Source organism: Sphingomonas paucimobilis NBRC 13935 (assembly GCF_000739895.2).
Taxonomy (GTDB): Bacteria; Pseudomonadota; Alphaproteobacteria; order Sphingomonadales; family Sphingomonadaceae; genus Sphingomonas; species Sphingomonas paucimobilis.
In genome coordinates, this window is the sequence record NZ_BBJS01000033.1 from 1 (window position 1) to 47,451 (window position 47,451).

Annotated in this window: 46 protein-coding genes, 2 tRNA genes and 1 pseudogene; 28 read left to right on the top strand and 21 right to left on the bottom strand. The window is 64.6% G+C overall.

Annotation, left to right across the window (positions count from 1 at the left end):
- The 6 genes from SP6_RS11400 to rpmH all read right to left on the bottom strand — a co-directional run.
- The coding region (locus tag SP6_RS11400; protein WP_042469072.1) for a TonB-dependent receptor plug domain-containing protein at nucleotides 1-2,783 on the bottom strand (2,783 nt) is incomplete at its 3' end.
- Between the two features lie 249 nt (nucleotides 2,784-3,032).
- Nucleotides 3,033-3,707 (bottom strand): ribosome biogenesis GTP-binding protein YihA/YsxC, encoded by a 675-nt coding sequence (yihA, locus tag SP6_RS11405; protein WP_007404532.1) that lies wholly within the window; start codon nucleotides 3,705-3,707, stop codon nucleotides 3,033-3,035.
- Nucleotides 3,704-5,401, bottom strand: a complete 1,698-nt coding sequence (yidC, locus tag SP6_RS11410; RefSeq protein ID WP_007404624.1) for a membrane protein insertase YidC — start codon at nucleotides 5,399-5,401, stop codon at nucleotides 3,704-3,706. The genes yihA and yidC overlap by 4 nt, the downstream gene beginning before the upstream one ends.
- An 18-nt stretch (nucleotides 5,402-5,419) precedes the next feature.
- Entirely contained in the window at nucleotides 5,420-5,632 is a 213-nt protein-coding gene (yidD, locus tag SP6_RS20425; RefSeq protein ID WP_205396454.1) for a membrane protein insertion efficiency factor YidD, read from the bottom strand.
- Complete coding sequence (rnpA, locus tag SP6_RS11415) at nucleotides 5,629-6,021, bottom strand: ribonuclease P protein component (RefSeq protein ID WP_232093452.1); 393 nt, start codon at nucleotides 6,019-6,021, stop codon at nucleotides 5,629-5,631. The genes yidD and rnpA overlap by 4 nt, the downstream gene beginning before the upstream one ends.
- A 59-nt stretch (nucleotides 6,022-6,080) precedes the next feature.
- On the bottom strand, nucleotides 6,081-6,215 hold the full coding sequence (gene rpmH, locus SP6_RS11420) for a 50S ribosomal protein L34 (protein ID WP_007404632.1): 135 nt from the start codon (nucleotides 6,213-6,215) through the stop codon (nucleotides 6,081-6,083).
- A gap of 196 nt (nucleotides 6,216-6,411) precedes the next feature.
- Here rpmH and SP6_RS11425 point away from each other — a divergent pair, with 196 nt between their 5' ends.
- The 7 genes from SP6_RS11425 (at nucleotide 6,412) to SP6_RS11450 (ending at nucleotide 10,907) form a co-directional block, all read left to right on the top strand.
- Nucleotides 6,412-7,926, top strand: coding sequence for a YifB family Mg chelatase-like AAA ATPase (locus tag SP6_RS11425; RefSeq protein ID WP_007404587.1), 1,515 nt, complete (start codon nucleotides 6,412-6,414; stop codon nucleotides 7,924-7,926).
- A gap of 80 nt (nucleotides 7,927-8,006) precedes the next feature.
- Nucleotides 8,007-8,270, top strand: coding sequence for a hypothetical protein (locus SP6_RS11430; protein ID WP_037568249.1), 264 nt, complete (start codon nucleotides 8,007-8,009; stop codon nucleotides 8,268-8,270).
- A gap of 58 nt (nucleotides 8,271-8,328) precedes the next feature.
- Nucleotides 8,329-8,413, top strand: a tRNA-Leu gene (locus SP6_RS11435).
- A gap of 520 nt (nucleotides 8,414-8,933) precedes the next feature.
- A complete protein-coding gene (locus SP6_RS21510) occupies nucleotides 8,934-9,086 on the top strand; it encodes a hypothetical protein (RefSeq protein WP_007404489.1) in 153 nt (50 codons plus the stop codon).
- A gap of 323 nt (nucleotides 9,087-9,409) precedes the next feature.
- Entirely contained in the window at nucleotides 9,410-9,832 is a 423-nt protein-coding gene (locus SP6_RS11440; RefSeq protein ID WP_232093361.1) for a hypothetical protein, read from the top strand.
- A 57-nt stretch (nucleotides 9,833-9,889) separates the two neighbouring features.
- Nucleotides 9,890-10,129 (top strand): hypothetical protein, encoded by a 240-nt coding sequence (locus tag SP6_RS11445; RefSeq protein WP_007404571.1) that lies wholly within the window; start codon nucleotides 9,890-9,892, stop codon nucleotides 10,127-10,129.
- 115 nt (nucleotides 10,130-10,244) lie between these two features.
- Nucleotides 10,245-10,907, top strand: coding sequence for a glutathione S-transferase family protein (locus SP6_RS11450; RefSeq protein WP_007404521.1), 663 nt, complete (start codon nucleotides 10,245-10,247; stop codon nucleotides 10,905-10,907).
- 173 nt (nucleotides 10,908-11,080) lie between these two features.
- Here the strand turns inward: SP6_RS11450 and SP6_RS20960 are convergent, their stop codons facing one another.
- Nucleotides 11,081-11,251 carry a hypothetical protein gene (locus SP6_RS20960; protein ID WP_007404518.1) on the bottom strand — a complete coding sequence of 57 codons (171 nt, stop codon included), beginning with the start codon at nucleotides 11,249-11,251 and terminating at the stop codon, nucleotides 11,081-11,083.
- A 109-nt stretch (nucleotides 11,252-11,360) separates the two neighbouring features.
- On the opposite strand from SP6_RS20960, the gene dapE reads away from it, so the two are divergent.
- A complete protein-coding gene (dapE, locus tag SP6_RS11455; protein ID WP_007404543.1) occupies nucleotides 11,361-12,476 on the top strand; it encodes a succinyl-diaminopimelate desuccinylase in 1,116 nt (371 codons plus the stop codon).
- On the opposite strand, the gene SP6_RS11460 is transcribed toward dapE, so the two are convergent.
- The 3 genes from SP6_RS11460 to SP6_RS11470 are packed head-to-tail and all read right to left on the bottom strand — an operon-like array spanning nucleotide 12,454 to nucleotide 15,028.
- On the bottom strand, nucleotides 12,454-12,978 hold the full coding sequence (locus SP6_RS11460; RefSeq protein WP_007404637.1) for a Smr/MutS family protein: 525 nt from the start codon (nucleotides 12,976-12,978) through the stop codon (nucleotides 12,454-12,456). The genes dapE and SP6_RS11460 overlap by 23 nt on opposite strands.
- A 25-nt stretch (nucleotides 12,979-13,003) precedes the next feature.
- The gene (gene mltA, locus SP6_RS11465) at nucleotides 13,004-14,362 is read right to left on the bottom strand and encodes a murein transglycosylase A (RefSeq protein ID WP_082052491.1); all 1,359 of its coding nucleotides are present in this window, start codon (nucleotides 14,360-14,362) and stop codon (nucleotides 13,004-13,006) included.
- 15 nt (nucleotides 14,363-14,377) lie between these two features.
- Complete coding sequence (locus SP6_RS11470; RefSeq protein WP_227876599.1) at nucleotides 14,378-15,028, bottom strand: Tim44/TimA family putative adaptor protein; 651 nt, start codon at nucleotides 15,026-15,028, stop codon at nucleotides 14,378-14,380.
- Between the two features lie 193 nt (nucleotides 15,029-15,221).
- Between SP6_RS11470 and secB the strand changes: the two genes are divergently transcribed.
- From secB to SP6_RS11490, 4 genes are read left to right on the top strand one after another with little or no spacing between them, the layout of a single operon-like run.
- Nucleotides 15,222-15,728 carry a protein-export chaperone SecB gene (secB, locus tag SP6_RS11475; RefSeq protein ID WP_007404501.1) on the top strand — a complete coding sequence of 169 codons (507 nt, stop codon included), beginning with the start codon at nucleotides 15,222-15,224 and terminating at the stop codon, nucleotides 15,726-15,728.
- A 13-nt stretch (nucleotides 15,729-15,741) separates the two neighbouring features.
- Nucleotides 15,742-17,319 (top strand): murein biosynthesis integral membrane protein MurJ, encoded by a 1,578-nt coding sequence (gene murJ, locus SP6_RS11480; protein WP_007404491.1) that lies wholly within the window; start codon nucleotides 15,742-15,744, stop codon nucleotides 17,317-17,319.
- Nucleotides 17,320-17,327: 8 nt separating this feature from the next.
- Nucleotides 17,328-18,335, top strand: coding sequence for a tryptophan--tRNA ligase (gene trpS / locus SP6_RS11485; RefSeq protein ID WP_007404507.1), 1,008 nt, complete (start codon nucleotides 17,328-17,330; stop codon nucleotides 18,333-18,335).
- A complete protein-coding gene (locus SP6_RS11490; protein WP_007404493.1) occupies nucleotides 18,335-18,865 on the top strand; it encodes an AAA family ATPase in 531 nt (176 codons plus the stop codon). The genes trpS and SP6_RS11490 overlap by 1 nt, the downstream gene beginning before the upstream one ends.
- A gap of 122 nt (nucleotides 18,866-18,987) precedes the next feature.
- Here SP6_RS11490 and dnaA read toward each other — a convergent pair whose 3' ends face one another.
- From dnaA to mutM, 3 genes are all read right to left on the bottom strand, one after another.
- Nucleotides 18,988-20,532 (bottom strand): chromosomal replication initiator protein DnaA, encoded by a 1,545-nt coding sequence (gene dnaA / locus SP6_RS11495; protein ID WP_042469075.1) that lies wholly within the window; start codon nucleotides 20,530-20,532, stop codon nucleotides 18,988-18,990.
- A 475-nt stretch (nucleotides 20,533-21,007) separates the two neighbouring features.
- Complete coding sequence (gene rpsT / locus SP6_RS11500) at nucleotides 21,008-21,271, bottom strand: 30S ribosomal protein S20 (protein WP_007404699.1); 264 nt, start codon at nucleotides 21,269-21,271, stop codon at nucleotides 21,008-21,010.
- A gap of 87 nt (nucleotides 21,272-21,358) precedes the next feature.
- Complete coding sequence (gene mutM / locus SP6_RS11505) at nucleotides 21,359-22,174, bottom strand: bifunctional DNA-formamidopyrimidine glycosylase/DNA-(apurinic or apyrimidinic site) lyase (protein ID WP_007404701.1); 816 nt, start codon at nucleotides 22,172-22,174, stop codon at nucleotides 21,359-21,361.
- A 105-nt stretch (nucleotides 22,175-22,279) separates the two neighbouring features.
- Between mutM and SP6_RS11510 the strand changes: the two genes are divergently transcribed.
- From SP6_RS11510 to SP6_RS11545, 8 genes are read left to right on the top strand one after another with little or no spacing between them, the layout of a single operon-like run.
- Nucleotides 22,280-23,011, top strand: coding sequence for a class I SAM-dependent methyltransferase (locus SP6_RS11510; protein WP_007404550.1), 732 nt, complete (start codon nucleotides 22,280-22,282; stop codon nucleotides 23,009-23,011).
- A 37-nt stretch (nucleotides 23,012-23,048) separates the two neighbouring features.
- The gene (gene ubiB / locus SP6_RS11515; RefSeq protein ID WP_007404537.1) at nucleotides 23,049-24,584 is read left to right on the top strand and encodes a 2-polyprenylphenol 6-hydroxylase; all 1,536 of its coding nucleotides are present in this window, start codon (nucleotides 23,049-23,051) and stop codon (nucleotides 24,582-24,584) included.
- A gap of 2 nt (nucleotides 24,585-24,586) precedes the next feature.
- Nucleotides 24,587-25,693, top strand: a complete 1,107-nt coding sequence (locus SP6_RS11520; protein ID WP_007404502.1) for a hypothetical protein — start codon at nucleotides 24,587-24,589, stop codon at nucleotides 25,691-25,693.
- Nucleotides 25,690-26,883 carry a bifunctional phosphopantothenoylcysteine decarboxylase/phosphopantothenate--cysteine ligase CoaBC gene (coaBC, locus tag SP6_RS11525; RefSeq protein WP_007404613.1) on the top strand — a complete coding sequence of 398 codons (1,194 nt, stop codon included), beginning with the start codon at nucleotides 25,690-25,692 and terminating at the stop codon, nucleotides 26,881-26,883. Before SP6_RS11520 ends, coaBC begins: the two co-directional genes overlap by 4 nt.
- Entirely contained in the window at nucleotides 26,880-27,329 is a 450-nt protein-coding gene (gene dut, locus SP6_RS11530) for a dUTP diphosphatase (protein ID WP_007404601.1), read from the top strand. Before coaBC ends, dut begins: the two co-directional genes overlap by 4 nt.
- Nucleotides 27,326-27,760 (top strand): hypothetical protein, encoded by a 435-nt coding sequence (locus SP6_RS11535; RefSeq protein ID WP_007404541.1) that lies wholly within the window; start codon nucleotides 27,326-27,328, stop codon nucleotides 27,758-27,760. The genes dut and SP6_RS11535 overlap by 4 nt, the downstream gene beginning before the upstream one ends.
- Nucleotides 27,757-28,515: a HesA/MoeB/ThiF family protein gene (locus SP6_RS11540; RefSeq protein ID WP_007404492.1), complete on the top strand. Its 759-nt coding sequence runs from the start codon at nucleotides 27,757-27,759 to the stop codon at nucleotides 28,513-28,515. The genes SP6_RS11535 and SP6_RS11540 overlap by 4 nt, the downstream gene beginning before the upstream one ends.
- Nucleotides 28,512-28,865, top strand: coding sequence for a hypothetical protein (locus tag SP6_RS11545; RefSeq protein WP_007404644.1), 354 nt, complete (start codon nucleotides 28,512-28,514; stop codon nucleotides 28,863-28,865). Before SP6_RS11540 ends, SP6_RS11545 begins: the two co-directional genes overlap by 4 nt.
- 204 nt (nucleotides 28,866-29,069) lie before the next feature.
- On the opposite strand, the gene galU is transcribed toward SP6_RS11545, so the two are convergent.
- Nucleotides 29,070-29,930: a UTP--glucose-1-phosphate uridylyltransferase GalU gene (galU, locus tag SP6_RS11550; RefSeq protein ID WP_042469082.1), complete on the bottom strand. Its 861-nt coding sequence runs from the start codon at nucleotides 29,928-29,930 to the stop codon at nucleotides 29,070-29,072.
- A gap of 112 nt (nucleotides 29,931-30,042) precedes the next feature.
- On the opposite strand from galU, the gene wecB reads away from it, so the two are divergent.
- The 4 genes from wecB to SP6_RS11570 all read left to right on the top strand — a co-directional run bounded on the left by wecB (nucleotide 30,043) and on the right by SP6_RS11570 (nucleotide 33,697).
- Entirely contained in the window at nucleotides 30,043-31,173 is a 1,131-nt protein-coding gene (gene wecB / locus SP6_RS11555) for a non-hydrolyzing UDP-N-acetylglucosamine 2-epimerase (RefSeq protein ID WP_007404546.1), read from the top strand.
- Nucleotides 31,157-32,425, top strand: a complete 1,269-nt coding sequence (gene wecC, locus SP6_RS11560) for a UDP-N-acetyl-D-mannosamine dehydrogenase (RefSeq protein WP_037568253.1) — start codon at nucleotides 31,157-31,159, stop codon at nucleotides 32,423-32,425. The genes wecB and wecC overlap by 17 nt, the downstream gene beginning before the upstream one ends.
- Nucleotides 32,426-32,504: 79 nt before the next feature.
- Nucleotides 32,505-33,263 carry a metallophosphoesterase family protein gene (locus SP6_RS11565; RefSeq protein WP_007404611.1) on the top strand — a complete coding sequence of 253 codons (759 nt, stop codon included), beginning with the start codon at nucleotides 32,505-32,507 and terminating at the stop codon, nucleotides 33,261-33,263.
- Between the two features lie 161 nt (nucleotides 33,264-33,424).
- Nucleotides 33,425-33,697, top strand: a complete 273-nt coding sequence (locus tag SP6_RS11570; RefSeq protein WP_227876598.1) for a hypothetical protein — start codon at nucleotides 33,425-33,427, stop codon at nucleotides 33,695-33,697.
- 747 nt (nucleotides 33,698-34,444) lie between these two features.
- On the opposite strand, the gene SP6_RS11575 is transcribed toward SP6_RS11570, so the two are convergent.
- Nucleotides 34,445-35,017 (bottom strand): FKBP-type peptidyl-prolyl cis-trans isomerase, encoded by a 573-nt coding sequence (locus SP6_RS11575; protein WP_007404648.1) that lies wholly within the window; start codon nucleotides 35,015-35,017, stop codon nucleotides 34,445-34,447.
- A 151-nt stretch (nucleotides 35,018-35,168) separates the two neighbouring features.
- On the bottom strand, nucleotides 35,169-35,375 hold the full coding sequence (gene rpsU / locus SP6_RS11580) for a 30S ribosomal protein S21 (protein ID WP_007404630.1): 207 nt from the start codon (nucleotides 35,373-35,375) through the stop codon (nucleotides 35,169-35,171).
- A gap of 405 nt (nucleotides 35,376-35,780) precedes the next feature.
- Between rpsU and cysS the strand changes: the two genes are divergently transcribed.
- The gene (cysS, locus tag SP6_RS11585) at nucleotides 35,781-37,238 is read left to right on the top strand and encodes a cysteine--tRNA ligase (protein ID WP_007404588.1); all 1,458 of its coding nucleotides are present in this window, start codon (nucleotides 35,781-35,783) and stop codon (nucleotides 37,236-37,238) included.
- Between the two features lie 13 nt (nucleotides 37,239-37,251).
- Here the strand turns inward: cysS and SP6_RS11590 are convergent, their stop codons facing one another.
- From SP6_RS11590 to SP6_RS11600, 3 genes are all read right to left on the bottom strand, one after another.
- Nucleotides 37,252-37,566 carry a hypothetical protein gene (locus SP6_RS11590; RefSeq protein WP_007404551.1) on the bottom strand — a complete coding sequence of 105 codons (315 nt, stop codon included), beginning with the start codon at nucleotides 37,564-37,566 and terminating at the stop codon, nucleotides 37,252-37,254.
- A gap of 214 nt (nucleotides 37,567-37,780) precedes the next feature.
- Nucleotides 37,781-39,610, bottom strand: coding sequence for a methyl-accepting chemotaxis protein (locus SP6_RS11595; RefSeq protein WP_037568254.1), 1,830 nt, complete (start codon nucleotides 39,608-39,610; stop codon nucleotides 37,781-37,783).
- Nucleotides 39,611-39,711: 101 nt separating this feature from the next.
- Complete coding sequence (locus SP6_RS11600; RefSeq protein ID WP_007404530.1) at nucleotides 39,712-40,785, bottom strand: M48 family metallopeptidase; 1,074 nt, start codon at nucleotides 40,783-40,785, stop codon at nucleotides 39,712-39,714.
- A 194-nt stretch (nucleotides 40,786-40,979) separates the two neighbouring features.
- Here SP6_RS11600 and SP6_RS11605 point away from each other — a divergent pair, with 194 nt between their 5' ends.
- Together SP6_RS11605 and SP6_RS11610 are read left to right on the top strand one after the other, a co-directional pair.
- Nucleotides 40,980-42,353, top strand: coding sequence for a class II 3-deoxy-7-phosphoheptulonate synthase (locus SP6_RS11605; protein WP_007404646.1), 1,374 nt, complete (start codon nucleotides 40,980-40,982; stop codon nucleotides 42,351-42,353).
- A gap of 125 nt (nucleotides 42,354-42,478) precedes the next feature.
- Nucleotides 42,479-42,554 (top strand) — tRNA-Glu (locus tag SP6_RS11610).
- A 174-nt stretch (nucleotides 42,555-42,728) separates the two neighbouring features.
- Here SP6_RS11610 and SP6_RS11615 read toward each other — a convergent pair.
- Together SP6_RS11615 and SP6_RS20965 are read right to left on the bottom strand one after the other, a co-directional pair.
- Entirely contained in the window at nucleotides 42,729-45,260 is a 2,532-nt protein-coding gene (locus SP6_RS11615; RefSeq protein WP_233419824.1) for a TonB-dependent receptor, read from the bottom strand.
- The gene (locus SP6_RS20965; protein ID WP_126053165.1) at nucleotides 45,257-46,090 is read right to left on the bottom strand and encodes a hypothetical protein; all 834 of its coding nucleotides are present in this window, start codon (nucleotides 46,088-46,090) and stop codon (nucleotides 45,257-45,259) included. Before SP6_RS20965 ends, SP6_RS11615 begins: the two co-directional genes overlap by 4 nt.
- 1,128 nt (nucleotides 46,091-47,218) lie before the next feature.
- On the opposite strand from SP6_RS20965, the pseudogene SP6_RS20435 reads away from it, so the two are divergent.
- Nucleotides 47,219-47,451: pseudogene (locus SP6_RS20435) on the top strand (IS481 family transposase); the annotation flags it as partial.

The following is a 47,451-nucleotide window of genomic DNA, read 5'->3' on the forward strand; positions in this document are numbered from 1 at the left end:
TTGAACGTCTTGCCCTCATAGGTCAGGTTCGCGGTGCCCGAATGGCGCGGATAACCGATCTCACCGGCATCATGGTTGATGTCACCAGTGCCGACTTGGGTCTGCAGCTTGTCGCGGTAGAAATAATTGACTGACAGGCCGACCGTGCCCGCATCTGTCAGGCCGACGCGGTCGAGCGGCAGGCGATAGGCGATGGTCGATTGCAGACCGGCCATCTCATAGGAGGCGGCGTTGAAATAGCCCTCACGGATGGTCGTGATCTGGCCATCGGCGCCGCGATCGAACGAGCCGCAGAACTGGTTGGGATAGCTAGCCGAATCATAGCAGGCGTTCAGGATCGAAGTCCCGTCGAGCGAAGTGATCGCGTCCTTTAGCGTGATGTTCACCCAGTCGACCGCAACCGACAGGCCGGGGATGAAGCGCGGCTGCGCGATCGCACCCACGGTCCAGCTATTGGCCTTTTCATTGCGCAGATCGGGGTTGCCCGCGATCGTCACCGGGATGGTGAAGTCGCTGAAGTTGGACGTGAAGTTCGCCGGATTGATCCCGGCGGCAACGCAATTCGCGCGGCGCGTGGCGGGGTTGGGGCCGCTGCCGACATAGCGCGTGTCGCAAGGGTCGTTGCCGCTGTCGAAGGCGCGCGAAGTGGGGTTGAACACCTCGGTGATGGCGGGCGAACGGATCGAGCGGGTGAAGTTGCCGCGGAAGGTCAGCCCTTGGAAGAAGCCGATACGGCCACCCGCCGTCCAGGTCACGTCACCGCCCGACAGCGAGTTGTCGACATAACGCGCCGCACCGTCGAACTCGAGCGTCTTGAGCCAGCTCAGCTCGTTCTTGCTCGACACGAAGGGTACGACGACTTCGCCGAACACTTCGTTGGTGTGGAACTTGCCGCGGACCGGGTCGATCGGGATCGTGCGGCCATACTGGACGCGGCTGCCGTCCGCCTGGGGCTCACCATAGTAGAAAGCGCCCGGATCGAACTGCGTCTTCTCCTCGCGATGCTCATAGCCCAGCGACAGCGACACGTCGTTGCCGAATAGCTGGAAGACCGGGCCGTTGATATTGGCGTTGAACACCAGTTGCTCATTGGCCGAACGCGGGGTGGCGATCGCGAAGATATAATTGCGTGCGGCCTGGCTGGCCTGACCGACCCCGAAGATGTTGAGCGGGGCGCAGCCGCCGCCACCGATCGACGGGATGGTCGCATTCACCACGCCCGGGCGGCAGGTGATGTTGCCCGAGGCATCGCGCACCGCGTCGATCGCGTTGGCGAAATTCTGCTGGATCAACTCGAAGTTGCGGCCGTTGGTGATCGACTTGCCATAGACGGCCGAGGCCTCCCACTTGAAGTCGCGACCCAGCAGCGGCACTGTGCCGTCGAAGCCGCCGACGAAACGATAGGTCTCGACGGTTGCCTCGGCGCGGCCCGTGGTCAGATCGGCCAGCGCGCGGCCGACATAGAACTGGTTCTGGCCGGCGGGCAGATTGGCCGCGATCGTCGTGCGGTCGGTGGCCGACAGATACGGGTTGTCGAGGCTGATCAGCAGATTGCCATCGGCGGTGCCGGCGTCGTCGAACAGCGCCGTGTTGTAATTGGGCTGATCGATCAGGTTCACGCCCTTGCTGCGGACGTACCAGGCCTCACCGAAGAAGCGGATTCGGTCGCTGATCTGATAGCTCGCCTGCGCGTTGGCGACATAGCGTTCGGAATTCGTCAGCAGGTTCGACTGGAGCGGCAGGTTATAACCGTTGCCGCCGCTGCTGATATAGCCCTGGCGCATCGGGGTGCCGAGGTCGAGCGGAACCAGCGTACCGTTGGGCCCGAACTGCAGAAGCTGCCCGGCCGCGTTGCGGATGCCCGAACGGCTGGCGAGGAAGTCATCCGCGCTGAACGGCACGCCACCGATGGTGAACGCGCTGTAGCGCTGCGCCGGATAGAGAACGCGCTGGAAATCGCCCGGCGTCGCGGGCGTGCCGAAGAAGTAGCCGGCGGCGGTGATGTCACGGTCGGCGGCGGTCAGACCGGTGACGCGGTTATATTCGCCCGAGAGGGTGATGTTGCCGCGACCGTCGGCAAAGTTCTTGCCGGCCAGCACGCTCAACCGCTGATCGGGGGCGTCGCCAAGCTGCGAAACGCCCGCCTGGCCTTCGAGCTGAAGCCCTTCATAGTTGCGCTTCAGGATGATGTTGACGGTGCCCGCGATCGCATCCGAACCATAGATCGGCGCGCCCCCGATGGCGACGGTCTCGACCCGCTCGACCAGCGTGGTCGGGATGTTGTTCAGGTCGACCTGCGTACCGGCCGACACGGGGCCGAAGATGCTGGCGGTATTCGACGACACGAAGCGGCGGCCATTGACCAGCACCAGCGTACGCTGCGTGCCGAGACCGAAAAAGTCGACGAAGGTCTGCGCCGGGCCGAAGGACGACTGCGCGCCGACGCCGCTATTACCGGGAGGGCCGAAAGCGGGGATTTCGCTCAGCACCTGGCCGACATTGGTATAGCCGCGATTTTCGATCTGCGCGGCACCGACGACCTGGGTGGGCTGCAGCGTCTCGAACTCGGGGCGGGCGATGCGCGAGCCGGTGACGACGACGTCCTGGCCACTGCCCGCATCCTGCACCGCGGTGCCGTCCTGGCTGGTCGTGGTCGTCTCGGTCGTCGTACTGCCCTCCGGCGTGGTGGGCGGCAGCGTCTGTGCAAAAGCGGGGCCGGCCATAGCGAGAAGCGCGATGACGCTCACGTCACGAAGGGAGCGCGTGCGCAGCAGATGAGACATGATAAGCTTACCCCTGAATTTTTAATGTTTATTCTCAGGGGCTATTCGAGTGATGACGATGGGGTCAATCAAAGCGTCATGAGCGCTGTCATTTCTTCGTCACGGAGGCGCAAGGGCAACAATGTAGATTAATTATCTAGGTTTATTGCAGCAAAGCGTATTAGCTGAGCCCCGCTCCGTCATCGCTTCCCAGCCAAATGACAGAGCAAGGCCATGAAGCGAGTGCGTACCCGACGCACCTGCCCCTGGTTAGCCGATGGCTTCCAGCACCGCCGCGCGCAGTTCGGCGATCCCCATGCCGCCCTCGCTGGAGGTCGCCAGAATGTCCGGATGCGCGGCGGGGCGCTTGCGGGCTTCCACCTCGGTCCGGGCGACGACGTCGGCGAGCTCGGTCGCCTTCACCTTGTCCGCCTTGGTAAGGACGATGCGATAGCTGACTGCGGCCCGGTCTAGCATCTCCAGGATCTCACGATCCACTTCCTTGATGCCATGACGCGAGTCGATCAGCACCAGTGCGCGCTTCAGCGCCTGCCGCCCGCGCAGAAAGTCGTTCACTAGGAACCGCCACTGCTTGACCATGTCCTTGGGCGCCTTGGCAAAGCCATAGCCTGGCATGTCGACCAGCCGCAGCGTCGGCGGATTGCCCACGTCGAAGAAGTTCAGCTCCTGCGTCCGCCCCGGCGTGTTCGAGGTGCGCGCGAGGCCATTGCGGTTGGTCAGCGCGTTGAGCAGCGACGACTTGCCGACATTGGACCGCCCCGCCACCGCGATTTCCGGCACGATGGGGTCGGGCAGGAATTTCAGCGCGGGCGCAGACTTCAGGAAGGTAACGGGCCCGGCGAACAGCTTGCGCGCCGCCTCGACCAGTTCCTCCGAAAAGCCTTGCGGCTCTTCGGAAGGGAGCGCGGGAGGAAGCTCGCTCATTTGACCGCCGGCTGCTTCAGGCCCGGATGGCGGGCGTAGAGCAGACGCTGCTGCAGGATCGAGATGCAGTTGGTCGTGATCCAGTAGACCTGCAGGCCGACCGCAAACGGCGCCATCACGAACATCAGCACCCAGGGCAGGATCGCGAAGACCTGCTTCTGTGCGTCATCCATCGGCTGCGGGTTCATCTTGAACTGGAAGTACATCGAGATGCCCAGCAAGATCGGCACCACGCCGATCGCGATGAAGTGCGGCGGGGTGAAGGGCAGCAGGCCGAACAGGTTGACCGGGGTCAACGGATCGGGCGCGGACAGATCCTTGATCCAGGCGACGAAGGGCTGGTGCCGCATTTCGATCGTCAGCATCAGCACCTTGTACAGCGCATAAAAGATCGGAATTTGGATCAGCGTCGGCAGACAGCCAGCCAGCGGATTGACCTTCTCCTGCTTGTAGAGGGCCATGACCTCCTGCTGCATCCGGACCTTGTCGTCCTTGTAGCGTTCCTGCAGCGCCTTCATCTTGGGCTGCACCGCGCGCATCGCCGCCATCGAGGCGAACTGGCGCTGGGCGATCGGGAACATCAGCGCGCGGATGGTGACGGTCAGCAGGATGATCGCGACGCCGAAATTGCCGACCAGGCGGAACAGCCAGTCGAGATAATAGAAGATCGGCTTTTCGAGGACGCGCAGATACCCCCAGTCGAGCGCGTAATCGAGCTTTGTCGCGCCTTCCTTGTCGGTATAGCGGTCGAGCAGCGCGACTTCCTTGGCGCCCGCGAAGAAGCGGGTGGTCTGCGTCACCTGACGGCCGGGCGCCAGCGTCTGCGGCTGAAGCGTATAATCGGCCTGATAGGTCTGGCCCGCGCCGGCGCGGAACTGGCCGTCGAACGCCTTGGACTGATCGGGGATCAGCGTCGCCAGCCAATATTTGTCGGTGAAGCCCAGCCAGCCGCCGGTGGTGGTGAAGCGGGTCGGCGCCTTGTCCAGGTCCTTCCAGTTGGGGCCGTAATGCGCGGTGCCGTCATTGACCGACATCGGGCCGACATGGATCGTCCAGCTATCGGGATCGGCCGAAATGCCGCGATTGACATAACCATAGGCTGCAACCGGCACCGGCGCATTGCCGCCATTGGCCACCGTCTGCTGGACGGTGAACATATAGTCCTTGTCGACCGACAGGGTGATCTGGAAACGCTGACCCGTCGCATTGGCGGCGGTCAGCGTCACCGGCTGGCCGGGCCGCAGCACGGGCGCGCTGGCGGTCCAGACGGTGTCCGCGGCGGGCGGGTTCAGCCCGTCGGTGCGCCAGCCGAAGCCGGCGAAATAGGCGCCCTCGGCGCCGGCCGGCGACAACAGGCGGATCGGCGGCGAATCCTTGGCGACGGTTTCCTTATAATCGAGCAGGACAAGATCATCGATCCGCGCGCCCTTAAGGTTGATCGACCCCTTCAGACGCGGCGTGTCGATCGCCACGCGCGGGGTTTCGGCCAGAACGACGCGGCGATCGCGGATCGCCGAGGGCGTCGTGGCGGTCGGATTCGCGGTAGAATTGGCCACCGGCACCTGCTTGCCGTCGACGATCTTCGTCGCGGGCGGGTTGCTCGGGAAGAACTTGCTCTGGATGAGCGGCCATCCGAACAGGATCAGCGCCGCGATCACCGCGAACACGACGAAATTCTTGCGGTCTTCGTTCACGTCGAAACCCCAGTTATGTCAGGGCACCGGGTCGGGTCCGTGCCCGCCCCAGGGATGGCACCGCGCAATGCGCTTGAGCGCCAACCAGCCCCCTTTGACCGCGCCATAGCGGCCAATGGCCTCTATTGCATAGGCCGAACAGGACGGTTGATAGCGACATGTGGGCGGTAAAATAAGCGAGGGGCCAAGTTGCCAGCCCCGCGCGATGAGAATCAAAAGCCGCGCGATCACGATCGTGCGGGCTCTTGAGGGGGCGTGGCGGGCGGGCGATGCGCGCCGCCCCGGGGGCCGCGCCCCTTGCCCCGACCATGATGGACGCGCGGCTCGCGCGGACGCTGGTCGGCGGCGGTTTCGGGCGAGGCCGCCCGAGCCAGTGCCTTGGCCAGTTCGGCGGTAAGCGCCTGATAGTCGCGCTCGATGCCGCCCTGCCGGCCGATCAGGACATGGTCCGCGCCGGTGATTCCCTTGGTCGGCAACAGATCGCGCGCGAGCGCCCGCATCCGGCGTTTCATCCGGTTGCGGACGACCGCGTTGCCGATCTTCTTGGTGACGGTGAAGCCGACTCGCATGGCGGCATCACCGTCATCCCGCGGGCGTACCTGCAGCACGAAGCCGGGCATCGCCACGCGTCGCCCGCCATTGGCCGCGAGGAAATCGCGGCGGCGGGTCAGTGTCGTGATTACGCCGACAGCTTCTTGCGGCCGCGCGCGCGACGCGCCCGGATCACCGCACGGCCGCCCGGCGTGGCCATCCGCGCACGGAAGCCGTGACGGCGAGCGCGCACCAGATTGCTCGGCTGAAAGGTCCGCTTCATCGTTCATTCCTTGGATACGTCTGAATAAAAACGGCCGCCACGAGGACGGCCTTGGTGGCAAGCCGCTTACGCAAAGCGGGCTTTCAAGTCAATCGGGTGAACAGTTTTGGAGTCCGACCATCTGCCCCTTGCGGGGCGGAGGCTTCCTTTGCAGGAGGGATAGGCGGGCAGGGAGAGCCCGTACAGGGGGAAATCTATGGCGACGATCGTGTCCACGGTGGCCTATCTGGGGCTGGAGGCGCGTGCCGTCGAAGTGCAGGTGCAGTTGATCGCAGGGTTGCCAGCCTTCAACCTGGTCGGGTTGGCGGACAAAGCGGTGGGCGAGAGCCGTGAGCGGGTGCGTGCCGCCATCGCGGCCATGGGCCTGGCGCTGCCACCCAAGCGGATCGCGGTCAATCTGTCGCCCGCCGACCTGCCCAAGGAAGGGTCGCATTTCGACCTGCCGATCGCGCTCGCTCTGCTGGCGGCGATGGGGGTGATCGATGCCGAACTGTTGGCCGATCATGTCGTGGTGGGCGAACTGGCTCTGGACGGACGGATCGGACCATCACCGGGCGTGCTGCTGGCCGCGATCCATGCCGGCTCGCTCGACAAGGGGCTGATCTGCCCGGCCGCGCAAGGGGCGGAGGCGAGCTGGGCGGGTGGCGGCTCGGTCGTTGCGGCACCGGACCTGTTGTCGCTGATCAATCATCTGAAAGGCCATTCGGTCCTGCCGCTACCCGAAGCCGGGATCGTCGAGAGCGGCGCCACGGGGCCTGACCTGTCGCAGGTCAAGGGCCAGGAAAATGCCCGGCGTGCGCTGGAGATCGCAGCGGCTGGATCACATAATCTGCTGATGAGTGGTCCACCCGGATCGGGCAAGTCGCTGATGGCCGCCTGCCTGCCCGGCATCCTGCCACCGCTCGACGCGGCCGAGGCGCTGGAGGTCTCGATGGTCCAGTCGGTGGCGGGAACGCTGACGGGCGGGCGATTGACGCGCACCCGGCCGTTCCGCGCGCCGCATCACTCGGCCTCGATGGCGGCCCTGACCGGTGGCGGGCTGAAGGCACGGCCCGGCGAGGTCAGCCTGGCGCATATGGGCGTCCTCTTCCTCGACGAACTGCCGGAGTTTCAACGCGCGGTCCTCGATTCGCTGCGCCAGCCGCTGGAGACGGGCACGGTCAGCATCGCTCGCGCCAATGCGCATGTGACCTTCCCGGCGCGCGTCCAGTTGGTCGCGGCGATGAACCCGTGCCGCTGCGGCCATCTGGGCGACGCCGCGCTCGCCTGTGCACGAGCCCCGCGCTGCGCCGCCGATTATCAGGCGAAGATTTCGGGACCGCTGCTCGATCGAATCGATTTGGCGGTGGAAGTGCAGCCCGTCCGTGCGGTCGACCTGTTCGCGCCGGCTGCCGCCGAATCGTCGGCTATGGTTGCAGAGCGAGTCGCAGCGGCTCGTGCGCTCCAGACCGATCGCTATCGCGACTCGCCGGTCACGGTTCGTACCAACGCCGAAGCCGATGGCGTCTTGCTGGAAACCCATGCCGCACCGGATGCGCCGGGGCGGGCGTTGCTGGTCGAGGCGGCCGAGCGGATGCGCCTGACCGCGCGCGGCTATACCCGTGTCCTGCGGGTGGCGCGGACCATCGCCGATCTGGCGGGTGCCGAACAGGTGGGGCGCATCCATATCGCCGAGGCCCTGAGCTATCGCCAACGGCCGCCAACGAACTGACCATCGGATGGAGCAAGCCGTACATGGCCCATAACAACGGTAGCAGCCATTCGCGATATGTCGCCCGGTGGCTTGCTGGCATGGCCCTGATGTTGGCAGGACCGCCGCTGACGTGGCTGGCGATCCTGTGGTCGAACCCGGTCGCCTCCGGTCTGCGGAATCCGGCTTTCGCTTATGGTCTCGCCGTCCTGGCGGCGGCACCGGGGATGATCGGTCTGTCATGGCTCCCGCTGCGGCGAAGCTCCAAATGGCTGATCCTGCCGCTCTATCTGGTTGCGGTTGCGTTCGTGCTGGCCATCACGCTTGTCTATTTCATCTGCATCGCGAGGCATGATTGTCCCTGACGCCCGACAATCGGCGCTTGCACAGCGGACCACCCTCGTCTAGCAGCGCCTCTTCGCTGCCCCTGTGGCGAAATTGGTAGACGCATTCGACTCAAAATCGAACGCCGCAAGGCATGCTGGTTCGAGTCCGGCCAGGGGCACCACACTTGTAAAATTAAGATCGTAGAGGACGGTGCTGGGCACCTTCATGGTGCCCCGAGGACGCCCGCGCCCCGGTTTGAACTTGACTTGTTGGAAAATGTTGCCCTTATGTTCCGGCCGCAACGGAGCGGCGCGCCATCATGAACATCAACGTAGGCAAGCAACAGCGTGCGTTCGGTCACTGGCTGAGGACGGGGCGTCTTCCCACAGTTAGGTTGGCCAACGGAACCGAAATCAAGTTCAATCCCTACCACGATCCCCGCAACGGGCAGTTCACTTTCGCTCCGGGCGGAGCGTCAAGCAGTGGCAGGATTTCGGCCCGATCTGCGAATGTCCGCCCGCGGAACTCGCCGCTCCCCCCTGGCCCCCGCAATAACAGTTGCTGGACAGACGGGAGTTCGTCGGGCCTCCACCTATCCAACCACGCCGGCAATCGGACAGCCCTTTGAAGCGCAACTTGCGGCGTCTCCGCAAAGACCGGTCGTTGGGCGGGGTGGGAACACCCGGGCCTTTGAGGACGCCATGACCTTGGAACAGTCGTTCCCAGGACTTCGCGACTCGCCCGGCGGCGTGGTGGCCGCAGTGGCTGACGACCTTTTCGATCTCGCCGGCCCCGCAGACGCGATGACCGTGGAGGTGCTGCAAAATCAAACGCGGCAGCTTTCAGCGCAATAAAGGCGATCGATCCTGCCTGGCATTACGACGCGATCGTGCCGGCTGACGCGCTCGGTAATCGGATCGAAACGATACATGGTTTGACAGCGAAAGGTAAACGATCTGCGTTTTCAACGCGCTGCAGTCACGGCGCGCGTGACGGGCGATTATGGGCCGCTTCAGGTGGAGACGCTCCGATGCGCGGGTCAACGATGTGGCGTTTGACGTAACCCTGACCCGCAAGACGCTGAGCACACCGCAAGTTCGAGGATTTTTCGACACGGATTTCCGTCCGAGCCGCGTGGTCATCATCCGCTCACGCCAGCTCGAAGCCGATCACACCTATGCTATTCCTCGTCCAAAGACGAAACGATGAGCAGACCGAACCCCTACTTCAATCCCAAGCCTTACATCCCGGCAACGCTGAGCGAGATCATGACCTGCTGGGATCGATGGTCCTATTCGCTCCGACGTTCGTGGATCCCCTTGGCGACTTTCCTAATCGCAACATCGACAGTGAGTTCCTCATCCTCACCGGAGGATTCGAGATCATTCGCAAGAAGCTGGGCGAGGAGCGCTTTGCGTTGCTGATGGACTTGGCCGTGCGGGCCAAGGAGCTTTTCGCGGCCGATCAGGACGACACCAACGGGAAGACGGACGAGGGTCGTGCGTTGCTGTTCGAGATGGAGGACGTGCTGAAGGACGTTCGCGACCGGCGCGTCCGAGAGAAGCTGCCGGACGATGAGGGCGAGGTCACCGGCGACTGACCGCAATTTCCAATGATTTAAGTGCCTGGATGTTTCCCCTGTTCTGTCTTGATGTGGATGGCAGGGTATCCGCGCCATTCGGGCACCGCGAACCTGACCTATGAGGGCAAGACGTTCAAGATCCTGTTCCAGGGCCAGTATACCGGCAAGGTGAAGTTCAACCTGCGCTTCATCGTCGACAACGTCTTCAACGCCTCGGCGCCCTTCCCGGCGCTGTCGGTAACGGGCGGCACCCGCCCCTATTATCCGGGGCTGATCGGCCGCTTCTTCCGCGTGGTGGCGACTGCCCGCTTCTGATCCCATCCGCTGGAAGCATTCGCGACCTGAAACAGAAAGCCCATCCGGTTCCCGCCGGGTGGGTTTTTCTTTGCCCGGTTGCGGGGGACGCATGGGGCGGTTACCCCCTGTCGCCATGAAGCTGATCATCGGTAACAAGGCCTATTCCTCTTGGTCCCTGCGTGGCTGGCTCGCCTGTCGCCAGTCGGGGCTGCCGTTCGAGGAGGTGGTCGTGCCGCTCTATGACGAGGATTGGGACAAAAGGCGCGAGGGGGCCGAATTCGCGCCATCCTCGGGCAAGGTGCCGATCCTGTGGGATGGCGAGGCGGTGGTGTGGGACAGCCTCGCCATCATCGACTATCTCGCCGACAAGGTCAGCCGCGACCTTTTCTGGCCCGAGGATGACGCCGCACGCGCCATGGCCCGCTCGATGGCGGCCGAGATGCATTCCAGCTTCGTCGCGCTGCGCCGCAAGCACAGCATGAATATCCGCCAGACTTATCCGGCGCAGACGCCCGATGACGATGTGATCGTCGACCTGAAGCGGATCATGGAGCTCTGGGCGCAGGCTCGGGCGCGCTTTGGCGGGGACGGCGATTTCCTGTTCGGCCAGTTTGGGGCGGCCGATATCATGTTCGCGCCGGTCGTGACGCGGATCGTCACCTATCAGCTGCCCGTCGCGCGCTTCGCCCTGCCCTATATGGATGCGGTCCTGCGCCACCCCTTCATGCAGGATTGGATCGCGGCTGCGCAGGAAGAGGAATGGGTGATCGAGCGGTTCGAGCAGCCGGTGGGGTGATTTTTTCAAAGCTCACACAGTCAGGCTTCGCCCTCGACTGCGCTCCGGCTGAACGGATGTTTGAAATTGCCCCACCCTCCGCGACATCTTCCTCGCTCCGTTCAGCCTGAGCGAAGTCGAGCCCCGCGGGCCAGCGCCTAGACTTCGCCCGGAATGAACGGCGGTTGGGTGATTTATCGCGCCGCCGGGGGCACCTCATTCAACGGCGCGCGCTGGTCCGCCGCCGGTTCGGCGACGCGCGTGGAAAAGGTGTAGAGCAGCACCGCCGCGATCCCCACCGCGATGACCAGCCACATCAGCAATCGTCCGCCCGCCTTATGGCCCTTATGATCGGGGTCGTTCATCGCATTACTCCTGTTACGAACGCAGGAACGATGCCGGACCGTCTAGGGTCCGTAACCGCGATCAATCGGCCGATTGCTCATTGCCGGACGGCCGCTTATGCGCGGGACCATGACCGATGCCCTCTCCCTGGCCCAGGCCCTGATCCGCGCCGACAGCGTCACCCCCGCACACGGCGGCGTTTTCGACGTGCTGGAGGCCGCGCTGACCCCGCTCGGCTTCACGATTGATCGGTTCGTCGTCGGTGAGGCGCCGGACGGTCCGGTTGAAAATCTGCTCGCCACCCGGGCCGGCCGAGGCACGCATCTCGCCTTTGCCGGCCATGTCGATGTCGTGCCCGCCGGCGAGGGGTGGCAGGGTTCGCCTTTCTCGGGCGAGGTGCGCGACGGCCTGCTCTTCGGGCGCGGCGCAGTGGATATGAAGGGCGCGGTCGCCGCCTTCGTCGCCGCGATCCCGGCCGAGCCTGGCATCCCCTTGTCGCTGATCATCACCGGCGATGAGGAAGGCCCCGCCATTTACGGCACTCGCGCGCTGATCGATCGGATAGCGGAGCGTGGCGTCGCCCCCGACCTGTGCCTGGTCGGCGAGCCCACCTCCGCGCACCGGCTGGGCGATATGATGAAGATCGGGCGGCGCGGGTCGGTCAATATCTGGATCACCGTGCCGGGCCGACAGGGGCATGTCGCCTATCCGCATCTCGCCGACAATCCGATCACGCCGCTGATCGCGATCCTGGCGGAGATCGAGGGGGTTACACTCGACACCGGCAATGCCTGGTTCCAGCCGTCCAATATCGAGATCACCGACCTGCATGTCGGCAACCCGGCGCATAATGTCATTCCGGGCTCGGCGCAGGCGCGGCTGTCGATCCGTTTCAACGACGAGCAGCGTGGCGATGCACTGATCGAGCGGATCACCCGGATCGCGCAGGCGCATGCCCCGGCTGCGCAGGTGACCGGCCGCGTCTCGGGCGAGGCGTTCTTGACCCAGCCGGGCGCCTTCTCGGCGATGATCGCCGACGCTATCCGAGCCGAGACCGGCATCGCGCCCGAACTGTCGACCACCGGCGGCACCTCCGACGCACGGTTCCTGTCGAAGCTGTGCCCGACGGTCGAATTCGGGTTGCTCAATGCCACGATGCACAAGGTCGATGAAGCGGTGGCGGTCGAAGACCTCTATGCACTCACCCGCATCTATGCCGGGATCATCGCTCGCGCGGGCGCCTGAAGACGATATAGAGCGCGCCCTGCCCGCCATGGCGCGGATGGGCATTGCGGATCGCCGCGATCGAATCGGCATGACGCGAAGCGCCCAGCCAGTCGCTGATCGCCGCGCGGATCGCACCGCGCGCATGGGGGCGCTCGCTCTCGGGACGCGGCGGCTTACCCGTCACCAGCAGCAGCACCCGGTCGCCGCGCGTGATCGCCCTGCCCAGCCCCTGGTCGAGCATCGCGTGGGCCGAGGCCAGCGTATGGCCATGTAGGTCGAGCGAACTGTCGGGCATCACGCTACCGCGCGACAGCCTCTTGTCCCAACCGCCGTCGAGTGTCTCTCCGGGCCCCTTCTTCGGGGCGGCCGGCGGGAGCGCGGACTGACGCAGCGGCGGCACGCGGCCCTTGACCCGAACCTTGGGCGCGCCGGGCGTTTCGATGTGCGGCAGCAATTCGGCGGGCGGCGGTGCGGGGCGCGCAGGGACGATGGCGGCGCGCAGAGGCCGCACCGTCTCCATCACCCGCGCCCAGAGTTGCGCCTCGTCAGGGTTGAGGGATCGCACCGACCGTCCCGCCCGGAGCCACGATCCCGGCCCGCGCCAGCGTGCCGATAGGCAGCAGCAGGAAGGCCGTGCCCCGTGCCGACATGCCGCCCGCCACCGCGCGCGCGGTCTCGCCCGCGCCCCAGAAGGTGTCGAAGCGATTGGCGCCCTTGATCGCGCCGCCGGTATCCTGCGCGACCCACAGGCCGGTCGCATCCTGCCGATCCATCGACAGGAAGACGGGCGCCCCCAGCGGCACGAACTTGGGATCGGCAGCGGCGCTGACCTGCCCCGTCACCGCATAGCCCATCGCCCCTTGCGGGGGACCGTCGAGCTCGCGGAAGAAGACGAAGCTCTTATTCTCGCGCATGATCGCGCGGCCTTCCTCGGGATGACCGTGCAGCCAGGCAACGATCCCCTGCATCGAGGTCTGGCCCGGGCCGAGCAACCCGCGTGCCTTCATCAAGGCGCCGATGCCAGTATAATCGCGGCCATTCTGCGTGTCATAGCCGACCCGCATGATGTCGCCGCCGGGCAGGCGCAACCGCCCCGAACCCTGGATCTGGAGGAAGAACACTTCCACCGGGTCCGCGCCCCAGGCCAGAACCGGCGCCCGCCCCTGCAAAGAACCCTGCTCGATCGCGGTACGATCGTCATAGGGGACGAGATTGGTACCCTGTACCTTGCCCCGGACCTTCTTGCCCTTAAGGGCGGCCGAGAAAGCGCCAAGGTCGACATCGATCAGGTCGCGGGGGCGTGCGTAGATCGGGACTTCATAGCCCGAACGCCGGTCGCGCGAGCCGGCAATCTCCGGCTCATAATAGCCGGTGGCCAGCGAACGGCCATCGCCGACCTGAATCGCCTCGAAATAACGGGCGAAGAAGTCACGCGCACCGCCGCGCGGTACATTGGCGGCGGCCTGACACGCCGCCTGCCAATCGGCACCCTGGGTCAGCCCGCTGCTGTCGGTGCGTCGCATCAGACCGGGGCAGGACAAAAGGAAAGCCGCACGCGCCGCCTCCGCCTGCGGCTCGGTAATCGGCAGGGATGCGACCGGAGGGCCAGCCAATATGCCGGCCTGCGCTGCGGTGGTGGCACCGGCGGGCGGGATGACCGGCGTTGCCGGCAGTGGCGTCGCGGGAATGATCTGGACCGGGCCGGGACCGACGCGCGAGACACTGAGCCCGCTGGGCTGAACCGCCGGAGCGTTGGAATGAGGACGAGACGATGTCGGGGCACCGGACGGTCTGGACGGATATTCCCCTGACCCACCGGGCGGAACGATATGGCCGGCGCACGCCGCCAGGCTCATCGATAGCGCGACCGTCGCCGCAGCGCGAAACCCCCTCACCGTCCGCATTCCCCCGCCTTTTCGTCAGGCTTCGTCGGTATCGACGAGCTTCCAGTTCGGATCGCCGCTCTTCAGCGTCCGGGCGAAGGTCCAGATGTCATGGGTTTCGACCGCATCGCTGAGTGAGCCGGCAATAACCTGACCCTCGGCGTCGCGGGTGACGGCCACGATGTCGGCATCGAAGCGAACGGTGATGCGCGCATCGCGACCCGCCAGCTGCGAATCGACGATCTTGGCGCTGTCGACGCGGATCAGCCGGTTGTCGAGCGTCTCGCCCGCTTCCTGCCGCTGCGCGATAGCTTCGGCGAAGGCGCCGAGCACATCGGTATCGACCAGTTCGGCCAGCGCCTGCTCGTCGCCCTTCCAAAAGGCTTCCAGCGTCATGCGATAGGCCGATTGCGCGCCACCCAGGAACTGGTTGACGTCGAATCCCGGTTCACCGGCGATGATCGCGCGCAAGCCTTGCTCGGCCCGAGGATCGATGTTGCGGTTGGCGACGGGCGCCGGGCTCTGTGCCGGCTCCGCCGCGCGCGGCAGCACCACCGGGCGGGCGCGGTCATCCGCGCTGCGCGGCAGCGGCTGCTGCTCATGGCCCGTACGCTTGCCCAGCACGCTGTACAGCCTCAGCGCCAGGAACAGCGCAACCATCGCGAGAAGAACGACGTAGAATAACAACGCGGCAAGCCTTTCGATATCAAGACCGATATAGGCGCAGCGACCGACAATGAAAACCCGGCCGCCCGATAGAGGTGGGCAAGGTTGAATCCCTGTCGACCCGCTGCTACGCGCAACGGCCATTAGGCCGAACGCGCGGACCCGCCCTTTCGGTTCCCTAGCCCCCTTGATGCTATACGAGAAGGTATTGACGATGGACGAACAGGGTTTGCCGCAGGGCTTCGAAGCGCCGGCCGGTGACGATGCCGGCCCCGCCGCCGGCATGATCTCGCAATATGTGAAGGACCTGTCGTTCGAGAATCCGAACGCGCCGGCCATCTACCAGGCGCAGACCGCACCCGGCATCGACGTGCAGTTCAACATCTCGGCCGCCCAGGTCGGTGAGGAAGTCCACGAACTAGTCCTGAAGATCGAGGTTCGCGCCGAGTCCGAGGGCAAGACCGCCTTCATCGTCGACCTCAGCTATGCCGGCCTGTTCGGCTTCCGCAACGTGCCGACCGACCAGATCCAGCCCTTCATGCTGGGCGAAGCGCCGCGCCTGCTCTTCCCCTTCGCCCGCCGCGTGCTGGCCGATGCGGTGCGCGACGGCGGCTTCCCGCCGCTGATGCTCGAGCCGATCGACTTCGCGCAGCTGTATCTGCAGCAGGCGGATGCGCAGGCGGGCGCGCAGCCCAACACCCCGGAAACCGGCCACGCCTGATCCGGGCTGATCCATGAACCTGCACAAGGCGCTGGGCTCGGTCGGCGGGCTGACTCTGGCCAGCCGCGTGCTGGGGCTGGTACGCGACTCGCTGTTCTTCCGCTTCGTGGGCGCGAACTTCGCCTCCGACGCATTCCAGATCGCGTTTCGCCTGCCCAACATGTTTCGCGCCCTCTTCGCCGAGGGCGCCTTTTCCGCCGCCTTCATCCCGATGTTCAACCGCAAGGTGGCGGAGGGCGATCAGGCGGCGGAAGGGTCGGGCCTGCAACACGGTCTGGCCTTTGCGGAAAACGCGCTGTCGGTCCTGCTGCCGGTCCTGATCGTCATGACCGCGCTGGTCGAGCTGGCCGCCTGGCCCGTCACCTGGGTCCAGACCTTCGGCTATGGCAAGGGGACGGCGGCGCAGTTCGACTATATCGTCCTGCTCAACCGGCTGACCTTCCCCTATTTGCTGTTCATCAGCCTGGTGTCGCTGCTCGGCGGCATCCTCAACTCGCTCCATCGCTTCTGGGTCAATGCGGCGGCGCCGATCCTGCTCAACCTGACGCTGATCGTCGCGCTGCTCCTGTTCCACGAGCATGACCCGCTGCCCACCGCACGCAACCAGGCGATCGCGGTGTCGGTGGCGGGGTTGCTCCAGCTCGCCTGGCTCTGGTGGGCATGCCGGCGCGCGGGCGTTCGGCTGCGGATCAAGCGCCCGACGATCAATGACGACGTCAAGCGGCTGATGAAGCTGATCCTCCCCGCTGCTGCGGGTGCCGGCGCGGTGCAGATCAACCTCGTCATCTCCACCGCGCTCGCCGCGCGTTTCCTGCCGGCTGGATCGGTGTCGTACATCTATGCCGCCGACCGGCTGAACCAGTTGCCGCTGGGCCTGATCGGGATTGGTCTGGGCACCGTTCTCCTTCCCACCGTCTCGCGCCTGCTGGGCGCGGGACGCGAGAAAGAGGCGATGGAGACGCAGAATCGCGGCATGGAGCTGGCGCTGCTGCTTACCCTGCCCGCGACCGTCGCGCTGATCGTCTGCGGCCAGGTTATTACCGCCGCGCTGTTCCAGCATGGCAAGTTCAACGCGACCAACAGCTATTATACGGCGCAGGCGCTCGCCGCCTTCTCGATCGGGCTGCCCAGCTATATCTTGGTCAAGGTGCTGACGCCGGGCTTCTATGCCCGCGCCGACACGCGCACGCCGGTGCGGTTCGCCACCTGGTCGATGGTCGTCAATCTAGTACTGAACCTGATCTTCATCTGGTGGCTGGGCCATATGGGCCCGCCGCTGGCCACGGCGATCGCCTCGACCGTCAACGTCGTGATGCTCTACCGCACGCTGGCGAAGCGCGGGCATTTCGTCGCCGATGCACAGCTTCGCCGGCGGAGCTGGCGGATGCTGGTCGCCGCGCTCCTGATGGGGGGCGCGATGGCGCTGCTCAACGAACGGTTCCAGCCCTATGTCACTGGCTCCAACCTGGAACGCTGGGGCGCGCTCATCATACTGGTAGCGACCGGCATGCTGGTCTATGCGGTGGCCACCTTCGCGACCGGGGCCTTCCGGCTGGCGGACATCAAGCGGCTCGTTCGCCGCAACCCTTGAGGATCATCATGCGCGTCGTTTCCGGCATCAAGCCCACAGGCAATCTTCATCTCGGCAATTATCTGGGCGCCGTGAAGCAGTGGGTGGCGATGCAGGACGACATCCAGGCCAAGGGTGGCGAGACGATGTACTTCATCGCCGACCTGCACGGCCTGACCGAATGGATCGCGCCCGCCGACATGGCCGCGAACACCATCGAGATGACCGCGACCCTGATTGCGGCCGGGATCGATCCCGAACGCTCCATCCTGTTCAACCAGACCCGCGTGCCGCAGCATAGCGAGCTGAGCTGGCTGCTGAACAATGTCGCGCGCGTCGGCTGGCTGAACCGCATGACCCAATTCAAGGACAAGGCCGGCAAGAACCGCGAGGGCGCCAGCGTCGGGCTGTATGATTACCCGGTGCTGATGGCGGCCGACGTGCTACTCTACAACGCCACGCATGTGCCGGTGGGCGAGGACCAGAAGCAGCATCTGGAGCTGGCCCGCGACATCGCGACCAAGTTCAACAACGATTATGGGCGCGAGGTCTTCACCCTCCCCGAGCCCCTGATCAGCGCCGCCGCACCGCGCATCATGTCTTTGCGCGACGGCACCTCGAAAATGTCCAAGTCGAACCCCTCGGAGATGTCGCTGGTCAAGCTGATCGACGGCGACGACATGATCGCCGAGAAGTTCCGCAAGGCCAAGACCGACCCGGACGTCCTGCCCGAGACGATGGAGGGACTGGAAGGCCGGGCCGAGGCGCGCAACCTGATCACCATCTATGCCGCGATGGCCGATCGGGCACCGGCGGACGTGCTGGCACAGTTTGCGGGCAAGGGCTTTGGTGCGTTCAAGCCCGAATTGGCCGATCTGGCGGTCGCCACGCTGGGCCCGATCCGCGAGCGGCTGACCCGCCTGCTCGACGATCGCGGCGAGGTAGGCCGCATCCTGGAGCGCGGCGCCGAAAAGGCCCGCGATCTGGCCGCGCCGATGCTGCTCAACGTGCAGCGGACCATGGGTCTGCAAATCTGATGGCCCCCGGCCCCATCACCCGCATCATGGTGATGGGGCCACCGGGCAGCGGAAAATCGACGCTGGCACGGGCTCTGGCCGAGCGGCTGGACCTGCCCGTCTGGCATGCAGACGCGCTGTTCCACGGCCCCGGCTGGGTCGCACGCCCCCGCGACGCCTTTATCGCCGATCTGGCCGCCATCGCCGCCCAGTCCGAGTGGGTGATCGACGGCAATTACTCCAGCGCGCATTATGGCCGCGCGATCCGTGATCGGCTGGCGCGGGCGGAGCGGATCATCCTACTCGACCTGCCGCGTCGGGTGACGATCCCACGCATCCTGCAGCGTGTGGCGCGCTATCACGGGCTACAGCGTCCCGACAGTGCCGCGGGATGCCCGGAACGGCTGGATTGGGAGTTCCTGGCCTATTGCTGGCGCTGGCGGTCTGCGGTGCGGCCGGGGATATTACGGGTGCTGGAAGAGGCGCAGGACCGGGTGATCCGCTATCAGCAGCCGCCGACGCTCGAACGGATTTTGGCCGACTTGAGTTGAACCTTTCCCCGTGGCCTTCGACTTCGTTCAGGCTGAACGAATGTAGGGAATGAGGCTTACCTCAACGGCCGTTCGGCCTGAGCGAAGTCGAAGGCCACGCCCCAACTCCGCCCAAGAGCGCCTTAGCCCTCCAGTTCCTTCATCAACACCCGCACCGCATTGTCGATATCGCGGTCGGTATCGCGAAGTTCCTCGATCTTACGCACCGCATAGATGACGGTCGAGTGATCGCGCCCGCCGAACTTGCGCCCGATCTCAGGCAGCGAGCGGGTGGTCAGGCGCTTGGCGAGATACATGGCGATCTGACGCGGCCGCGCGATCGCCCGGGCCCGGCGTGCCGAGACCAGATCGAGCGGCTTCAGCTCGAAATGACGGCTGACCAGCTTCTGGATCTCGTCGATGGTGATCCGCCGCTGCGCCCCGCGCAGCACCTCGCCCAGCGTGGCGACGGCGAATTCCAGATCGATCTTTTCACCCGTTAGCTGTGCATAGGCGACGACACGGTTGAGCGCCCCCTCCAGCTCGCGGATATTGCCGCGAATGCGCGAGGCGAGCAGGTCCAGCACGTCGTTGGGCACGACGATATCGGGCAGGTCGGAGACCTTGCGGTTCAGGATCGTACGACGCAGCGTCAGGTCGGGCGCCTTGATGTCGGCGACCAGACCGGCACCGAGGCGACCGATGATGCGCGGCTCCACTCCGTCGAGCGACTGGGGCGAACGATCGGCCGAGATCACTAGCCGCTTGCCCGCGCTGACCAGCTCATTGACGGTGTGGAAGAATTCTTCCTGCGTCGAATCCTTGCCCGCGATGAACTGCAGATCGTCGATCAGCAGCAGGTCGGCCGAACGCAGCCGCGTCTTGAAGCTATGCGTGTCGCGGGCCCGCATCGCCGCGACGAAGTCGAACATGAACCGCTCCGCCGACATGCACAGCACCACCGCCTCGGGATGCGACTCGAGGAAGGCATGGGCGATGGCGTGCATCAGATGGGTCTTGCCCTGCCCGGTGCCGCCATGAAGAAAAAGTGGGCTAAAGCGCGGCAGGCCCGGCTCGGCCAGCGACAGCGCGGCGTTGAACGCGACGCGGTTTGACGAATCGACGACGAATCGATCGAAGGTCAGGCGCGGGTCGAGCGGCGGCCGGTCGCTGGCGCTCCGCAGCGGCACGGCCGGCACAGGCGCGACACTTGCGACCTTTGCGGCACGTGTCGCCGGAGCGGGCGCCGGTGCAGGGCGAGCCGGCTTGGCTGGCGTCGGCACGGCGAAGAGCGAAGGCTGATCGTCCGACTCGACCGGCTCGGGCGACACCTCGACCCGCGACACCGCCGCGCGCGGGGCCGGTGTCGCGTCCAGCGTCTCGACACTGGTCAGCTTGGCCGCCCGCGAGGGCGCACGGGTTTCGATCATGACGGCGCGCACCTCGGGCAACACCGCCTTGAATTCCAGATGCAGGCGATCGGCGTAGTGGCTGCGCACCCAATTGGTCGCAAAGGCCGAAGGAAGCGCCAGGCGGACCGTGTCGGGCTCATCGCCCTCGATCAGTTCCATCGGCTTCAGCCACTGGTCGAACAGGCGGGCCCCTGCCGATTCGCGCAGGTTCGCGCGGACGCGCGCCCAGGCACGAGCCTGGTCCGACGTCGGTCGCGTTGCCTGCCAATTCGTCACCCGCGCACTCCACACTGCTCGGCCGCCGCATGAGCGACCGACCCCCAATTCCACTCGGCGACAAGAGCCCCATGGGCCAATCCGACTTGGATTCGGCCCGGTCATGTCACTTCGCTATTTCCATGACGCGGTCACGAAGCACCGCTGCTGGGAAACCGATTATGAGCCATGAGGGGGTCTGATCAAGACCATGTCCGGCCATAAATCTGAAATAAACTGGATTGACAGGCAAAAGCCCGCAGAAACCCGTACAACAATCTTACAAGTTACTGATATTCCAGCATATTAAGGATAATGCACCAAAGGCGCACGAATTCACCCACGCTCGAATCGCGGTGAATCCTAGGGTTGCACGACGGGCACATTTGTTCCGTCGCTTCGTCACATCGACGAAGCTTAACCCATGCCACAAAGACACGAAAAAACCCGCCGGGGCCGTCCCCCGGCGGGCTTCATTCGTCGCTGATAGAGGCGTTTAGGCCAGCGCGGCGATGCGCTTGGTCAGGCGCGAGAACTTGCGCGCCACGGTGTTCTTGTGGAGCACGCCCTTGGCGACGCCGCGCGCCATTTCGGGCTGCGCCGCGGCCAGAGCGACGGTCGCCGTTTCCTTGTCGCCAGCGGCCAGCGCGGCTTCGACCTTCTTTACGAAGGTACGGATGCGGCTGACGCGGTTGCCGTTGATGACGGCGCGACGCTCGTTGCGACGGATACGCTTTTTGGCCTGCGGCGTGTTCGCCATGAAAACCTCTAAATCTCGATCAAAAGGGATAGCGGCGCGACGCACCAGCTTTGAAGCCGCGCCCCTTACCGGTTGGCGGCGGCGCCGTCAACTGCGCTGACAGCTCGCACAGTAGAAGGTGGAGCGTCCCGAATCACTCCGGCGCCGGACGATGGCGCCGCATTCGCACGCCTCGCCCTCGCGGCCATAAACTCGCCACTCCTTGGAAAAATAGCCCAATTCACCATCGGGGCGCACATAATCGCGCAACGACGATCCGCCCGCCAGGATCGCGGCGTTCAGTACGGCCCGAATCGCCTCGACCAACCGGGTCAGCCGCGCCTTGGAAATCTGCCCGCCGGCGCGGCCGGGGGCGATGCCGGCCATATGCAGCGCCTCGCAGACATAGATATTGCCGAGTCCCGCCACGATCCGCTGGTCGAGCAGCATCGCCTTGATCGGCGCGGCCCGTCCCTCCAGCCGCTCCATCAGATAGGCGGCGTTGAAGTCTTCGCTCAACGGCTCGGGCCCCATCGCCAGGAATGGCGGATAGCTGGCGAGATCGGCGGTCGACCAGAGATCGACGAACCCGAATCGGCGCGGATCGTTCAGCGCCAGCCGCCGCCCCGCCTCCGTCTCCAGCAAGAGATGATCATGGGTCTGCGGCTCGCCCGGATCGATCCGCCACCGCCCCGACATGCCCAGATGGAAGATCATGGTATCGCCACGATCGGTATCGATCAGCCCATATTTGGCGCGGCGACCCAGGCTGGTCACCCGAGCGCCCGTCATCCGCTGGCGCAGATCGGCGGGAAAGGGATGGCGCAGATCGGCGCGGCGCGGCTCGACCAGCATCAGCCGCTCATTGGCCAGCACGGGGGTCAGGCCGCGAACGGTGGTTTCGACCTCGGGCAGTTCGGGCATCGTCTCTCGGGCAATCACTCGCGAAAGCCCGGCGATCGGCGCTTTCTCAGCATCAACAGCTAGGTAGCGTTTGCCCCGCCAGCAAGGCCGGGCTAGGGCAAAGCGATGAGCGATACCGTCTCCTTCGGCTATGAAGATGTGCCCCGCGATGAGAAGGCCGCCCGCGTCGGCGGCGTCTTCACCAACGTCGCTTCCAAATATGACCTGATGAACGACGCCATGTCGGGCGGCATGCACCGGTTATGGAAGGATCGCTTCGTCCGCCGGGTGAAGCCGCGCGCCAGCGACCAGATTCTCGACATGGCGGGCGGCACCGGCGACATCGCCTTCCGCCTGGCCGAGTCAGGCGCGAGCATCACCGTCGCCGACATCAATCCGGCGATGCTGGAAGTCGGCACGAAGCGCGCGGCAGAACGCGGGCTCGACGGCCTGGTCTGGACCGAGGCCAATGCCGAAGTGCTGACCTTCCCCGATCGATTCTTCGACGCCTATACGATCGCCTTCGGCATCCGGAACGTCACCGATATTCCCGCCGCGCTGAAGGAAGCGCATCGTGTGCTGCGCCGCGGCGGGCGCTTCTTCTGCCTGGAATTCTCGACCACCGTCTGGCCGGGTTTCTCCGAGGTCTACGACGCCTATTCGCACAAGCTGGTGCCCAAGCTCGGCCAGATGCTGGCGGGGGACGCGGACAGCTATCGCTATCTCATCGAATCGATCCGTCGCTTCCCCGACATGCCGACCTTCGAAAAGATGATCCGCGAGGCGGGCTTCATCGAAACCAAGGTCGAGCCGATCATGGGCGGGCTGGTCGCGATCCATTCGGGTTGGAAGATTTGATGCGAGCGGCCTTGCGCGGCCATCACGGACGCGCCCTGTGACCCAGCCGGTGGTGCATCTCTGGCGTCTGCTCAAATGGGGGCGGACGCTGGCGCGGCATGGCGCGCTGAAGGGGATCGAGCGCGATCCCAATACGCCCGCCCCCGTACGGCGGCTGGCGCGTATCGCCCGTTTCGGCGCACGTGTTCCCGCCAAGCCGGCCTATGCCGATGCCTTCCAGGCGATCGGTCCGGCGGCGATCAAGCTCGGCCAGACACTCGCCACCCGCCCCGATCTGGTCGGCGACGATGCCGCGTATGATCTGCTGCGGCTCCAGGACCAGCTGCCCCCCGTCCCCTTCGCGACGATCTGCGCCGCGATGGAGGCGAGCATGGGCCGCCCGCCCTCGCATTTCTTTGCCTCGATCGAGGAGACACCGGTCGGCGCCGCCTCGATCGCGCAGGTCCACCGCGCGGTGACGACCGATGGCCGGACGGTCGCGGTCAAGGTGCTGCGTCCCGGGGTGGAGGACGACTTCACCCGCGCTATCGACACCTATCAATGGGCCGCCGCGCAGGTCGAGGGGATGAGCCCCGAGGCCGCGCGCTTGCGCCCGCGCCTGACGGTCGAGAATTTCCGCCGCTGGACGCTGCGCGAGCTCAATTTCCGTCGCGAAGCGGCCTCAGCCTCCGAACTCGCCGAGGCGATGACCGCCGAGCCGGATTTCGTCGTCCCGCAGATCGACTGGGCGCGTTCAACCGCCAAGGTGCTGACGGTCGAGTGGGTCGACGGGATCAAGCTGTCCAACCGCCAGGCTCTGGTCGAGGCGGGCTATGACCTGCCGCACCTCGCCCAGACTTTGGTGCGCGCCTTCCTGCGTCAGGCGATCGCGGAAGGATTCTTCCACGCCGACATGCACCAGGGCAATCTGTTCGCCCTGCCCGGCAACAAGATCGCCGCGATCGACTTCGGCATCATGGGCCGGATCGACCGGCGCGCGCGGGTCTGGCTGGCCGAGATTCTCTACGGCCTGATCACCGGCAATTATAAGCGCGTCGCGGAGATCCACTTCGAGGCGGGCTATGTGCCTGCACACCATAATGTCGCCGAGTTCGCCACCGCGCTGCGGGCGGTGGGCGAGCCGATGCGGGGACTGCCGGTCAAGGACATGTCAATCGGCATGATGCTCGACGGCCTGTTCTCAATCACCCGCGACTTCGACATGGTGACGCAGCCGCATCTGCTGCTGCTGCAAAAGACGATGGTGATGGTCGAGGGCGTCGCGACCAGCCTCGATCCCGAAATCAACCTGTGGGACTCGGCCGCCCCCTTCGTGCGCGAATGGATTCGGACCGAGCTGGGGCCCGAGGCCAAGATCGCCGACCGGTTGATCGAGGATGTGCGCACCATCGCCCGCCTGCCTGACCTCGTCCGCCGCATTGAGGCACGCTACCCCGCACCGGGTGGCGAGCCCCCCGCTCCGCCGCTCAAGCAGATCGAGGTGGTGCGGATCGGCGGCGGCTGGCGCTATGCGCTTCTGTCGATGCTGTCGGCGGCGGCCGGGGTGGCGGCAACCTTGGCCGTGCTTCGGTAGCAATGGCGGGCAGCACGCCCCCCGCCCGCCTGCGCCCGCTCGCGCGTCCGCTCTGGCTGGGCCAGCCCGGCCGGTTGACGGGGCTGTCGCCGGTGATCGCGGGCGGGGTGCTGGCTGTGGTCCTGCTGCTGATCCTGATCGCCTGGGCGACGCAAGCCCCGGTCGTCCCGGTACCCGACCGGCTGGCCCCGGTCGCCGTCACCATCGTCGACCATGTCCGCCATGGTCAGCCCTTCTATGCCGCAGCGATCGATGCTTTGCGCGAGAATGAACAGCCGTTGCGTCCCGCACTGGTCGCGGTGCCCCTGCCCGCGCTGCCGGTGGCGCTGGCGGCACTGCCGCCCGAGGTCGGCGAGACGCTGCTGATCCTGCTGGGCCTGGGCGTGGTCATCGCCTGGGCAAGGCGCTGGCGTCCGGCGCTCGACAGCAGGATCGCGCAAAGCCTCGCGCTGGTCCTGGCGGTCGCAGGGCTCTATCCGCTGGTCGCCTGGCCGATGAGCGTGGTGCCCGAAAGCTGGGCCGCTCTGCTGATCGCGCTGTCGCTGGTGCAGCGCCGGCCACAGGCCATGCCGACCGCAGTCGCACTCGGCCTTGTCGCGATGATCCTGACCCCGGTCGCGCTGCTCCATGCGCTCGTGATGCTGGCGCTGGCCTGGCAATCGCGGGCGCGGCAGGAGGTGATCGGCTGGGTCATCGCCATTGCGCTGTTCCTGCTGGTGCTGGCGGCGCATGCCCATGCCCTGAATGCGGCAGTCACGGCCATAGACCCGGCGATCGGCAGCGTGTCCGCGATCCCGTCGCCCGGCGAGTTGATCGCCGGCATTGCCTCGGCGGGGGCGCTTGGATTCCTGCCGATGATCCTCGTCCTGCCGCTGGGCATCTTGGCGGCGCTGGGCTGGGCGCATTGGCGGCTGCCGGTCGCGCGGCGGGCCGGCGTGACCATGGCGGCCTATGCGCTGGCAGCGACGCTGACCGGGGGAGCGGGGTTCCTGACGATGCTCTCCCCGCTCCTGTTCCTGGGCATCGTCTTCGCCCCCGATGCATTGCGTGACTTGGTCGCGGCCCTGCGCGATCGTCGGCGGATCACCGTCAAGCGAGTGGTACGATGAGCCATATCCTGTTGATCGTCGGTGGCGGCATCGCCGCCTATAAGTCCTGCGAATTGATCCGCCTGTTGCGCAAGGCCGGACACAGCGTCCGCTGTGTCCTAACCGAGGGCGGTAGCCACTTCGTCACGCCGATGACGCTGGCCGCGCTGTCGGAAAACCAGGTCTTCACCACCCTGTGGGACCTGAAGGACGAGGCCGAGATGGGCCATATCCAGCTCAGCCGCGAGGCCGATCTGATCGTGGTGGCGCCCGGCACCGCCGATCTGATGGCACGGATGGCGAACGGTCATGCCGATGATCTGGCGACGACGCTGCTGCTCGCCACCGATACGCCGGTGCTCGTCGCGCCTGCGATGAACGTCCGCATGTGGCTCCATCCCGCGACTCAGCGCAATGTCGCGCAATTGCGACAGGACGGGGTGACGGTGATGACGCCCGACGAGGGGATCATGGCGTGTGGCGAGTTCGGCCCCGGCCGCCTGCCCGAACCCACCGCCATCATGGCCGCGATCGAGCGCATGCTGGCCCCCGCCCCCGGCGAAGGTCCGCTGGCCGGCCGCCATGTCCTGGTCACCGCCGGGCCGACTCACGAGCCGATCGATCCCGTCCGCTACATCGCCAACCGCTCGTCGGGACGGCAGGGTTTTGCGGTGGCGGGGGCCTTGGCACGGCTCGGCGCGCGGGTGACTTTGGTGGCGGGGCCGGTGACGCTGCCGACGCCCAGCGGCGTGACCCGCATCGATGTGGAGACCGCGCGGCAGATGGCGGATGCGGTCCAGGCCGCTCTGCCCGCCGATGCCGCCGTCATGGTCGCGGCCGTCGCCGACTGGCGGGTCGAGGCCGCCGGGCAGAAGGTCAAGAAGGATGGCGGCGCTGCCCCAGCGCTGACCCTGGTCGAAAATCCCGACATATTGGCGACGGTCGCCGCCGGCCCCGATCGCCCCAGGCTGGTCGTCGGTTTCGCGGCCGAGACCGAGCATGTCGTCGATCACGCCACCGCCAAGCGCACCCGCAAGGGCGCCGACTGGATCGTCGCCAATGACGTGTCGGCGGACGTTTTCGGTGGCGAGGCCAACACGGTTCATCTGATCACTGCCGACGGCGTCGAGAGCTGGACACGGATGACCAAGGACGAGGTCGCCGAGGGACTCGCGCAACGCATCGCCGATGCGCTACAAGGCACGGCATGACGCTTGCTCCGATTTCGATTGCCCTCAAGCGCTTGCCCCATGGCGAAGGGCTTGCACTTCCCGCTTATGCAACCCCCGGTGCGGCCGGCATGGACGTGGTCGCCGCCGAGACGCTGACGCTCGCGCCGGGCACGCGCGCCGCCGTGCCGACCGGTTTCGCCATCGCCATTCCGGCGGGCTATGAGGTGCAGGTCCGGCCGCGTTCGGGACTGGCGCTGAAGCACGGCATCACCTGCCTCAACACGCCCGGCACGATCGATGAGGATTATCGTGGCGAGGTGAAGGTGATCCTCGCCAATCTGGGCGACCAGCCGTTCGAGGTCGTGCGTGGCGAGCGTATCGCGCAGCTTGTCCCCGCGCCCGTCCAGCGGGCGACGCTGACCGAAGTCATCGCCCTGGACGACACCCAAAGAGGCACGGGCGGTTTCGGATCGACCGGGCAATGAGCCTGTTATTCGCTCTTGCCGTGCAGGCACTCGCCGCGCCCCAGGCCGTCATGCCCCAGCCCGCCACCCCGCCGGTTGCCAACGCCGTCCCGTCCGATCTGCCGCATGACTGGTCGCCCCTGCCGTCGATCACCTTGCCCCCCGCGAGTACCGAGATGGTCCGCTTCGTCCGCGAGGAAGTGAGCGCGGGACGCTGCCCGCACAACCGCATGACCGAGGATGGCCAGGTGGTAGTCGTCGTCCCGCTGGCGGTGCGCCTGAATGCAGAAAGCGGTGCGCAGACCGTGGTACCGCTCGCCATCGGCTGCCCGACCGTCGAGCAGTTCAGCGCAGGCGCGGCGCAACGCATGGTGCGCAACCTGCCGCACCGGGCCATGTTGGCGGCCGATCGCTGGTATCGCACCGTCATCACCTATACATGGCCGGGATGATCCTGTCCGACGACGAACTGGCCCGCTATGCCCGTCACATCGTGCTGCGCGAGTTCGGCGGCGGAGGGCAGCTCCGTCTGAAACAGGCCTGTGTGGCGGTGATCGGCGCCGGCGGCATCGGCTCCCCCGCCATCCAGTATCTGGCCGCCGCCGGGATCGGGTCGCTGATCCTGATCGACGACGATGTGGTCGAGCATTCCAATCTTCAGCGGCAGACGATCTTCTCGACCGAGGATCGCGGCACGCCCAAGGTGGAGGCCGCTGCCGCCTTTGCGACGCGGCTCAATCCGCATGTCGCGGTCACCACGCATCGCGCCCGCGTGACGCCCGACAATGTCGCCGACCTCCTGACCGGCGCGGATGTCGTGCTCGACGGATGCGACAATTTCGCCACCCGGCTGACCGTCGCCGATGCGGCACTAGCGCTGCGCATTCCGCTGGTCTCGGCGGCGGTCGGGCAGTTCGAAGGGCAGTTGGCGGTGTATCGCGGTTGGGAGGCTGACAAGCCCTGTTATCGCTGCTTCGTCGGGGATGCGGTCGATCAGGCTGGGCTGACCTGCGCCGATGACGGCGTGCTGGGCCCCGTCACCGGCGTGATGGGGAGCTTGGCTGCGCTGGAGACGCTCCGCGCCGTCGCGCCCTTCGGCCGGGACAGCGCCGGCTCGGTCCTGCTCGCCGACCTGCTGTCAATGCGTTTCCGGACATTGGCACTACCCAAGGACCCCGGTTGTCGCTGCGCCGAGGCGGTCGCATGAAGACGCCCCCTGCCCCACCGCCCGGCTGGCTCGACTGGACGGGCGACAAGTCGTGGATCGGCCAGGTTACCGGCCTGCCCGACAGTGCACTCCACGCCCATTTCGGCATGGCGATCCTGGTGCTGGCCGCCCTGGTCCTGCGGCGGGCGCCCTGGGACTGGCGGTGCTGGCTGACCGTCCTCGTGATCGAAACGGCCAACGAAGCCTATGACCTGCTTCAGCCCTTCTACCCCACGGATGAAGGCAATCTGGCAGCCTCGTGGTTCGACATGTGGTCGACGATGCTGTGGCCGACGGTGATCCTGCTGACCTTCCGCTGGCTCGCCCGTCGCGCCGAGCGGCGGGGCTGATAAGGTTGTACCTTCATCCTCCCCTGTAAGGGGAGGTGGCAGGCCGCAGGCCTGACGGAGGGGTGTCAGCGATGGCGACGAAGGACCTCATTCACTACCCGTGACACCCCTCCACCAGCTTCGCTGGTCCCCCCCTTGCAGGGGAGGAATAAGAAAGGGGCGGCGACCTTTCGGTCCCGCCCTTTTCCTCAACGCCAAAAAAGCTCAGGCGAACAGCGTCTTCGCAAATTCGCGCACGGCGGGACCAATATCCTCCCGCGCCACACCCAGCGCCAGGTTTGCGGTCAGCCAACCCGCCTTGTCGCCGCAATCGTAACGCTGCCCGTCAAAGGTAAAGCCATGGAAAGGCTGCTGCCCTATCAGCTTGGCCATGGCGTCGGTCAGCTGGATCTCACCGCCCGCGCCCGGCTCCTGCGCGTCGAGGATCTGCATCACCTCGGGCTGGAGGATGTAACGGCCGGGGATCATCAGGTTCGACGGGGCCTTGCCCTTGGGCTTCTCGACCAGCGCGGTGACCTCGGTCAGGCGGCCATCCTGCTTGCCGGGCGAGATGATGCCGTATTTGTCGGTCTCGCTGTCGGGTACTTCCAGCGCGCCGATGACGTTGCCGCCGACCTGATCATAGGCCTCGACCATCTGCTTCATGAAACCGCCGACCATCAGCTCGTCGGGGAGCAGCACCGCGAACGGCTCGTCACCGACGATCTCGCGTGCGCACCACACGGCATGACCCAGGCCCAGCGGCTCCTGCTGGCGGACATAGACCGGCGAGCCCGGCTTCTGCCGGATGCCGTCGAGAACGGCCAGGCTCTTGCCCCGCGCCTTCATCGTCGCTTCCAGCTCATAGGAAATGTCGAAATGGTCTTCGAGCGCGCCCTTGCCGCGACCGGTGACGAAGATGATCTGCTTGATCCCGGCTTCCAGCGCTTCCTCGACCGCATATTGGATCAGCGGCTTGTCGACGACGGTCAGCATTTCCTTGGGCATCGCCTTGGTCGCCGGCAGAAAACGTGTCCCCAGTCCCGCCACGGGGAAAACAGCCTTACGAACCTTCTTGATCGTCATGAAACCTCCCTGGATCATTCTGCCTCTAGCGGGATCGTGCGGCGCAACATAGCCTCGCGGCACGGGGATGCGATTAGTGTGTCCTTAAAAGCGACAGGCTACGACTCACCCGATGACGCATGCACCGATCCTCATAGTCTTCGGAACAAGGCCGGAGGCGATCAAACTGTTCCCTGTCATCCGTGCCTTGGCTGCATCAGAAGTTGCACCGGTACGGGTTTGCGTGACCGCCCAGCATCGCGGCCTGCTCGATCAGGTCTTGTCGATCGCGGAGTTGACGCCCGATCATGATCTGAATTTGATGGAGCCCGGCCAGTCGCTCGATCGGCTGACCGCGCGGCTGCTGACCGGACTTGGCGAGGTGATGGATGCCGAGCGCCCGGCGATGGTCGTCGTCCAGGGCGATACCGCTACCGCCATGGCGGGTGCACTGGCAGCCTATTATCGCAAGGTGCCCGTCGCGCATGTCGAGGCGGGGTTGCGCTCGGGCGATATTTATCACCCCTGGCCCGAGGAGGTGAACCGGCGGATGATCGCGCCGATCGCCGCGCTGCACTTCGCGCCGACCGAAACCGCCGCCGCCGCGCTACGCGCCGAAGGGATCGACGTCGAGCGGGTTCATGTCACGGGCAATAGCGTCATCGACGCGCTGCACTGGACGCGGGGACGCATTGCCGCCGATCCCAGCTTGGCCGCCGACCTGGCCCCCATCCTCGAGCGGATGACGGGCAAGCGCATTATCCTGGTGACCGCCCATCGCCGCGAGAATTTCGGCGATTCCATGGCCTCCATCGCGCGCGCGCTGGCCAGAATCGCAGCGCGCGACGATGTTGGCATCCTGTTTCCGATGCATCCCAATCCCAATGTCGCCAGCGTCATGGACGAAGTCCTCGGCGATCACCCCGCCATCGCGCGCATCGCCCCGCTCGACTATCCACATTTCGTCGCCGCGTTGGACGCCGCACATATCGTCCTGACCGATTCGGGCGGGGTGCAGGAAGAGGCTCCCGCGCTCGGCAAGCCCGTGCTGGTCATGCGCGAGACCACCGAACGCCCCGAAGGGGTCGCGGCCGGCACCGCCCGGCTGGTCGGCACCGATGAGGGCCGGATCACGGACGAAGTCTTCGCGCTTCTCGACGACCCCGCCCGCTATGCCGCGATGGCGCGGGCGCATAACCCCTTTGGCGATGGCGACACCGCCGAGCGTATCAGTAGGATCATGACGGATGCCCTTGGACACTGAATTTTCCGTTACGGTCATGGGTCTGGGCTATATCGGCCTGCCCACCGCCGCCGTCATCGCCCGCACCGGCGCGATGGTGACCGGGGTCGATGTCACCCCGTCCGTGGTCGAGACGATCAATTCGGGCCGCGTCCATATCGAGGAGGTCGATCTGGACGGCCTCGTCTCCGGCGTGGTCGCAAGGGGCCATCTCAAGGCCTCGCTGACGGTCGCGCCCGCCGATGTCTTCGTCATTGCGGTGCCGACGCCCTTTACCGACGCGCATCAGCCCGACATCACCTTCGTGCTCAACGCGGCGCGCGCCATCGCTTCCGTGCTGAAGACCGGCGATACGGTAATCCTGGAATCCACCTCGCCCGTCGGCACCACCGAACAGGTGCGGGACCTGATCGCCGAGCTCCGTCCCGACCTGACCATGCCGGGGAGCAACCGGCCCGGGGAGCAGGCGGACATCGCCCTCGCTTATTGCCCCGAGCGGGTGCTGCCCGGCCGCATCCTGGTCGAGCTGATCGACAATGACCGGGTGATCGGCGGCATCACCCCGCGCTGCGCGCGCAAGGCGCTGGCCTTTTATCGCCGCTTCGTGCGGGGGGCCTGCGTCACCACCACCGCGCGCGCCGCCGAAATGACGAAGCTGACCGAGAATGCGTTTCGCGACGTCAATATCGCCTTTGCCAACGAACTCAGCCTGGTCGCCGATACGCTGGGCGTCGATGTGTGGGAGGTGATCCGGCTGGCCAACCGCCATCCGCGCGTCAATATCCTGTCGCCCGGCCCCGGCGTCGGCGGGCATTGCATCGCGGTCGATCCCTGGTTCCTGGTCGCGGCCGATCCCGCCAACACGCCGCTGATCCGCACCGCGCGCGAGGTGAATGATGGCAAGACCGATCACGTCATCGCGCGCGCCACGGCGATGATCGAGGCGCGGCCCCACGGCGAGCCGGTCGCGTGCCTGGGTCTGGCCTTCAAGGCCAATATCGACGATTTCCGCGAAAGCCCGGCGCTCAAGGTCGCCGAGGCGCTGGCCGATCGTTTCGGCCCGCGCATCCATATCGTCGAGCCCTATGCGACGACGCTCCCCCCGGCGCTGGCCGCGACGGGCGCGGCGCTGACCGATATCGACACCGCGCTGGAAACTTGTGCGGTCATGGTCGTTCTGGTCGATCACGACATCTTCCGCTCGGTCCCGCTGGACGAACGCAGGGGCAAGACGGTCCTGGACACGCGAGGGCTATGGCCTGACCAGTCCTGACCTACCTCCGATGCCTTGCATTGCGTGGGACGTTGCGGAGGACTAAGGACAACCGCCTGTTGCGGATCGATTATCATCCATGCTTGCCAAGCTTTTGAATCTGCGCAAACGCGCCCCCGAATTCGTGCCCGCCATGGAAGAAGGCCTGCGGGTCTATGCCATCGGCGACATCCATGGCCGGCTCGACCTACTCGACATGCTTCTTCCCCGGATCGAGGCGGATCATGCCTCACGCCCTCCGGCCGAACGGCACATCATCTTCCTGGGCGACCTGGTCGATCGCGGCCCCGACTCGGCGGGCGTGATCGAACGGGTCCGTGCCCTGTGCGCGGCCGATCCCAACGTGCACTGCCTGATGGGCAATCACGAAGAGATCATGCTGCGATCGCTGGAAGGCGAGGACAAGGCGCTTCGCCTGTTCTGCCGGGTCGGCGGCCGTGAGACGATGATCAGCTATGGCGTGACGCCCGAGGAGTATGAACGCCTCGACTATGCCGAGGTCACCGAGCGACTGAACGCGGTTGTCCCGGCCTCGCACCGCGACTTTCTGGCAGCGCTGAAAGAGATCATGGTGCTGGGCGATTATGTCTTCGTCCATGCCGGCGTCCGTCCCGGCGTTGCCATTGCCGATCAGAAGCTGGCTGAAACCCGCTGGATTCGCGATGCCTTTCTCGAACATCGCGGCGTTCTGGAGAAGGTTGTGGTCCATGGTCATACGGTTGCGGACGAGGCCGAACTCTTGCCGCACCGCATCGGAATCGACACCGGGGCCTATCAAACCGATCGCCTGACCGCGTTGATGCTGGAGGGAAGCCAGCAGGAGATATTTTCCACCTGAGGCCTCTTTACCGAGGCGAAACGTTTGCCGGGGCATTCCCTAGACCGGCAAAGCGCAGTATAGCCGCAAAGCGGTGAAGCAATGTTGCGTTGCCGCATCAGTATGGGAGCATAAGAGCTCCATACTCGTTGGTGGGGTTGCCATGGTACGGCTAACGTGCCATGGCCCCGCTGACAATTTTAAGGGAGTTCGACATGCGTCTTGGGAAGTATCTCGTCGCCGCTGCCGCCGTTTCGATGACCGTTGCTCCGGCGATGGCTGCGAATCCGGCTGCTAGCCTCTCGGTTTCGAAGTCGGTTCGCGCTTCGGCTCCGGCCGCCAAGAAGAACGGCCTGGCCGGTGGTGGCATCCTCGTCGCCGTTCTGGCGGCTGCTGCCGTCGTCGCCGGCATCGTTGTCGTTGCCGACTCGGACGATTCGGCCGACAGCAACTAAGTTGCTTCAGCCTCACGGCTGAAAGGAATAGCGGCCTTCGGGCCGCTATTTTTTTGCCTGTTGTCCATGATTTGCGGCGATGGCGCGGAATGAAGCCCGCAGCGGGGGCATTTTTGCCCTTTGGCGAGAAGGCTATAGATCCTTTAACGCAGCCGAAGAATGACAGCAGAGGGCATCGTAAGAAGAGTTCCTAAGACTCCTCCTAGAGGTGTACTCAACCACCTCTAGAGCCTACCTACAGCGCGCTGTGAAGCCGACATTGCTCCGCCCCTTTCACAATGATGGAAACAGGGAGGCAGCGTGAGATTACGCCGATCTATGGCTCAAACGAAAATGGTGAAGCGCGGCTTGACGTGATCCCGAGGACGCCATCCTCGCGCAAATTACGTGCTGGACGATGGCAAACGCTGCACTTGGCGGGCAGACCATCGTAGCTCCGACTGAAAAACGGATCAGATCGAACGTTGGATGCGCCTTGGGCGCCAGACATCTAAACCGAGGCCGCTTTATTTTGCGAGGCCCTCGAATCGCGGGCGGCAGGCACTGCGGCGAGATTGGCAGAAGAACGACGCTGCTCGAATTCGATTTAGCATCGACGCCCCCGTCTCACTTTTGAGACAAGCACCTCACCCTTCAAACGACCACCAAATTGGCTTCCCCCAGAACCACAAACGAAGATCGCCGAAGCCCTGGAGGCTCCGGCGATCCTTATTCTTCAACGGAAGAGCCGCGTGGCGGCCGATCGGCTCAGCGCCGCGATGGTACGCCGGGGGCACCACCGGGGACCGCGCCGGGCGCGCCGCCGCCCATCATCGACTGCTGCGCCTGCATCTGACGGAGGACCGCCTCAGGGATGAAGTCGATCAGCTCGACGTCGAACACCAGCTCCGAATTGGGCGGGATCGCACCGGCAGCCTTGTCGCCATAGCCAAGCTTGGCAGGCAGCCAGAAACGATACTTCGCACCCTTCGGCATCAGCTTGAGCGCTTCGGCAAAGCCGGGCAGCACACCCGACAGCGGCATCGGCGCCGGCTGCTGCGACTTGTCGAACACGGTACCGTCGATCAGGCGGCCGGTATAGTTGATCAGCGCCACGTCGCTGGCGGTCGGATGCGGACCGCCCTGACCAGGCTCGATCACCTTATACTGGAGCCCCGAGGCGGTCGTCACCACGCCCGCACCACGCGCCTCGCGCACCAGCGCAGCGTCGCCTTGGCGTGCCAGCAGCGCGGCGAGCACGATAGCAGCAGCCACCGCCACCCATATCCAGACCAGATAGGAACGCCGAACGGGACGAAGGGGAACAGCGGTTACGGACATGCCTGGTTCTCGCTCTGTGCGTTGGCGTTCGAGGAAGGGCGCTCAAAGCGCGAGTCGATCCGATCCCGCGAATCGACTGCCATGACGATCGCGATCCCGCGCCGACCTGCCAGGAGCAGGCCAGTCACGGGATCAAGCGATCATCCGGCGATTACCGCGCCCCGTCGCGCTCGGCGCGCTTGCGCTCCAGCTTGCGGGCACGACGCACGGCCGCCGCACGCTCGCGAGCGCGCTTTTCCGAGGGCTTCTCATAGTGGCGGCGGAGCTTCATCTCGCGATACACGCCCTCCCGCTGCAGCTTCTTCTTGAGCGCGCGAAGGGCCTGGTCCACATTATTGTCGCGAACGATGATCTGCATAAAAACGAATTGCTCCGGCAAAACAGGATAAAGCGGCCGCAGAACACTGTGGCCGCATCGTTGGGCGCTCCTAGCAGGCACACCGGCCCAACACAAGCCATGGCAGTGCAATTTGCATCCCCTGCCCCAACAGACCGGCCCCGCCGCGGATGGCCCGTCCCAGCATGACAGCAAAATTCATCCGGACGCCATGCCCCTGTGATGTCGGCACCGATACAAGGCGCATCGTCCGGTGGGCCTCCCGTCCCATCGGGCACCGTTCACGTCATTTCCGCACGCTTCTCCCCCGAACGCGCGGAAATTCCGACGCGACGCCTCCCCGTCGCCGCGTCCTGCCCCGGTCCGCGCTCCCACCGGACCGGGGCCTCTTCCCACGGGGCGCCCGACATGGCTAAGGCACGTCGCATGACCGCGCCTGCCTCTTCGCCGAACCTGCCGCTGACGCTGTACAACAGCCTGACCCGTGCACTGGAGACGTTCCAGCCGATCGATCCGGCCAATGTCCGCGTCTATTCCTGCGGACCGACCGTCTATAACTATGCGCATATCGGCAATCTGCGCGCCTATGTCTTCACCGACACGCTGTCGCGCGTGTTGCGGTGGAAGGGCTGGCCGCTCACCCATATCATCAACATCACCGATGTCGGCCATCTGACCTCCGACGCCGATGCCGGCGACGACAAGATGGAGGCCGCCGCCAAGAAGAGCGGCCAGGATATCTGGTCGATTGCCGCGCATTACACCACCGCCTTCAAACAGAATCTGAAGGATCTGGGCATTGCCGCGCCGACGCGCTTTCCGCTCGCGACCGAGCATGTCCCGCAGATGATCGAGTTCGCCAAGGCCATCGAGGCCAAGCATTGCTATCGCCTGCCCGACGGCCTGTATTTCGACGTGACGACCGTGCCCGATTACGGCCGTCTGGCGCGGCATCAGGATGACGAGGGCGAAAGCCGGATCGATCCGGTCGCGGGCAAGCGGCATCCGGCCGACTTCGCCATCTGGCGATCGTCCGCGCCCGGTGAGAATCGCCAGATGGAATGGGACAGCCCCTGGGGCCCCGGCGCACCCGGCTGGCACCTCGAATGCTCGGTAATGAGCAAACAATATCTGGGCGAACAGTTCGACATCCATACCGGCGGCATCGATCACCGCGAGATTCATCATCCCAATGAGATCGCGCAGAATCAGGCGCATGGCTGCACGGCGAACACCGGCGCCAATATCTGGATGCACAACAACTTCCTGGTCGACCGTACCGGCAAGATGTCCAAGTCGTCGGGCGAGTTCCTGACGCTTCAGGCGCTGATGGATCGCGGCTTCCACCCGCTGGCCTATCGCCTGATGTGCCTTCAGGCGCATTACCGGTCGGAAATGGAGTTTGGCTGGGACGGGCTGGCCGCCGCGCAGGTGCGGTTGAAGCGGCTGGTCCAGACGGTCGAGGGCCTTCGCAGCCGTGCCGATGCCGCCAGCAAGGGCGATGCCACGCCCTATCGTGAGCGGCTGGACGCGGCCTTGTCCGACGATCTGGCGACCCCGCGCGCCTTGCCCGTGCTGGACGAGATGCTGGGCGACAAGAAGCAGTCCTCCGATGTCCGGCTGGCCGCGCTCGCCGATTTCGATGCCACGCTGGGGCTGCAACTGACGACGCTGACCCGCGCCGATCTGCGCACGCGGCCCAAGACGGCCACCGTCGATGAGGCAACGATCGAGGCCCAACTCGCCGAACGCCGGGCGGCGCGTGCGGAAAAGGATTTCGCCAAGTCGGACATGATCCGCGACTCGCTGCTCGCCGCGGGGGTCGAGGTGATGGACGGCGATCCGCTCGGCTGGGACTGGAAGCCGGTGCTGCCGGAGGGCTGAAACCCTCCGACCGTCAGCGCCGGCTGCGCGGCGAACGCATTCGCAGGCCGATGAACAGGATGGTCGGCCAGAACAGGGTGTTCGCGGTGTCGCCCAGCGTGTCCGGCCAGCGCCATGATCCGTAATGCAGCCGATCCAGAATCTCATTGCCCGCCTGCGCGATCGCGACGCAGGCGAGCGGGATCGGCGTGGCCAGCGACTTGCGGGTCAGGATACGGGCCAGAAACAGCACGGCCATGCCGGCATGAACATGCAGCAGACTGTCGGCCATGCCGGTTCCATCGCCGATCCACTGGATGAATTGGGCATAGCGCGCAGGGATATCCATGGGCGCCCCTTGCCGTGACCGAAACGGACATACAATCTTAAAGCGGATTGCCCCCGCTTTTCCGCCCCGCCGACGCGCCCAAATGCGAAAGGCCCGTGAGTGACCGGGGTCTCACGGGCCCGTCTGATGAGACGGTCAGGAAAATCCGGATGGCATGATCTGGATGGCGTCGATGTCCTTGCCGTGACGGAGATGCACGCCCCCTAACCCCGCGTTAGAAGCTGCTCCAATCGTCCTCATCCTGCTTCAGCGCGAGATTGCCCTGCGAAACGGGGGCGGCGCGGCGCATCGACGACGGTGCAGCACGACGCGGCGCGATGGCCGGTGCGGTATGCCCCATCTCCGCCCCGTCGATCCGGAAGCGGGCGATCTGCTCTTCCAGCGAGCGCGTTTCGCCCGACAGCGCACGCACGGCGGCGGTCACTTCCTCGACCATCGCGGCATTGGCCTGGGTCACCCCATCCATATCGGTGATAGCCAGATTGACCTGATGGATACCCGTCGCCTGTTCCGAGGCATCACCAGCGATCGAGCTGACCAATCCCGAAATCTCCTGCATGCCCGTCGCGATCAGTCGTAGCGACTCGTCGGTGCGGTTGGCGAGTTCGACGCCGCTGCGCACCCTTTCCACCGTAGTGGTGATCCGGGCGCTGATGTCGCGCGCCGCCTCGGCCGAACGCTCGGCCAGGGCGCGCACTTCGGAGGCGACCACCGCGAAGCCCTTGCCCGCATCGCCCGCGCGCGCCGCCTCGACCCCGGCATTGAGCGCCAGCAAATTGGTCTGGAAGGACAGCCCGTCGATCACCGCGATGATCTCGGCGATTTCGTTGGAGGACCGCTCGATATCGCCGATCGCCGAGACGGTGCGGCGCACCACCTCTTCGCTCTTGGCGACGTCGCCGGTCGCCTTGCGCACGATCGACTCGGCCGATTGGGCCTTGTTGGCGGCGGCGGTGACCGACTGCGCGATCTCGCTCATCGCGGCGGAGGTTTCCTCGATGCTGGCGGCCTGCTGCTCGGCGCGGCGGGCCAGATCGTCGGCGGCCTGGTTCATCTCGACCGCACCGCTGGCGATCCCCGTGGCGTTGACTCGCACCGCCGCCAAGGCAGCCGCCAGACGGGACACAGCCGCGTTGAAGTCCCGCTCGATCGCCGCATAAGAGGCGGGGAAGCCCGACAGCTTGGGCGTCAGGTCCGAATTGGCGAGTTGGCCCAGCGCGTCGCCGATGCGATCGACGACCTGCTGCTGCTCGGCATCCGCCTGCGCCTTGGCCACCGCGGTATCGCGGAACACGACCACCGCGCGCGACATGCTGCCCAACTCGTCACCCCGCTCGGCATCGGGCACGGTCACGTCGTTACGACCGCGTGCCAACTGGTCCATCACGCCGGTCAGATTGACGATGGGCCGCCCCAGGATGCGCGACAATAGGATCGACATTGCCAGCGCAATGCCCATGACAGCCAGGCCGCCAATGCCAAGGCTCCATTTGCTGGCCACCACGGCGGCCTTGCGGGTCTCCCGGGTCGCCTTCATCGCCTCAATCGTCCGGGTGCGAAGATCGCGGAGCGGCTGCAGGATCGCCGTCACCCGCACCTGCGCGGAATGGCCGCGAAGCCAGTCCTGTGCCCCGTCACGATCGGTCCGCGACCGCTCGATAATCGGATCGCCGACCGCCCGGCGCCAGGATTCCATGCGCGCATGCGAGGCGGCGACTTCCGCGCGTGCCTTGGGATCTTCGATCAGCAGCGTGTTCAGCGCGGCGGCCGCCTGTGTCTCCGCCTCACGCGATTCATAATATTGCTTCAGATAGTCTTCGTCCCCCGTGATGAGGAAACCGCGCATCTGGCTGTTTTCCCGCTGAACCCCACCTTCCATCTCCAGCGAGGCCGCATAGATTTCCTGCGACCGCCCGTTGGCGACCGTCGTCCCTTCGATCCGCGCCAAGGCCCACCACAAGACCGCGATCATCGCCAGCACGGACAACAGGACGAGCGCGAAGGCGAGCCCGATCTTTTTGGGTATCGGCAACGACAATAGCATGAAAGGCCCCGGACAACCCGGAAGCCCTATGCCCCCGGTTTGCGCGGAGGATTAGCTATCGAAACGCCAACAGATCGTTAAAATCCCGCGAAATGAGGTCTTTAACGAATGTTATCTTGCCCGAGCGGTGTTTCGGCGGTGTCGATCAGCGCGGGATGATCGGGACGCGGTGCCCCCGGCGGAATCGTGGCGATCTCCGCCGCGACGGCATCGGCCCGCGCCGAGGATGACGGGTGGGTCCGGCTGCGAAATATCCCGCCATCGACCTCGCCGCCATGCTCACGCCAGAAGCGGACCGCATCCTGCGGATCATAGCCGGCATTGCGCATCAGGTGCACGCCCAGCAGATCGGCCTCCGTCTCGGTCTGACGGAACAGGCGGCCATTGCGGCCGAACTCCGACAGGAGACCCCGCTTGACGCCAGCGGCATCCAGCCTTTCGCGGTGGCGCAGAATGTTGTGCGAGAATTCATGCCCCACCACGACCGCAATCATCCGGTCGTCGAAGCGTTCGAAGAAGCGCGAGCCGATCTGGACGATATCCCCGTCCGCCGACGCGGTCAGGCCCGGCCCCATCAGCATTTCGAAGCGCGACCGGCATCCGGGTTGCGCCGCCACCGTCACATCGCGCCGCTGGCCATGACGCAGCACGGTCAGGCGCAGTGGCCGGTCCGCCGGTTCGGCCGCGATCTGACGTTGGACGGCGTCGCGGGTCGCGGTATCAGCCCGCTCGCGCCCAGCCGCCTGGACGGTCAGGGCGCGGCCATTCACCGCCTCGATGCTGTCATTGGCGGCGATTCCCGCCTTGGCCGCCGCACTGCCGGGCACGACCGCCTCGACCGCGATCGGCCCTTCGAAGCCAAAGATCGCGGGCAGACCTTTACGCACCGCCGGGTCATATTGGTCGATCGCATGGATCACCAGGCCGGGCGTGGGCGCGCGGTCCTTGCAGATGGGGGCATTGGCCGTGGCCAGCCGCCAGGCAATCGTCGCCAGCCGCAGATCGGCGTCACGCATCGCCCCGAACAGCGCCGCATCGTCCGTATCGATGGCTGAGGCAGATGCGGCGACCGGTACCGAACGGACGGGAGCCGCCGCCGGCGCCTGGGGCGGAACGGCGAACAGGAAAGCGGACAGGGCGATCACCGCCGACGACAGGATGAAGGGACGCGACATCGCGCATGGTGCTACCCGTTCGGGCGACGAACCGCAAAGCCGGTCGCCGCAACCGCCAACGGCTGGGCGCAAACTCGTATCATGCGCAACAAAGGGCGCGACTTCGGGGGGTAAAACGCCAACTTCATTGCGTATGGCCCCGAATCGGCGCATGGCGCTATTTTCACGGAAAGCAGATAGAGAGCAGGACGATCATGGCCGCGAACTGGGCCCCCAACAGCTGGACGAGCGCCGAAGCCCGGCAGCTCCCCGAATATCCCGACGCCCAGGCGCTGGACGCCGCGACGCGTACGCTGTCGAGCTATCCCCCGCTGGTCTTTGCCGGCGAGGCGCGCAACCTGACCGCCGAGTTGGCCGAAGTCGCGGCGGGTCGTGGTTTCCTGCTCCAGGGCGGCGACTGCGCCGAGAGCTTTGCCGAGCATAGCGCGAACAATATCCGCGACACCTTCCGCGTCATTCTGCAGATGGCGGTCGTCCTGACCTTCGCCTCGAAGCTGCCGGTGGTGAAACTGGGTCGCATGGCCGGTCAGTTCGCCAAGCCGCGCTCAGCCAATACCGAGGTCGTGGATGGCGTCGAGCTGCCCAGCTATCGCGGGGACAATGTCAACGACATCGCCTTCACGCCCGAGGCGCGCATTCCCGATCCGCAGCGCATGCTGCGCTCCTATGCACAATCGGCGGCGACGCTGAACCTGCTGCGCGCCTTCGCGCAGGGCGGCTATGCGAACCTGCATCAGGTACATCGCTGGACGCACGACTTCATGGGCCGTAGCCCCTGGGCGCGGAAATATAGCGAAATGGCCGATAGGATCGGCGAGGCGCTGGACTTCATGGCGGCGTGCGGCATCGATCCCGCCTCCGTCCCGCAGCTGGCGCAGACCAGCTTCTACACCAGCCATGAGGCGCTGCTGCTTCCTTATGAGCAGGCGCTGACCCGGCAGGATTCGCTGACCGGCGACTGGTATGACACCTCGGCGCATTTCCTGTGGATCGGCGACCGGACGCGGTTCGAGGGCTCGGCGCATGTCGAGTTCCTGCGCGGCATCGGCAACCCGATCGGCGTGAAGTGCGGACCGAGCCTGGAGCCCGAGGCGTTGCTGCGGATGCTCGACACGCTTAATCCGGGCCGCGTGCCGGGGCGGATCACGCTCATCACCCGCTATGGCCATGACAAGATCGAGGCGCATCTGCCCAAGCTGGTCCGCGCCGTCACGCGTGAGGGCCATCCGGTGGTCTGGTCGTGCGATCCGATGCACGGCAACACGATCAAGGCGGCGACCGGCTATAAGACGCGCCCCTTCGACCGCATCCTGGCCGAGGTGCGCGGCTTCTTCGCCGTCCACCGCGCCGAGGGGACCCATGCCGGCGGCATCCATGCCGAGATGACCGGCCAGAACGTCACCGAGTGTACCGGCGGCGCGATCGACGTAACCGAACAGTCGCTGGCGGACCGTTACCACACGCACTGCGACCCGCGCCTCAACGCCGGGCAGAGCCTCGAAATGGCCTTCCTGCTGGCTGAGATGCTCAACGAGGAAATGGCCGAGCGCCGCAAGGCCGCGGCCTGACCGGACCAACGGGGCGGGGTGACGATCAAAGGTCACCCCGCCCTTTTTACATTTATGACGTTTTCCGGGGGAGAGCGCTTGACGCCCTCCCCCACCCCCGCTAACAGCGCCCCTCCACCGCACACGGCCCCTTCGTCTAGCGGTCTAGGACGTCGCCCTCTCACGGCGAAAACACGGGTTCGAGTCCCGTAGGGGTCACCAGCACCCGCCAGAATGGCGGATTTGCGCGGTTTAGGCGGTCTTCATGGACGCTTTACCCATCCTTGTGTACAAAGGATGCGTACAAAGTGATCCGTATGGCCACCCCTTTCAAAGATCCTCGCACCGGCATTTTCTACTTCCGATCTTGACCACGTTAACCTTTGTCCACCTAGCCTAAAAAACCTTTCGAAGACTGAAGCTCACAATCCTACCGAGCGGATCCAGGTAGGCCGATTGATAGCTCAGCGGTGTTACTCCAGTCCGGTCTTGGACTTGGGGGCGTGTATTGAAAATATTGGCGATCCCGAAAGTGACCCGAGTTCCTTTTAGCCATTGAGATGCTTTGGAATCGCCAAAACGGTCATTAAGATTTGCGAACAGGTTGATGTTCACAGTCGCCAGATTAGAGAAGATAAGATCGTCGGCGCCGTCACCCAGGCCACTCATGGTAGTTCCGCTTTGCCAGTTGGCTACCACCCGCGCACCTAAACCTTTTTTGAAAATGCCTGCCTGTAATTCGAGTCGGTGACGACGCGTGCCGCCGAGGACGTCGGTCGCTGCCCCGTTCAACAGATCGAGTTTTGGCAAATCCTGACGGACGATAATGTCGTCTCGTAATTGTAGGGTATAATAGAGATTAAGATAGAGCCGGCTTGTTAGATTTTCAAATCTCCGAGCTATGGCACTTCCCGGTTGAACCATCGCGACCATTGTACCGGCTGGAACAGCCGCTCGCGCCTCCGACTCACTTGAGTAAGTTCGCACTGGTGCGCTTCGCATCCACGGCTCGACAGCCCCTAAAGGTCGGACAAAGTTGAGGCCCCACCGCACCTGTTCTTGGTCGGATCGCTCGAAATTCAGCGGCGTGCTGTCGATCTGCAAAAGCCGGCCGTCAACGCCGCGCGTGAACCGTTCCGGAAACGCCGCCTCAATGTCCGGTGTCGCGATTGGAAAAGACGCGATCGGGTCGTCTATTCGTGTCTTCAGATATTCGATGCTGAAGGTAAAGTCGGCCTTTGCAAACGGTCTGGTGGTGACTCCCAGCCTGAAAACGTGCCGATCATCGGATCGAAGGTTTGGGTTTCCGCCGAACATCCTCGTAACGTCGGCAATCTCGCGCCGTGTAAAATCGAAGGTGCGAACGTTTGGCGTCACGGTGAGCGGAGCCCCGAGCTGCTCCACTGTCGGTGCCCTCTCTTCGTTCGTAGCCGAGGCTATGATGTTGAGCTCTTCGATAGGCGACCAGTTGAAGCCGTAGCCGAACGTTCGCAAACCGCCGAAGTCAGAGAGCTGTTCGATGGCCAAATTGACGTTTAATGAGAGATTACCTAGCCAGGCCAGTTCCTTCTCACGCCGGCTAGCGATTGGCACGTCCAAGCTCGCCTGTATTGCTCCCCTGTCGCGCAGCAGCTCTGCCCTCTGTTCCACCCCGTTTCGCAACGACCTACTGCTGAAGTTGCGGGTGTCACCACCGACGCGGACACTCGTCGCGATCGGGCCAGCTGGCAATTCGAGAAGCGATCCGCTCAGCACCAGATCAGCGTTGAGTAGCGAGTTTACCGATCTCGCCTCGTCTTTTGTTTCAAGTTCGATGCCAGTATCGATCAAAGTGTCAGCGGTGCTACGATCATAATTGCCGGTAAAGGACCAAAGCCACTTCCCGAGCCGCCCGCCTAGCGTGGTTCCCAGGTGAGCAGCACGTGTATCGGTGTTACCCAACAACGGTCCTTGTGAGCCGAGTCCCAAGCGGCTTTGGCTTCTATTCCTCTCGAAACGACCGTTCAGCGTGGACGACACATTGTTCAGCAGATTACCGCTGGCCAGTCCGTTCAGCGCCAATCGCTCTGTCTCCGGTAGTAGAGTACGAAATCTACCTGCATCCAGATTGTTACCGATCTGTGCTAAACCTCTGTCACTCTCCAGCAGGGCCGTTGACCGATTGTATTCCGCACTGAGATCATATCGTGTGTCTCCCTGGATAGCGAAATAATTGGCTCCAACGCGAGCAGTGTCATAGCCACCGTCCGTTGGCAAAGATGAACCAAATTGACCGATTTTTGAACGGAATCGCTCAAAGGTGACGATATTCACCACCTTCTGATCCGCTCGGTAGCCGTATTTCAGAGCCAGTTCCTCGGGAAACACCTCCATCCGCTCGATCGCCTCGGTCGGAATTTCAGCTATCTCCGTGAAGCTCGATACGCGCCGCCCGTTCAACAGCGTGACGGGGTTGCCTTGATCCCCACGACTGCTTGTTACCTGCGGCCCCAGCGCCTGTATGAGCTCCCCGATATTGTCAGATCCGTAGGCATTGATGTCGAGCGAACTGAACGTGCGTTCCGGTGGAATGTCCCCGATCACCGAACCCCTAGGGCGCCGCCCCGAAACAAGGATGTCCCCATCACTCATAGGCGTCGGGACGCTGGCGGTTGGCGTTGGCAGTTGGGGTGCTTCCGACTTTTTGGACGGAACCAGGTCGCCCTTGAATTGCTTTTCGAGCTCCCGCTGGATATCGGACGGTAGGGGGTTGCCGTTGTCGTCAAGGAACTGAGACGGTGGAGGCGAGGCTTTGGCCGGCTTGGTTTGAGTGTCACCGGCTATAGGCGGCTGAGCCGAAGGAAGATTCTGCAAAGCAATCGGTGCTGCCGTTACGGTCCCGCTCACTAGGGCCGCGACTGCCCCAAATCCCACCACCACGATTTTCATTGGCTGGAGCCACCCCCGTACCACTGATCTGTCGCGATCCAGGCCAGGAAGTCGGCACTTAATGCCTGGATACCATCCGACTCCTTATCGTGCCCAGTCCGAGTAAGCAGCCACCGTTCAATCGGCTGACCACGCCGGACGGCTACCGCCAGTTCAGCGACGATAGCGGGGTTTCCCGTTCGCTTGACAAGGAAATCGTAGAAAGCGGAGGCCATCGCATAGAATTTGGGCGTTTCGTCGGACACCGCCTCAAAGGCGCGCATCGTGCCGTCAGGCGAAACGGGAATCGACTTCGCCGCCATCTCGGGGTGAGTCATCGTTAAAAATCTCTGCAACGGTATTAAAGTCTTCTCTTGGGCGTAGCGAACCGCCGCGCGACGCCGAACTAGCCGCAGTTCTTCTCCTTCAAAGGCCACAGCCGCCATTTCATCGAGCCAATCGGGTGCATCGCCACCATATTGGTCCGCTCTTGTGCTGGGCACGAGATAACGGACAAAAAGGTCATGCCCGATTTCATGACGCAACAAGTAGGCAGGAGGCGGTGTCGAGCGACCGTCGGCGCTTTTCCTGAATTGCCAGACATACGTGGGCTTACCACTCGCCGACAGGCTACCCCAACGTTCAGAACTGCTACTTGCGTCGACAATATCGAACTGAACGTCAGGAAGCGCCAGAACCGTTCTCGCCGCTTGCTGTGCAGCCCTTCCCTCCCGGATAGCTGTTTGCTGATCTCCCGGATTGACACGCACGTGCCCGAAGACAGCACTCACTTCTGGTTCAACGTCAGAAGCGACTTTCGGAAAGAAACCTGCCGGGTTCGCGAGCGCCATCAACGTGACGGCGATCCGAAGACTGGGCATACGTCACGACTTGCGCGTTGCGGAAAACGGCACGGTGGCAACGCCTTCAATAGTCACTGTGCCGGACATGGTTGGCTTTATGGCGTCAACCTCAAGCGCGAAACTCAGCTTGGGTTTCGATTCCATACTAAAAGAGACAGACCGTCCAGAAACGACCACCCCACTCAACGGGTGCCATTTGACACCATTGGGCGACATATACCTTCCGGACCAGTTGCCCCCTTCAGCCGTGAACTCGAAGGTCCACTCCTTCTGTAGAAGGCTTCCCGTCCAGACTCCGCTCGCACTGCTCGGGGCAACGTTCTGAATCTCGGTCCACGTCGCAGATGAAGGCCCGGATGTGAGAGCCAACGCCAGAGCGATCGACGCTGCGATTGCACGTCCTGAAAAGACCATGACATCACCAAAAATTGCAAAAGGGGAGCGACCTCTGAAGCAGAGGTGCCCCCCCAAACAACGTATGAAGGGTCAATTATACCTGACCGTCCTGCGGGAAGCATAGAACGCCTTCGACGGGGCCGTCTCCGGCATCGACGATCACAGGGATGCATACCGCCTGCTTCGACACGGTTGGGGTAGTTGCCGCATGAATGGCCGTGCTCGGCACGGCCAATGAGGACAATATCGTTGCGAGGAGTGCAATGCGCTTCATGACCTTCTCCCGGTTGGAAACAAATACGCAACATGGCTAATCGCTTAGCCAGAGTGTAGCACATTCCTAAATAAAAAGGGTGTCAACCTCATACAGTCATAATGGATCAAATATTTCTGAATTTGTGGTATGGGCGTCGCGATTGACTGCTACTACATCGTTTGTGTTGCTGGCCTCAATCATGCTGCTTCCATCAACGTCCGGAAAACGGTCAAATCGGTCAGTTCCGGTGCTGGCGCTCAGCTCATGGCTTTTCACCCCGCACACTGTAACAAAATCCCATGCTCAAACCCTTTATTATATCTGATACGAAAATCATGATCTTTGCATATCAGACCGTTGCTGATGATTGCTGCCTTAGCCGTACTGACGCTGGCTACCGTCGCTAGGTGTTTGATGCCACGGTTTGATGTTGAGATCCTTTCGTTGGAATGGAAGGAAGCCGTATGGGACAGGTTCGTCACGGGTACGCGACGACCACGCACGCCGTCCGAGCAGCAATACAGCGATCGCAAGCTTCGCTCGCGGCGCTGAGCCGTGAGCTGGGGATCAACCCGAAGACGGTGGCGAAGTGGCGCAAGCGGGCGACGGTGGAAGATCTGAAGACCGGGCCGAAGGCTCCTCATTCAACGACCCTGTCCGAGGCCGAAGAGGCAATGGTTGTGGCGTTCCGCCGCCA

Bases quoted from the DNA above. Each gene is read 5' to 3' on its own strand.
- dut (WP_007404601.1), top strand. From the start codon at position 26,880: ATGACGCTTGCTCCGATTTCGATTGCCCTCAAGCGCTTGCCCCATGGC.
- trpS (WP_007404507.1), top strand. From the start codon at position 17,328: ATGCGCGTCGTTTCCGGCATCAAGCCCACAGGCAATCTTCATCTCGGC.
- rpsU (WP_007404630.1), bottom strand. From the start codon at position 35,375: ATGCAGATCATCGTTCGCGACAATAATGTGGACCAGGCCCTTCGCGCG.
- SP6_RS11450 (WP_007404521.1), top strand. From the start codon at position 10,245: ATGAAGCTGATCATCGGTAACAAGGCCTATTCCTCTTGGTCCCTGCGT.
- coaBC (WP_007404613.1), top strand. From the start codon at position 25,690: ATGAGCCATATCCTGTTGATCGTCGGTGGCGGCATCGCCGCCTATAAG.
- SP6_RS20965 (WP_126053165.1), bottom strand. From the start codon at position 46,090: ATGGCGCTCGCGAACCCGGCAGGTTTCTTTCCGAAAGTCGCTTCTGAC.
- mltA (WP_082052491.1), bottom strand. From the start codon at position 14,362: ATGCGGACGGTGAGGGGGTTTCGCGCTGCGGCGACGGTCGCGCTATCG.
- SP6_RS11545 (WP_007404644.1), top strand. From the start codon at position 28,512: ATGAAGACGCCCCCTGCCCCACCGCCCGGCTGGCTCGACTGGACGGGC.
- rnpA (WP_232093452.1), bottom strand. From the start codon at position 6,021: ATGCCCGGCTTCGTGCTGCAGGTACGCCCGCGGGATGACGGTGATGCC.
- SP6_RS11600 (WP_007404530.1), bottom strand. From the start codon at position 40,785: ATGTCGCGTCCCTTCATCCTGTCGTCGGCGGTGATCGCCCTGTCCGCT.
- SP6_RS11425 (WP_007404587.1), top strand. From the start codon at position 6,412: ATGGCGACGATCGTGTCCACGGTGGCCTATCTGGGGCTGGAGGCGCGT.
- yihA (WP_007404532.1), bottom strand. From the start codon at position 3,707: ATGAGCGAGCTTCCTCCCGCGCTCCCTTCCGAAGAGCCGCAAGGCTTT.
- mutM (WP_007404701.1), bottom strand. From the start codon at position 22,174: ATGCCCGAACTGCCCGAGGTCGAAACCACCGTTCGCGGCCTGACCCCC.
- SP6_RS11510 (WP_007404550.1), top strand. From the start codon at position 22,280: ATGAGCGATACCGTCTCCTTCGGCTATGAAGATGTGCCCCGCGATGAG.
- rpsT (WP_007404699.1), bottom strand. From the start codon at position 21,271: ATGGCGAACACGCCGCAGGCCAAAAAGCGTATCCGTCGCAACGAGCGT.
- SP6_RS11490 (WP_007404493.1), top strand. From the start codon at position 18,335: ATGGCCCCCGGCCCCATCACCCGCATCATGGTGATGGGGCCACCGGGC.
- SP6_RS21510 (WP_007404489.1), top strand. From the start codon at position 8,934: ATGACCTTGGAACAGTCGTTCCCAGGACTTCGCGACTCGCCCGGCGGC.
- SP6_RS11590 (WP_007404551.1), bottom strand. From the start codon at position 37,566: ATGGATATCCCTGCGCGCTATGCCCAATTCATCCAGTGGATCGGCGAT.
- wecC (WP_037568253.1), top strand. From the start codon at position 31,157: ATGCCCTTGGACACTGAATTTTCCGTTACGGTCATGGGTCTGGGCTAT.
- SP6_RS20960 (WP_007404518.1), bottom strand. From the start codon at position 11,251: ATGAACGACCCCGATCATAAGGGCCATAAGGCGGGCGGACGATTGCTG.
- cysS (WP_007404588.1), top strand. From the start codon at position 35,781: ATGACCGCGCCTGCCTCTTCGCCGAACCTGCCGCTGACGCTGTACAAC.
- dapE (WP_007404543.1), top strand. From the start codon at position 11,361: ATGACCGATGCCCTCTCCCTGGCCCAGGCCCTGATCCGCGCCGACAGC.
- SP6_RS11540 (WP_007404492.1), top strand. From the start codon at position 27,757: ATGATCCTGTCCGACGACGAACTGGCCCGCTATGCCCGTCACATCGTG.
- SP6_RS11535 (WP_007404541.1), top strand. From the start codon at position 27,326: ATGAGCCTGTTATTCGCTCTTGCCGTGCAGGCACTCGCCGCGCCCCAG.
- secB (WP_007404501.1), top strand. From the start codon at position 15,222: ATGGACGAACAGGGTTTGCCGCAGGGCTTCGAAGCGCCGGCCGGTGAC.
- rpmH (WP_007404632.1), bottom strand. From the start codon at position 6,215: ATGAAGCGGACCTTTCAGCCGAGCAATCTGGTGCGCGCTCGCCGTCAC.
- SP6_RS11430 (WP_037568249.1), top strand. From the start codon at position 8,007: ATGGCCCTGATGTTGGCAGGACCGCCGCTGACGTGGCTGGCGATCCTG.
- SP6_RS11595 (WP_037568254.1), bottom strand. From the start codon at position 39,610: ATGCTATTGTCGTTGCCGATACCCAAAAAGATCGGGCTCGCCTTCGCG.
- SP6_RS11565 (WP_007404611.1), top strand. From the start codon at position 32,505: ATGCTTGCCAAGCTTTTGAATCTGCGCAAACGCGCCCCCGAATTCGTG.
- SP6_RS11520 (WP_007404502.1), top strand. From the start codon at position 24,587: ATGGCGGGCAGCACGCCCCCCGCCCGCCTGCGCCCGCTCGCGCGTCCG.
- wecB (WP_007404546.1), top strand. From the start codon at position 30,043: ATGACGCATGCACCGATCCTCATAGTCTTCGGAACAAGGCCGGAGGCG.
- SP6_RS11570 (WP_227876598.1), top strand. From the start codon at position 33,425: ATGGCCCCGCTGACAATTTTAAGGGAGTTCGACATGCGTCTTGGGAAG.
- SP6_RS11440 (WP_232093361.1), top strand. From the start codon at position 9,410: ATGCTATTCCTCGTCCAAAGACGAAACGATGAGCAGACCGAACCCCTA.
- SP6_RS11605 (WP_007404646.1), top strand. From the start codon at position 40,980: ATGGCCGCGAACTGGGCCCCCAACAGCTGGACGAGCGCCGAAGCCCGG.
- galU (WP_042469082.1), bottom strand. From the start codon at position 29,930: ATGACGATCAAGAAGGTTCGTAAGGCTGTTTTCCCCGTGGCGGGACTG.
- SP6_RS11460 (WP_007404637.1), bottom strand. From the start codon at position 12,978: ATGGAGACGGTGCGGCCTCTGCGCGCCGCCATCGTCCCTGCGCGCCCC.
- murJ (WP_007404491.1), top strand. From the start codon at position 15,742: ATGAACCTGCACAAGGCGCTGGGCTCGGTCGGCGGGCTGACTCTGGCC.
- SP6_RS11615 (WP_233419824.1), bottom strand. From the start codon at position 45,260: ATGAAAATCGTGGTGGTGGGATTTGGGGCAGTCGCGGCCCTAGTGAGC.
- SP6_RS11575 (WP_007404648.1), bottom strand. From the start codon at position 35,017: ATGTCCGTAACCGCTGTTCCCCTTCGTCCCGTTCGGCGTTCCTATCTG.
- SP6_RS11445 (WP_007404571.1), top strand. From the start codon at position 9,890: ATGGCAGGGTATCCGCGCCATTCGGGCACCGCGAACCTGACCTATGAG.